The organism is Acinetobacter haemolyticus, assembly GCF_003323815.1.
Classification (GTDB): Bacteria; Pseudomonadota; Gammaproteobacteria; order Pseudomonadales; family Moraxellaceae; genus Acinetobacter; species Acinetobacter haemolyticus.
Genome location: NZ_CP030880.1, coordinates 2,422,197 through 2,479,867, shown reverse-complemented (window position 1 = coordinate 2,479,867; position 57,671 = coordinate 2,422,197). Strand labels below are relative to the sequence as shown.

44 protein-coding genes and 3 pseudogenes (2 of these 47 cut by a window edge) are annotated in these 57,671 nt (G+C 39.3%); 23 read left to right on the top strand and 24 right to left on the bottom strand.

The features are described 5' to 3' along the window. Together DS737_RS11310 and glpD are read left to right on the top strand one after the other, a co-directional pair. On the top strand, positions 1-334 hold the 3' portion of the coding sequence (locus DS737_RS11310; protein ID WP_005081720.1) for a DeoR/GlpR family DNA-binding transcription regulator. It extends 425 nt beyond the left edge of the window; 334 of the gene's 759 nt are visible here — the last part of the coding sequence; its start codon lies beyond the left edge, outside the window; the stop codon is at positions 332-334. Positions 335-573: 239 nt separating this feature from the next. Then, positions 574-2,094: a glycerol-3-phosphate dehydrogenase gene (gene glpD / locus DS737_RS11305; RefSeq protein WP_113997562.1), complete on the top strand. Its 1,521-nt coding sequence runs from the start codon at positions 574-576 to the stop codon at positions 2,092-2,094. Between the two features lie 35 nt (positions 2,095-2,129). Here glpD and DS737_RS11300 read toward each other — a convergent pair whose 3' ends face one another. Beyond that, positions 2,130-4,310, bottom strand: coding sequence for a TonB-dependent siderophore receptor (locus DS737_RS11300; RefSeq protein WP_113997561.1), 2,181 nt, complete (start codon positions 4,308-4,310; stop codon positions 2,130-2,132). A gap of 231 nt (positions 4,311-4,541) precedes the next feature. On the opposite strand from DS737_RS11300, the gene DS737_RS11295 reads away from it, so the two are divergent. The 4 genes from DS737_RS11295 to DS737_RS11280 all read left to right on the top strand — a co-directional run bounded on the left by DS737_RS11295 (position 4,542) and on the right by DS737_RS11280 (position 14,145). Then, positions 4,542-6,299 carry a ShlB/FhaC/HecB family hemolysin secretion/activation protein gene (locus DS737_RS11295; RefSeq protein ID WP_113997560.1) on the top strand — a complete coding sequence of 586 codons (1,758 nt, stop codon included), beginning with the start codon at positions 4,542-4,544 and terminating at the stop codon, positions 6,297-6,299. A gap of 45 nt (positions 6,300-6,344) precedes the next feature. After that, on the top strand, positions 6,345-13,115 hold the full coding sequence (locus DS737_RS11290; RefSeq protein ID WP_113997559.1) for a two-partner secretion domain-containing protein: 6,771 nt from the start codon (positions 6,345-6,347) through the stop codon (positions 13,113-13,115). Continuing rightward, positions 13,116-13,598 carry a hypothetical protein gene (locus DS737_RS11285; RefSeq protein WP_113997558.1) on the top strand — a complete coding sequence of 161 codons (483 nt, stop codon included), beginning with the start codon at positions 13,116-13,118 and terminating at the stop codon, positions 13,596-13,598. Positions 13,599-13,923: 325 nt separating this feature from the next. Beyond that, on the top strand, positions 13,924-14,145 hold the full coding sequence (locus DS737_RS11280; RefSeq protein WP_113997557.1) for a hypothetical protein: 222 nt from the start codon (positions 13,924-13,926) through the stop codon (positions 14,143-14,145). A gap of 279 nt (positions 14,146-14,424) precedes the next feature. On the opposite strand, the gene DS737_RS11275 is transcribed toward DS737_RS11280, so the two are convergent. Continuing rightward, on the bottom strand, positions 14,425-16,254 hold the full coding sequence (locus DS737_RS11275; protein WP_113997556.1) for a phosphoenolpyruvate carboxykinase (GTP): 1,830 nt from the start codon (positions 16,252-16,254) through the stop codon (positions 14,425-14,427). Between the two features lie 396 nt (positions 16,255-16,650). On the opposite strand from DS737_RS11275, the gene DS737_RS11270 reads away from it, so the two are divergent. The 5 genes from DS737_RS11270 to DS737_RS11250 all read left to right on the top strand — a co-directional run bounded on the left by DS737_RS11270 (position 16,651) and on the right by DS737_RS11250 (position 21,383). Beyond that, positions 16,651-17,589 (top strand): diacylglycerol/lipid kinase family protein, encoded by a 939-nt coding sequence (locus DS737_RS11270; protein ID WP_113997555.1) that lies wholly within the window; start codon positions 16,651-16,653, stop codon positions 17,587-17,589. Continuing rightward, the gene (locus DS737_RS11265) at positions 17,570-18,322 is read left to right on the top strand and encodes a metallophosphoesterase family protein (protein ID WP_113997554.1); all 753 of its coding nucleotides are present in this window, start codon (positions 17,570-17,572) and stop codon (positions 18,320-18,322) included. The genes DS737_RS11270 and DS737_RS11265 overlap by 20 nt, the downstream gene beginning before the upstream one ends. A 190-nt stretch (positions 18,323-18,512) precedes the next feature. Further along, on the top strand, positions 18,513-18,803 hold the full coding sequence (locus DS737_RS11260; RefSeq protein ID WP_004652030.1) for a co-chaperone GroES: 291 nt from the start codon (positions 18,513-18,515) through the stop codon (positions 18,801-18,803). Positions 18,804-18,860: 57 nt separating this feature from the next. Continuing rightward, on the top strand, positions 18,861-20,495 hold the full coding sequence (gene groL, locus DS737_RS11255) for a chaperonin GroEL (RefSeq protein WP_004638311.1): 1,635 nt from the start codon (positions 18,861-18,863) through the stop codon (positions 20,493-20,495). Positions 20,496-20,645: 150 nt separating this feature from the next. Further along, complete coding sequence (locus DS737_RS11250; protein ID WP_113997553.1) at positions 20,646-21,383, top strand: porin family protein; 738 nt, start codon at positions 20,646-20,648, stop codon at positions 21,381-21,383. Positions 21,384-21,438: 55 nt separating this feature from the next. Here the strand turns inward: DS737_RS11250 and DS737_RS11245 are convergent. Next, positions 21,439-21,812 (bottom strand): annotated as a pseudogene (locus tag DS737_RS11245) (diacylglycerol kinase). A 191-nt stretch (positions 21,813-22,003) separates the two neighbouring features. On the opposite strand from DS737_RS11245, the gene DS737_RS11240 reads away from it, so the two are divergent. Then, positions 22,004-23,071 (top strand): 4-phosphoerythronate dehydrogenase, encoded by a 1,068-nt coding sequence (locus DS737_RS11240; protein ID WP_113997552.1) that lies wholly within the window; start codon positions 22,004-22,006, stop codon positions 23,069-23,071. Continuing rightward, positions 23,068-24,054 carry an EF-P lysine aminoacylase EpmA gene (gene epmA / locus DS737_RS11235; protein WP_004638316.1) on the top strand — a complete coding sequence of 329 codons (987 nt, stop codon included), beginning with the start codon at positions 23,068-23,070 and terminating at the stop codon, positions 24,052-24,054. The genes DS737_RS11240 and epmA overlap by 4 nt, the downstream gene beginning before the upstream one ends. Before the next feature lie 48 nt (positions 24,055-24,102). Here epmA and DS737_RS11230 read toward each other — a convergent pair whose 3' ends face one another. Both DS737_RS11230 and DS737_RS11225 read right to left on the bottom strand, forming a co-directional pair. Beyond that, positions 24,103-24,282: a hypothetical protein gene (locus DS737_RS11230; RefSeq protein WP_113997551.1), complete on the bottom strand. Its 180-nt coding sequence runs from the start codon at positions 24,280-24,282 to the stop codon at positions 24,103-24,105. 215 nt (positions 24,283-24,497) lie between these two features. Then, a complete protein-coding gene (locus tag DS737_RS11225) occupies positions 24,498-25,115 on the bottom strand; it encodes a rhomboid family intramembrane serine protease (protein WP_004638319.1) in 618 nt (205 codons plus the stop codon). A 153-nt stretch (positions 25,116-25,268) separates the two neighbouring features. Between DS737_RS11225 and nfuA the strand changes: the two genes are divergently transcribed. Both nfuA and DS737_RS11215 read left to right on the top strand, forming a co-directional pair. Further along, positions 25,269-25,907, top strand: coding sequence for a Fe-S biogenesis protein NfuA (gene nfuA, locus DS737_RS11220; protein WP_004638320.1), 639 nt, complete (start codon positions 25,269-25,271; stop codon positions 25,905-25,907). Positions 25,908-26,132: 225 nt separating this feature from the next. Continuing rightward, entirely contained in the window at positions 26,133-28,400 is a 2,268-nt protein-coding gene (locus tag DS737_RS11215) for a TonB-dependent siderophore receptor (RefSeq protein ID WP_113997550.1), read from the top strand. Between the two features lie 29 nt (positions 28,401-28,429). On the opposite strand, the gene DS737_RS11210 is transcribed toward DS737_RS11215, so the two are convergent. Together DS737_RS11210 and DS737_RS11205 are read right to left on the bottom strand one after the other, a co-directional pair. After that, entirely contained in the window at positions 28,430-29,440 is a 1,011-nt protein-coding gene (locus tag DS737_RS11210) for a hypothetical protein (RefSeq protein WP_113997549.1), read from the bottom strand. Positions 29,441-29,464: 24 nt separating this feature from the next. After that, positions 29,465-30,472, bottom strand: a complete 1,008-nt coding sequence (locus DS737_RS11205) for an alpha/beta fold hydrolase (RefSeq protein ID WP_005091172.1) — start codon at positions 30,470-30,472, stop codon at positions 29,465-29,467. Positions 30,473-30,733: 261 nt separating this feature from the next. Here DS737_RS11205 and DS737_RS11200 point away from each other — a divergent pair, with 261 nt between their 5' ends. Further along, positions 30,734-31,348 carry a carbonic anhydrase gene (locus DS737_RS11200; RefSeq protein ID WP_005081763.1) on the top strand — a complete coding sequence of 205 codons (615 nt, stop codon included), beginning with the start codon at positions 30,734-30,736 and terminating at the stop codon, positions 31,346-31,348. 84 nt (positions 31,349-31,432) lie between these two features. Beyond that, positions 31,433-31,870, top strand: coding sequence for an AAC(6')-Ighjkrstuvwx family aminoglycoside N-acetyltransferase (gene aac(6')-I, locus DS737_RS11195; RefSeq protein ID WP_113997548.1), 438 nt, complete (start codon positions 31,433-31,435; stop codon positions 31,868-31,870). A gap of 21 nt (positions 31,871-31,891) precedes the next feature. Here the strand turns inward: aac(6')-I and DS737_RS11190 are convergent, their stop codons facing one another. Continuing rightward, complete coding sequence (locus DS737_RS11190) at positions 31,892-32,521, bottom strand: arylesterase (RefSeq protein ID WP_113997995.1); 630 nt, start codon at positions 32,519-32,521, stop codon at positions 31,892-31,894. Between the two features lie 37 nt (positions 32,522-32,558). Here DS737_RS11190 and DS737_RS11185 point away from each other — a divergent pair, with 37 nt between their 5' ends. The 3 genes and pseudogenes from DS737_RS11185 to DS737_RS11180 form a co-directional block, all read left to right on the top strand. Beyond that, entirely contained in the window at positions 32,559-33,263 is a 705-nt protein-coding gene (locus tag DS737_RS11185; protein ID WP_004638327.1) for an ABC transporter ATP-binding protein, read from the top strand. Then, positions 33,260-33,893: pseudogene (locus DS737_RS16390) on the top strand (ABC transporter permease); the annotation flags it as partial. The gene DS737_RS11185 and the pseudogene DS737_RS16390, both read left to right, overlap by 4 nt. A 77-nt stretch (positions 33,894-33,970) precedes the next feature. After that, positions 33,971-35,746, top strand: a pseudogene (locus tag DS737_RS11180) (ABC transporter permease); the annotation flags it as partial. A gap of 81 nt (positions 35,747-35,827) precedes the next feature. Here DS737_RS11180 and DS737_RS11175 read toward each other — a convergent pair. Continuing rightward, the gene (locus DS737_RS11175) at positions 35,828-36,256 is read right to left on the bottom strand and encodes a VOC family protein (protein WP_113997546.1); all 429 of its coding nucleotides are present in this window, start codon (positions 36,254-36,256) and stop codon (positions 35,828-35,830) included. Positions 36,257-36,517: 261 nt separating this feature from the next. Beyond that, positions 36,518-37,321: a rhomboid family intramembrane serine protease gene (locus DS737_RS11170; RefSeq protein ID WP_113997545.1), complete on the bottom strand. Its 804-nt coding sequence runs from the start codon at positions 37,319-37,321 to the stop codon at positions 36,518-36,520. Positions 37,322-37,419: 98 nt separating this feature from the next. Here DS737_RS11170 and mtgA point away from each other — a divergent pair, with 98 nt between their 5' ends. Both mtgA and ppk1 read left to right on the top strand, forming a co-directional pair. Next, positions 37,420-38,091, top strand: coding sequence for a monofunctional biosynthetic peptidoglycan transglycosylase (gene mtgA, locus DS737_RS11165; protein ID WP_004638331.1), 672 nt, complete (start codon positions 37,420-37,422; stop codon positions 38,089-38,091). A gap of 155 nt (positions 38,092-38,246) precedes the next feature. Then, positions 38,247-40,325 carry a polyphosphate kinase 1 gene (ppk1, locus tag DS737_RS11160; protein WP_005091161.1) on the top strand — a complete coding sequence of 693 codons (2,079 nt, stop codon included), beginning with the start codon at positions 38,247-38,249 and terminating at the stop codon, positions 40,323-40,325. A 48-nt stretch (positions 40,326-40,373) separates the two neighbouring features. On the opposite strand, the gene DS737_RS11155 is transcribed toward ppk1, so the two are convergent. From DS737_RS11155 to DS737_RS11140, 5 genes are all read right to left on the bottom strand, one after another. Beyond that, the gene (locus DS737_RS11155) at positions 40,374-41,417 is read right to left on the bottom strand and encodes an NAD(P)H-dependent flavin oxidoreductase (RefSeq protein ID WP_113997544.1); all 1,044 of its coding nucleotides are present in this window, start codon (positions 41,415-41,417) and stop codon (positions 40,374-40,376) included. Positions 41,418-41,693: 276 nt separating this feature from the next. After that, positions 41,694-42,698: a cytochrome d ubiquinol oxidase subunit II gene (gene cydB / locus DS737_RS11150; protein WP_113997543.1), complete on the bottom strand. Its 1,005-nt coding sequence runs from the start codon at positions 42,696-42,698 to the stop codon at positions 41,694-41,696. 1 nt (position 42,699) lies between these two features. After that, entirely contained in the window at positions 42,700-44,133 is a 1,434-nt protein-coding gene (locus tag DS737_RS11145; protein WP_005081790.1) for a cytochrome ubiquinol oxidase subunit I, read from the bottom strand. 153 nt (positions 44,134-44,286) lie between these two features. Then, a complete protein-coding gene (locus tag DS737_RS16005) occupies positions 44,287-44,745 on the bottom strand; it encodes a DUF2946 domain-containing protein (RefSeq protein WP_035369668.1) in 459 nt (152 codons plus the stop codon). 206 nt (positions 44,746-44,951) lie between these two features. Further along, on the bottom strand, positions 44,952-45,653 hold the full coding sequence (locus tag DS737_RS11140; protein ID WP_004638338.1) for a VIT1/CCC1 transporter family protein: 702 nt from the start codon (positions 45,651-45,653) through the stop codon (positions 44,952-44,954). Between the two features lie 220 nt (positions 45,654-45,873). Here DS737_RS11140 and DS737_RS11135 point away from each other — a divergent pair, with 220 nt between their 5' ends. Further along, positions 45,874-47,088: a tetratricopeptide repeat protein gene (locus tag DS737_RS11135; RefSeq protein ID WP_113997542.1), complete on the top strand. Its 1,215-nt coding sequence runs from the start codon at positions 45,874-45,876 to the stop codon at positions 47,086-47,088. 35 nt (positions 47,089-47,123) lie between these two features. On the opposite strand, the gene DS737_RS11130 is transcribed toward DS737_RS11135, so the two are convergent. The 9 genes from DS737_RS11130 to DS737_RS11090 form a co-directional block, all read right to left on the bottom strand. Then, the gene (locus DS737_RS11130) at positions 47,124-48,005 is read right to left on the bottom strand and encodes an alpha-amylase family protein (protein ID WP_171287588.1); all 882 of its coding nucleotides are present in this window, start codon (positions 48,003-48,005) and stop codon (positions 47,124-47,126) included. Continuing rightward, complete coding sequence (locus DS737_RS11125; RefSeq protein ID WP_113997540.1) at positions 47,983-49,830, bottom strand: hypothetical protein; 1,848 nt, start codon at positions 49,828-49,830, stop codon at positions 47,983-47,985. Before DS737_RS11125 ends, DS737_RS11130 begins: the two co-directional genes overlap by 23 nt. After that, entirely contained in the window at positions 49,831-51,081 is a 1,251-nt protein-coding gene (locus DS737_RS11120; RefSeq protein WP_004638342.1) for a glycosyltransferase family 2 protein, read from the bottom strand. Next, the gene (locus DS737_RS11115) at positions 51,068-51,973 is read right to left on the bottom strand and encodes a hypothetical protein (RefSeq protein ID WP_113997539.1); all 906 of its coding nucleotides are present in this window, start codon (positions 51,971-51,973) and stop codon (positions 51,068-51,070) included. Before DS737_RS11115 ends, DS737_RS11120 begins: the two co-directional genes overlap by 14 nt. Next, on the bottom strand, positions 51,973-52,722 hold the full coding sequence (locus DS737_RS11110) for a hypothetical protein (protein ID WP_113997538.1): 750 nt from the start codon (positions 52,720-52,722) through the stop codon (positions 51,973-51,975). Before DS737_RS11110 ends, DS737_RS11115 begins: the two co-directional genes overlap by 1 nt. A gap of 157 nt (positions 52,723-52,879) precedes the next feature. Beyond that, positions 52,880-54,310: a deoxyribodipyrimidine photo-lyase gene (phrB, locus tag DS737_RS11105; RefSeq protein WP_113997537.1), complete on the bottom strand. Its 1,431-nt coding sequence runs from the start codon at positions 54,308-54,310 to the stop codon at positions 52,880-52,882. 118 nt (positions 54,311-54,428) lie between these two features. Next, complete coding sequence (locus DS737_RS11100) at positions 54,429-54,911, bottom strand: FKBP-type peptidyl-prolyl cis-trans isomerase (RefSeq protein WP_004638347.1); 483 nt, start codon at positions 54,909-54,911, stop codon at positions 54,429-54,431. Between the two features lie 121 nt (positions 54,912-55,032). Next, positions 55,033-56,319 carry an NAD(P)/FAD-dependent oxidoreductase gene (locus DS737_RS11095; RefSeq protein ID WP_004638348.1) on the bottom strand — a complete coding sequence of 429 codons (1,287 nt, stop codon included), beginning with the start codon at positions 56,317-56,319 and terminating at the stop codon, positions 55,033-55,035. A gap of 93 nt (positions 56,320-56,412) precedes the next feature. Then, on the bottom strand, positions 56,413-57,671 hold the 3' portion of the coding sequence (locus DS737_RS11090; protein WP_113997536.1) for a D-alanyl-D-alanine carboxypeptidase PBP6B. It continues 58 nt past the right edge of the window; 1,259 of the gene's 1,317 nt are visible here — the last part of the coding sequence; its start codon lies off the right edge, out of view; its stop codon occupies positions 56,413-56,415.

Genomic DNA, 57,671 nt, shown 5'->3' with positions numbered 1-57,671 from the left:
GCGTGTTCGTCCAGATGGAGGGGTGATTGGTCAAGCAACCGCTGACTTTTTTAAACAGTTCAAGGCTGATTATGCTTTAGTCGGTATTAGTGGAATAGAAGAAGATGGCACATTGTTAGATTTCGATTTTCAAGAAGTCTGTGTATCACAAGAAATTATCTCAAGTGCTCGTCAGGTTTTTCTTGCAGCAGACAGTAGTAAGTTTGGTCGAAATGCAATGATTCGTTTAGGATCATTAAAACAAGTGGATTGCATTTTTACGGATCAACAACCCAATGAGCAATATATGAAAATGATCCAAGAATTAGACGTTGGTTTGATTATTGCGAAATAGATTTCATTTTCGAAAAACAACGTACCAAATTCTAATAAAAATTATTTAAAATCAATTATGTTTTCTTGTTTAGTGGAATGTCTCAGTCATTCCACTGCTTTCACTTAATTTTCATTTGAATAATTCAATACACAAAACGTCGATTAGTTTACGTTTTTGTGGCTATTTTATATTGTTAATTTTCATTTTATGTGTTTAAATTTTCATTATTGAACAATAATGAAAATTTGCGGTGATTTATGCAAACTTCTCCTCAGTCAAGTGACAAAATTTATGACCTTGCCATCATTGGTGGTGGGATCAATGGTGTGGGTATCGCTGTTGATGCTGCTGGGCGTGGATTATCGGTATTTTTATGTGAAAAAGATGATTTGGCGAGCCATACTTCATCTGCGAGTAGTAAGCTGATTCACGGTGGTTTGCGTTACCTTGAACATAAAGAGTTTCGTTTGGTGCGTGAAGCATTAGCTGAGCGTGAAGTTTTGCTCAATAAGGCGCCACATATTATTCGCCCAATGCGTTTTATTATGCCTCATCGTCCACATTTGCGCCCAGCATGGCTGATTCGTACGGGCTTATTCTTTTATGATCATTTAGGTAAGCGTGAAAAATTATTGGGTTCAAATAATGTCTACTTTAAAGATGATAGTCCGTTAAACACAGCGATTACACGTGGTTTTGAATATTCAGACTGTGCTGTGGATGATTCACGTTTAGTTGTTTTGAATGCAATGCATGCACGTGAAAAAGGGGCAGAAATCGTAACGCGTACCCGTTGTTTGTCTGCTCGACGTGAAGGACAAATTTGGGTTGTCGATTTGGAAAATGCAGAAGGGCAATTTCAAATTAAAGCGAAAGCTTTGGTGAATGCTGCAGGTCCTTGGGTCGCACAGTTTATTAAACAGGATTTACAGCTACAATCTCCTTATGGTATTCGTTTGATTCAAGGTAGTCACATCATCGTACCGAAGCTTTATGAGGGTGATAAAGCTTTCATTATGCAAAATGATGACCGCCGTATTGTCTTTGCAATTCCATATTTGGATCAATACACTATGATTGGTACCACAGACCATGAGTATGAAGGTGATCCAGCTCAAGTGAAAATTACTCAAGCTGAGATTGATTATCTCATTGAGGTGAGTAATGCGCATTTTAAAAAGCAACTTACCCAAGCTGATATTATCTCAACTTTCGCTGGGGTGCGCCCATTATGTGACGATGAGTCAGATAATCCATCTGCGGTGACACGTGACTATACGTTAGCCTTATCAAAAGAAGCTGCGGGGCAAGCGCCATTACTTTCGGTGTTTGGTGGAAAGTTAACGACTTATCGTAAGCTTGCTGAGTCTGCAATGTTGCAACTGAAAGCATTTTTCCCAGCGATGAAAGGCAGTTGGACTGCAACGGAAACTTTGCCGGGCGGTGAAAAGATGGTGTCGGTTGAGCAGTTAGCTAATGAAATCCGCGCGCAAATCTCCGATGCTTCAGAAGCTTTGGCGAAACGTTGGGCGGGAGCCTATGGCTCGCGTATTTGGAATATTTTAGGTGAAGCAAGTTCGGTTAAGCAGCTTGGTCAACATTTTGGTCAGGGCTTGTATGCCAAAGAGGTCGATTATCTATGCCGCTATGAGTGGGCAAGCAATAGCCAAGATATCCTTTGGAGACGTTCTAAATTAGGACTGAATATGCAAGCACATGAAATTGCATTATTAGATGCTTATTTAAAACCTAAAAACCAAGCTCCGAATGCAGCATAAAGAAAGCCCCTCATGTTCGAGGGGCTTTTTTCTTTTTAATATTTAAACTTCAGTGCAACTGTATAGTTAGCAGGTTCTCCGTAGAATGCTTGGCTATACGTAAAACTATTCAAATATTTTTTATCAGTTACATTATTTGCATTGGCTTGAACGCTAAAGTGTTTATTGACTTCATAACTTGCCATTAGGTTAAGCAACGCATAATCGCTTTGTTTTAGATATGCTGATTTTACATTGTCAAAAACAGAGGTTTTTCCTTGCCACTGTAGCCCTGCACCTACTTTTAATTTGGGTAATTGAGCGGGTGTATAAGTAGTTAGTAAATTAAAGGTTTGAGTTGGGTTATAAGTTCGGGCTGCACCACCATTTTTTAGATCTTGTAAATTAAATTGGGCATAACCCAAAGAGACATTTACTTGATCGGTGAGTTGTCCTGCCAAACCAACCTCAACGCCTTGTGAGCGTAAATCACTGATCCCCACTTTTCGGTTTAAAGGATGTCCATCTGTTGAACGAAGCGGATAATTGTTTTCCTCTGTTCTAAAGATTGCCAATGTTCCAGTAAGTTTGTTGTCTAGCCATGAGCTTTTCATCCCAACTTCATAACTTTTTCCTTCGATTGGATCAGCTACTTTGCCTGTTGCTTCATTTACAGATGTTTGTGGGCGGAAAATCGAAGTATAACTCATATAACCTGTGTACTCAGGTGTAAAATTATAGGTAATCCCGGCATAAGGTGAAACTTTACTTTCATCGTAATTCATCGGTGAGCCATAGCTCGAACCTTCACTTTTGGCTTGGATGTAGTTCGCACCGAGAGTCAGCTTGAGATCATCGTTTAAATGTAGACGTGTGGCTGCATAAATTGACTGATTGCGTTGGGTATAATCGGCTTGTTTGACGAAATCCGACCAAGTGACATGCTTTGGCGTCCAGCTTGCCCAATTTGTTGTACATTGTGCTTCATTAGGTCGTAGACAAATTGCCACATTACTATCTTGGATAGTACCCATGCTTCTTGAATCATTTTGTTTATTTTGTGAATAGTTATAACCAATGATTGCATCATGTTGTTGACCAAACCAGTTAAATTTTCCATTGAAATTAAGGTCAATATTGTGTTTTCGATTTTTTTCAATAAAGCTACTAGCGGTAAAATCAACGTTTGATCCATCTGTATTTGGATAGCCATAGTAGTATAAAAGACTACTGTCCTGATCTTTTTCATTGTAGTTGTAACTTAGATTGGCAGACCATGTATCTAGAAATTTTTGTTTTAGTTCGATAAATGCATTTCTAGAAGTGTTGTCCCAAAATGTCCAATCTGGATTCGGGTTAAATGAGCGATCATAACTGAGTTGTCGACCAGAACTGTCCATGAGCGGAATCGCTCCCCAGTTGTTGGCATTTGGTTTATTCTTTTCTTGACTTGCGCCAATGGTGAGAAGGGTTGAGTTCGTAATATCGGCTTCAACAACACCTGCAACACCATTTTTTTCTGAGGAATAACGATCACGATATGAGTCGCCTGCTTGTTGAAAGCCAAACAGTCTTGCTCGGATGCGATCATTTAAACTGCCTGACACATCAGCTTCATAACGTTGGGTATCCCATGAGCCATAACTTAAACCTGTGTTGGCTTGAAACTCTTTAGTAGGGCGTTTTCGAACGTAGTTGATGGTTGCACTTGGATCTCCAAAGGCATTGGTTAATGCATTTGCACCTTTAACGACTTCGATACGATCATAAAAATAGCTGTCCGGATTAGTGTCATTGTAGTTCCAGCCCGTTGAGGGAAAACCGACACCATCAACTAAGATATTTGAAATTTCAAATCCGCGAGCCATATATACGGCGCGTTCCGTTTCAAGAGCAGTTACAGTTACCCCGGGTGTGTTATTTAAAATATCTCGTGTTGAGGTTAAACCAAAGTCTTCTATTTGTTGGCGTGTCACAACATTGATGGTTTGTGGTGTTTCTTTTGCTGCGATATTGAGCTTGGTCGCACTTGAGCTATCCTTAATCGTATAGCCTTTGGTGCTTTCAGAATCTGAACTTTCATTCTGGGTCGCCTTAACTTGAATAGTCGGAAGCTGTTGAGAGACGGTGTCTACTGCAAAGCTATAGGGGCTAATGCTGACCAGACTTGATGAAATTGCAAGAAACAATGAATTGCGCTTGAGAGAGGAGAGGTTTGAACTCATGTCTACAACCATGTAAATGAGAAATATTATTGTTACAATTATTGTTAATATTCGTTAATATTGCAATTCATTTCGTCTAATCCTTAATAGGAATAAAAGAAGAGATTTGGATGATTGATTGGAATTTCTCGAAGTATGGAATGAAGATTGAATTTTAATGATAATAATTCTTGTTAACTTTGAATAAATAATGTATATTCTGTTTCAGTTTGTAACATTACATAACATTCTGTATATCTGAATATGAACAAAACAATTCGTTTTTATGCTGCATGTGTAGCATTTGTCCCATTCTCTTTGATCGCTGCTGACTTAAAGTCTCCTCCTAATGTAGATCAGGTTTCTACTTTGGAAGTCATTCGGCAGGACCAGCGTCTAAATGAATTAAAACAACAATTACTTGATCAAAATATTCAACTTAAACCAAAGCAAGTGCTCAACCAACAAACTTTGCAACAGATCATTGTGCATGAAAGTCCATGTTTTAAGATTGATCAACTTCATCTTAGTTTGTTGAACAATCGAGATCAGCAATATAGCCAGAAAGACTTTCAGTTCGTGATTAAAGGATTGAGTGATCCCAAAAAAGGGATTTTAGGGCAGTGTATAGGCACGCAAAGCCTACAAAACTTGGTGAGATTTGCACAGAATGAGGTGCTTAAGAAAGGTTATCTGACCACACAAGTGATCGCACCTGAGCAAGATTTAACTACGGGTGTTTTAGAACTACAACTTGAACTGGGGCGATTGCATCAGTTTATTCAAAAGGATGCCGAGCCATCAAAATTAGAACTATCGGCTGCGTTACCTTTTAAAGAAAATGATGTCCTTAATCTGCGCCAGTTTGACCAAGGCTTAGAAAATTTAAAACGAGCAACCAATCGACGTTTAGACTTTCAAATTGTTCCAACAACTGATGAACGTCATGGCTATAGTGATGTATTGATTTCTGCTGAACCCTTACAAAAACTGAATTTTAATATCGGGCTTGATGACTCGGGTACTAAAAGTACAGGAAAATATATTGGTAATGTTGGGATTGGGATAAACAGTCCATTTCATCTCAACGATGCATTCAATCTAAACTTTAGTCATTCACTAGATAACTTGCATCGTGACCGCAACCAAAACTACTTTGCGAGCTACCAGCTCCCATTTCGTAACTATGATGTGAGTATTAGCTTTAACCAATCAGAATACGAACAATATGTTGCAGGTTATAACGCACCACTCCTATATAGCGGAAAAAACCAACAAAGTAATTTGACCCTTTCACGTCTTTTAAGCCGTGGTAGTCACTATAAGACCAGTGTATATAGCAAAATCTATCATAAGCGTAGCCAAAACTTTATTGACGACATTGAGGTAGGCGTACAACGACGTCAAACCTCAGGCTGGAATGCAGGATTACAACACCGTCAATATGTAGGGGCTGGCACTGTAGATGTAGGGCTGGACTATCGGCATGGTACGGGTGCTTTTAATGCCAAACTTGCCGCAGAAGAACAAATTAGAGATATCAATGGAGAGCAGCGCCCTGCCGAAGGATATTCAAGAGCACCCTTATGGAGTGCGGACCTACGCCTTAACTATCCTTTACTGATTTTAGATCATCCCGCTCAATACCGTTTGAACTGGAAAGGGCAATACGCACCCAAGATTTTAGTCCCCCAAGATCGCTTCTATATTGGTGGTCGATACAGTGTTAGAGGTTTTGATGGTGATGTCATGCTCTCAGGAGATAACGGACATTACGTACAACAAGAAATGAGCTTTGGAACAGTGATCCCCAATACCCAATTTTATTTGGGTATTGATCAAGGCTGGGTCAATGGACGCAATAGCATTGTGGGGAAACGACATCTTTTAGGCAGTGTATTTGGACTACGTAGTTATTCTCGAGGGGTGTATTTAGATGCCTTTGCAGGACATGGGCTAGTTGCACCAAAAACTTTAGCAAAAGATTGGGTTACAGGCTTTAGCCTCAGTTATTCGTACTAAACCATATTTTTACTTATTGAATATTCAACTTATAGCAGAATCGACATGAACAAAAATCGTTACCGTATTATTTATAACAAAGCTCGTCAAATGTTTATGGCTGTTGCAGAAAATGCAAAAAGCCAAAGCAAAGCATCGGGTCAAAGTACTAACTCGACCACAACTAGCTCTGAAGAATCATTCCATCAGCTTTGGCATGTCAAGGCTTTGGTTGCCAGTATGAGCATCTGGATGCCACTTTCATCGGTTTATGCAGGCATGGTAGCAGACACTGGCGCACCAGCTGCGAACCGACCTGTGATTGGGGTTGGACAAAATTCACAAAAACAAAATGTACCTGTCATTAATATTCAAACACCGAACAAAAGCGGTGTATCACACAACATTTATAAAGAGTTTGATGTCCCAACGCAGGGTGCAGTACTTAACAACAGCCGCACGGGTGCTGCCTCAAGCATTGTGGGGAGTGTTGGTGCTAACCCATACTTACAAACAGGTGAAGCCCGCCTGATTTTAAATGAAGTCAACTCAGCACGAGCGAGCCAATTTGAAGGTAACCTTGAAATTGCAGGTCAACGCGCTGATTTGATTATTGCAAACCCATCGGGGATCAATGTTAAAGGTGGTGGTTTTATTAATGCCAATCGAGCCACTTTAACGACTGGTAAGCCGCAGTTCAATGCGGATGGTTCGATCAAACAATTTGTGATCGACCAAGGTAAGATCACCATTTCTGCAAATACAGGTTCACAGCTTGGCTTGGGTGGGGCAAATAACAATGCCAACTATCTTGATATCTATACCAGAGCCTTAGAACTCAATGCACAACTCCATGCTGAACAAGACATTCAGGTGGTGACAGGTGCTAATACCATTAGTGCAGATCTCACACAAATACAGGAGAAAACCTCAACAGCGGCTGCACCAACGGTTGCTATTGATGTTAAAGCTTTGGGTGGCATGTATGCCAATAACATCTATCTTGTGGGTACAGAAAAAGGGCTAGGGGTTAATAATGCAGGTACACTTCAGGCGGTAAATAACCTTGTTGTTACCAGTGCAGGAAAGATTGAGCATACAGGAGCTATCAGTTCAACCAGTAAGACTCAAGGTTTAGTTAGTGTTTCGACTACAGGCACGGGGACAGCCGCTGATATTAATTCAGCAGGGACGATTAGCAGCTTTGGTTTGCTGAGTCTAGACTCTGGAAATGATATCAATATCAAAGCCAAAGAAGTGACTTTGAATTATGAAGGTGTTGCATCTTCACCTTTGATCGTCAGTGCGAAAGGCAATGTTAATGTGGCTGATTCAGCCAAGATCAGAAATATGGGGACAACAGGTGACCTCTATATCGATGCTACAAATATCAACTTAGCTGCGAACTCAGAACTTAGAAGTAATCGAGGATCAGCACACATCCAAGCACAAAAGGACTTTACTTCAAACAAAGCAGGGTTAGTTGCCGCTAAAGATTTGACGGTCAGTGCGAATAATCACCTCAATCTTACAGATACCAAATTACATGCTTCGACAGGCAATATCCAATTACAGTCTAGCTCAAAAGAAACAGCGTTAAATAAAATCACGGTTCAAGGTGGAAGTGTCAGCGCAGCAAAAGAGCTTGCAATCTACGCAGACAAAGACATCACCCTAAACAATATCGATTTTATTAAGAAAGCAAATAGTAGCCAAGCTCAAGTGAACAGTATTAATGCCTATGCAGGCAATAATTTAAGTTTTACCACTGCCAATCAAGAATTCCCATATACCGCAGGAAAAATTCAGTTAGGTGCAGGCAATCAGTTGAGATTAGAAGGTAAGGATCAAAACTCTAAGTTATCAGGAGGTGGCGGGCTAAAACTTTCTGGAAAAAATATTAGCACTAAAAATATTTATATGACGGGTTCTGGGGCGAATGGTGTTGATATTATCAGTGATGGTGGCAATATCCTACTTGATCAAGGAAGCCGACTCTGGGCAAATACAGGCAATATAAACGTTAATGCTTTAAATGGCAGTATTACCGCAAATAGCTTGCAAGCAACGACTTTAGGTAAAGCATCGTTATTAGCCAGTAAAAATGTCATCTTAGCTGCAAATAAAGTTGAAACTGCTGTAACAGGTACCGATGCTAAAAATATCACCTATACCCCAAGTAAAATCTCCGCAGATAAGGGTATTCAGATCGCATCAATTGATAACGGATATCTACGTTTGAACACCATAAATTTAGATGCTAAAAATGGTGATATTCAGTTAGATGCAAAAGGCAATATTAGTCTAGTACGTTCAGATGTGATTACCCAACATCAAAACGCTGATGGCAGTTTTAGCCCTAAAACCACTTATTTGTGGAGTGGGTTAAACGGAAACAATATTCTGATCAATAGTAGTGCAAATAATAGCTTAAATTGGGGGAACTTCACTGCCATAGGCAACATTCAAGCGCAAGCAAAAGGCACACAGTTCTTATATGGTATGAACCTTAAAAGTGGTGCAAATACAACTTTACAAGCTGATGGACGTCAGACCTTGTTGTATACAACAGGTCAGTCTGCTGGGCATACGGCATTGAGCAGTAAAGATAAACTTTACCTCAGTTCAACCCAAGTGGTGGCAGATGGATCGACTAGTTGGGCAGCGGGTAATACTGTCAAGCTACAAGCTGATGGTGTGCTTTCGTTGATCAGTGGTGCGGGTCAGTATCTACAAAATACAGACCTTAAAGGTGGGGCGGTACTGATTGAAAGCGGAGCTGGCTTTGATGTGAATAAGAATGTCAAAGTGACAGCTACAGGCTCACCGCTATTAAATAATGACAAGGACTTAAACAAACTCAATGGTAATTTGAGTATTCAAACCAACGATAATTTAACCATTGATCCAAAGTTACTGACACTGAGTGCGGTGGGTGATTATGATCTGATGAGTAAAAAAGGTGACTTAACACTTATTGGGCATGGTGGGACTAAGGGTAATGGAAGTGAGCAAGTCGTTAAGCTCAACACCGCCAATGGTGGAATCAATCTTGCTGGTCAAAAAGTGGAGTTGCAGGGAACACAATTAAACGCTGTTAAAGATATTTCGATTGTATCGACTGATGGTGATTTGATTGTGGATGGGGTAAAAAATATACTCACAAATCAGGCAGCGAACAGTGAAAGTGTGGTCAGAATAAAATCTAATAATCAGAATATTTTAAATCAAATTGAGAAATTGAAGACCCCCAATATTTCTAAAGATTATGATGCATTAATTAATCTTTACAATGAAGCTTATCCTTGGCCAACAGAGGAAGATAGATCAAAAGAAAAGATAGCTAGATTTGATAAAGCTTATACAGACTTTCTTGTTAAATATCCTGCTTTAGAGCCTAAGTCGTATGTTTGGGAGGGGGAGAAGAAGTTTTTTCCTTTCAATAGTGTAGTTTGGGCACCTACACCAGACAGTCTTGGTATGTGGAGACCATGGTCAGCAGGCTTATATGATAATTTTGAGGCTATCTATTCTGATACAGATATTCAAAATTTAAGAAATGAAATCAATTTTTATAATAGTAGATCAAATGGTTATGAGCATAAAGGCTCAAATGTTGTTAGTGCGACAGGCAATATTAATCTAGCCTCTAAACAAGGTCTCAGTATTAGTGGTGCTGCGATTGATGCTAAAAAAGGCTCGGTTTTGATAGAAGCAGTAGGAACACTGGCAAATGAAGAACATCAAATTCAGGGTGAGTTTAAGAGCAATATAAAAAATAGTGTAAAACAAGGGAAAATTAAAGGAAGCATCATTATCGATGCCACCCAAGATTCCTATGAAATTGGTCAAGTGACCGATGATAATTACAACTGGCGTAGCCCTGTAAATGCCACCACGATCAACGGTGATAAAGGCGTTAAAATCAAAGCTGCAGGCAAAAGTGCGACAGATAATTTGATCTTACAAGGTGTAGGAATCACATCGAATAATGGTAATGTCGATATTGAAGCCTATAAAAATATTATTTTTGATGTGGCTGTTGAAAATAGCTATGACAAGAGTAAGAAAACAGAAACCAAACGCAAATGGTATGGTAAGAAAAAGACTACAACCACGATAAAAACGGCTGAACGAGTTGGCGGTCTATCTGTAGATATTGATGCCAAAAATATCAATATCAAAAGTGGAGAGGCGAAAAAGGCTGATGATAAAGAAACTGGAACCCATCGTACCAGTATCGACATGTATTCAAGTCAGTTAACGGCGCATGGTGGTAAAGTTAAGATTTTAGCAGGTGGTGATATCAACCTTTTAACTGCTGATAATGTTTCAAAAGATACCCTTGATATCAGTAAAAGTAGTTCGTGGGCTGGTATTAAACTTAATAAATCCAAATATACCAGCACTCGAAATATCAAATCAGAACTACCCGCTGTTTTAGAAGCAAGTTATATCGGTGCTCAAGCAGATGGCAATATTGTTTTAAAAGGCACTGAGTTTAATTATTTAGAAGGTGCAGATATAAAGGCTGGTCAGGAAATTTATCTCCTTGGTGCATCGGAACTTGTAGAAGCAACAAAGACTAAAACAAGTAATAGTGTAGTTTGGCAATCAATGCAAGACCAAGGTTCGATTACTGAAACATCGAAGTTGCCTACCTTTAATGGACCTGTTGCACCGAAGTTTGAAGCAAAAGGTGGCTTGACTGTTCAAGTTCCAGTCGTATCTGGTAAAGATAATGATGTCCGAGCAGAAGTTTTAAAACTTGCGAATCAACCTGGCAATGCTTACCTAAAAGATTTGGTTAACCGTAAAGATGTGAATTGGGAAGCGGTTAAGCTGGCACAAGAGAGTTGGGATTATAAGTCTCAAGGGTTGACTGCGGCTGGGGCGGCGATTTTAGCAATTGCGATTGCAGCTGCGACAGGTGGAGCAGGTGTAGGAGCAATACTATCAACTGGTGGAACAGTAACTAATGCTGCATTACTAAGTTTGACGACACAAGCTTCTATTAGCTTAATCAATAATGGTGGCAATCTATCAGCAACATTTAAAGAGCTAGGAAGTAAAGATTCAGTAAAAAGTTTGGCAATTACGGTGGTAACAGCTGGGTTAGTGGAAGGTTTAAGTACTAGCCTTAAAATTGATTTAAATGGTTTTCCAACAGTAGAAAAAATTGCAAATAATTTTGTCCAAGGTGTTGGTTCAAACTTAATTAGTAGTACCTTACAAGGTGAGAGTTTATCAGATAGTCTTGAGAAAGCACTGCTGGCTGGGGTAACAAATGTTTTACAAGCTGAGATGGCAACAAAGATTGGTACTCATTTAGATAAAATTGATCCAAGTGCATGGGAGTATGCATTACATAAAATTGCCCATGCAGCGGCAGGTTGTGTTGCAGCTGCGGTACAAAAGGAATGTGAAGCAGGTGCAATAGGTGCTAGTGTTGCAGAGGTTGTAGCAGGACTCTTTGATAAACCGAGCAGTACGGCAACTCAAGAAGAGAAAGATGCTTTTAGAAAAAAAGTGGTGGGTACTACTAAATTAGTTTCAGGAGTAGTAGCCGCTTATTCTGGATATGATGTAAATGCTGCAGCAGCATCTGCTGAAAATGCTGTTACAAACAATTATTTAACAGCACAACAAGTTAAAAACTTAAGAAAAGCAATCTCGGATTGTAAAAATAACTCATCATGTTTAAAAGATGTCGATGCCAAATATTTTGGTGGGTATGATTCTAAAGGGACATACTATGAGGTAAATAAAAGCATTTGGGGGATTAATGATGATGCCTATGCCAAGTGCACAACTATTGAATGTAAAATAACGCATGCAACTCAAAGACAAAGTGGGTTGACTGAATTAATGAACCAACCTCTGGGTAATATTACTTTTACTCAAAAGTTAACGAATTATCGAGGTTCATATGCATTAGATCAATTTAAATATGATGAGAATGATCAATATGTCGCGTCAGCCTCAAAAATATTGTCATTCGTGGATCTAAATTGTGGAGGTTCAATTGATGCTGCATGTAATACAAAATGGCAAAATTATCAGGATAAACAGTTACGCGATACAGTACTATTATTTGGTGCTATAGCTGCAGTTGGTGGTGGTGCTGCAGGGGGGGTAGTAGTTAGAGCTTGTTTATCTAATCCCGCTGCTTGTAATGTTAACCTTAGATTAGCAATAGATGGTTTATTTGCAGAAGGTGCAATTTATGGGCCTGGTGCTGTAGGTATTACTGCTGCTACTCGAAATCAGATGCTTAAAGAAGCAGAAGGCTTAAAAGTTTTATATTCTAAAACAGTATTAAATCAGGATTATAAACCGACAACGCGCTATCAAGATCCTAGAGAGTTAGCAAACTATCTTTCTGAACAGCAAAAAGTAGATATTAGAATTGGTAAAACCTTATCAGGAGCAAAATCACCAATAACTGTAACTGCTGAGACTAATATTGGTGGTAAGTATATGTTTGACACGAATCAAACGGCTCGTCCAGTCGCACAGGCAAATGCAGGTAAACCCACACTCGTGGCAGGGAAAAAGGGGTTAACAACAAATACTAATATGGCAAATGCCCATGCGGAAATTGCTCTCATTCAACGAGCCTATGATGAGGGTTTAACCCAAGGTCAAAAAATGGAAATCGTTGTTAAAGGAAAAGATGTATGTTCTCATTGTCGTGATGCAATTCCAACTATGATAGAGCGTTCTGGTTTATCTGAACTCGTAATATATAATACCGATCAAAGTCAAACAATGACTTGGAAAAATGTTGGCGGAAAAGTGGAATTTGCTGTTACGCCTACTTATTGGAGAAATTAAATGCAATTTTATTTAGATCATTATTCAATTTATCAGTTAAACGAATCTGGAAAAAACTTTAAACCAATTGATATAGTTAATGATATGGGGTGGGATGAGTTCTCTGAAATCATCCTAAAAATGTATCAAGGGGGAGGGCAGATGACAGTTTTCTTGGGAGAACCTGTTTATACGGAAGAACCGTATGTTGAATTTCGTGAGATAGATCATTATACCATTTCGGAAAAATTTATTTTTGATTGTGATATTAAACATGGTTATTTGTTAGATCATCGTATTTATGATGATGGTGAATGTATCGAATATTTTTGGTTGGAGAATTCTAGTGTAGTGGATCCGAATGAGACTTTTGTGTTTTCTCAATATGAAGATGAATGGGAGGCAAAACGGATTAATCGAGATATTAATATTGCTTTGAAAATATTTAAAGAATTATATGATAATAATCAATTATCTGAGGATATAAAAATGCTATTTAAATAAATTCAACTTGCTAAGTTCCATCGTTATATGGTGGAACTTAAAATATTATTGTGTAGCAGTTTTTATGCACATATCATAAATATATATGTGGGAATTTTTTTAAATATATCAATAGTTATATATGATATTATTAACGATTGTTGTGAAGTGTTGGATGGGAAATTTCATATATGGTCTTGGATGATAATGATCAGAGTAAAGTTAAACTTAACATGCAAGTTAAGAAAGCTATTTGGAAAAGCTTATTTATATATCATGAGTTTTGATCTGTAATATGAAAACTAGAGAAGAAAGGTTTGACAGCTTTTAATGTTGGTTAATGGACATGCGTGATGCTTTATCACGTATGTATGATACCCTCCCAAAAGAAATTGGTGAAAAGCTAGATTATTCGATAGAATCATTGGATATCTTGGAACATTGGATATTGGAGCAGTATCCGACGACTCAAGCGATCTTAGCTCAACAAGAATCTCGTAAAGTTGATGGTTATGCTCGATATGTAGGAGAGACATTTAGAAAACATTTGGGGGGACGTGGGTTATAGAATTAGATGATCCTAAAATGGCTTTTTATAATGTGCCGCAAATAGAAGCAAATAATTATTATGGTTGTCCTTTATCATTAGTTACTGCGAGTACAGATTGTCGAACAGGGCATTTTATTTCTGGTGTTTTAACGTATTGTCTAAAGAATAATTAATACTACTACTTAGTGGCTACTTCTTAAAACCTATTCTTCTTATGGGATAGGTTTTTTATATTAAAACCAAATCACCAGACAACAAAAAAAGGTCGCCAAAGCGACCTTTTTTGTCATTTAATTATTAAGCAGATTTAACTGCATTTAATAATTCATTTTGACGATCTTTAAGTGCTTGAGGTAAACGATCACCAAGTTTAGTGAATAACTCAGTGTGGCTTTCAAGTTCTTTGATCCATTGATCTTTATCTTGAGCAGTAACAGTTTCGAATTGCTCTTTAGAGAAGTCGATACCTGTCCAGTTCAATTGTTCGTAAGTTGGAACAAGGCCGATTGGAGTTTCAGTCGCTTCAGCACGACCTTCACAACGATCAATAATCCACTCAAGAACACGCATGTTTTGACCGAAACCAGGCCATACAAAGTTGCCTTCAGCATCACGACGGAACCAGTTTACATTAAAGATTTTTGGTAATTTATTACCAGCAGCTTCTGCTTTAGCGCCAACTTCTTGACCAAGTTGTAACCAGTGACCGAAGTAATCAGCCATGTTATAACCAGCAAAAGGAAGCATCGCAAATGGATCACGACGAACGATACCTTGTTGACCAACAGCAGCAGCAGTTGTCTCAGAGCCCATAGTTGCAGCTTTATAAACGCCATCAACCCAGTCAAATGCTTCAGAAACTAAAGGTACTGTGTCCGCACGGCGACCACCGAAGATAAATGCAGAGATCGGCACACCTGCTGGATTTTCCCAGTCAGCATCGATAGAAGGGCATTGACCTGCTGAAACTGTGAAACGCGCATTTGGATGAGCAGCTTTTTCACCATCAGTATGCGGTTGACCTTTCCAGTTGGTAAGGTTCGCTGGAACTTCTTTAGAAAGACCTTCCCACCATACTTCGCCGTTATCAGTTACAGCAACGTTGGTATAGATCACATCTTTGTGAAGTGTTGCCATACAGTTCGGGTTAGTCTTGGTGTTTGTACCAGGTGCAACACCGAAGAAACCAGCTTCTGGGTTGATTGCATATAAACGACCGTCTTCACCTGGTTTGATCCAAGCGATATCGTCACCTACAGTCTCAATCTTCCAACCTTCATAACCTGCTGGTGGAATTAACATTGCAAAGTTGGTTTTACCACATGCAGAAGGGAATGCCGCTGCGATATAGTGTTTTTCACCTTGTGGGTTTGTTACACCCAAAATCAGCATGTGCTCAGCTAACCAGCCTTGTTCACGACCCATTGCAGATGCAATACGTAAAGCTAAGCATTTTTTACCAAGTAAAGCGTTACCACCATAACCAGAACCGTAAGACCAGATTTCACGAGTTTCTGGGTAATGCACGATATATTTTTCGCTGTTGCAAGGCCAAGCAACATCTTTTTGACCGTCTTTTAACGGCGCTGCAACTGTATGTACGCAAGGAATGAATTCGCCATCAGTGCCTAGAACGTCATAAACTGCTTTGCCCATACGTGCCATTTTGGTCATGCTAACCGCAACATATGGAGAATCAGTTAATTCGATACCGATGTGCGCGATATGGCTACCTAAAGGACCCATTGAGAATGGAACCACGTACATGGTACGGCCTTCCATTGCGCCATCAAATAAGCCATTTAATTTTGCACGCATTTCAGCAGGTTCAACCCAGTTATTGGTTGCACCAGCATCTTCTTGGTTTTGTGAACAGATATAAGTACGGTCTTCAACACGAGCAACGTCAGAAGGATCAGAATTTGCAAGATAAGAACCAGGATGTTTTTCTTGGTTAAGTTTTTGCATGGTGCCGTTAGCGATCATCAAGTCGATAAGACGTTGATATTCTTCTTCGCTTCCGTCACACCATTCGATTTTTGCTGGTTTGGTTAATTTTGCAATTTCTTCCACCCATGCAATTAGCTTAGGGTGACGAACGAATTCTGGTGCGTTCACTTGGGTCATGGTGATGCCTTTTTAAAGTGTGTACGACGTACAAATTCTATCTACTGGGTGACAGTAAAATAGATGAAGTAAAAAAAGTGGCTGTATTAAAGCATAAAATCCAAAAAAAAATAAGTGCAATGAATGTTGTAGTGTATTGACTCTAAACGAGTTGTTTGTATCTAAGTGTTTGTTTTTATTGGCTGTGATATTTTTATTTATCTTTATTTGAATTTTTTATATGTGTTATTTTTATCAAAAATTATATTAATAAACAATAAGTTGTGTGATTCATAATACTTGAGAATTATTATTGATTAAATGAATGATGTTCATTCAAAAATTACATAAACAAGCTTTTATTTGTTGATTTAGTAAACAAAAATAGGGCTATTAATCGCCCTAAGTTTGATCTCCATGAGCTTAAAATTACGACCTCTTTCGATCATTTATAATCAGAAGTCAGGATTCCACGCTACACAACAAAGTGAAGAGTACGAACAACTGCTGACTTATTGGACGCAACATGGTTTCGAAATTCAGGTGTTTGAGTTAAGTCAACACGCCAGTTTTGATGACATGATGTCGGAGATTTTAGTGAGACATCAACAAACTGATTTTCGCGGTGTAGTGGTTGCAGCAGGTGGTGATGGGACATTGAATGCTGTCGCTCAGCGATTAATGCATACGGATATTCCGATGGGTATTATGCCATTAGGGACATTTAATTATGTTGCTCGTGCTTTGCATATCCCGATTGATGTCGTTCAAGCGGCGGAAGTCATTGCAACTGGGAAGGTACATGAAGTACATGTCGCCAAAATCAATGATCATATTTATTTAAATAATGCGAGTTTGGGGTTGTATCCCTTATTTATTAAAAAACGTGAATTATATAATCAACGTTTAGGTCGTATTCCTTTACATGCTTACACATCGGGATTGGATGTGCTCCTGCGTGAGCACAAGTCACTCAAGCTTTCAGTTACTGTAGATGGTCAGAAATATCCAGTGACGACACCTCTCATTTTTTTTGGTAATAATCAGCTTCAGCTCAGTGATATGAAATTAAGAATTGCTGAGTGCGCAGCAAATGGAAAACTTGCTGGTGTGGTTGTTGCGAAAAGTGATCGTTTCAGTTTATTAAAAATGTTATGGAAACTGATTCAAGGTAAAATTGATCAGGCTTCTGACGTCTATTCATTTTGTGCTGAGAAAATCGAGGTGGGGTGTAAAAAAATGCAGTTAACGGTTGCCATCGATGGGGAACTGGTAGAAATGCAAAGTCCCTTAAAATTCTCAGTAGAAAAGTCCGCATTGAAAGTGATGGTTCCAAATGTTACTACATCTATCTGATCTGCATTTTGGAACAGAGCGAGAGGTGTGTATTGAGGCAATTCACCAATTTTGTCAGCAATATCGCCCTGAAGTGGTGGTGGTAAGTGGTGATTTAACCCAGCGAGCACGTTATCAACAGTTTTATGCATGTGTGCAGTTTTTAAATTCGCTATCTATTCCTTATTTGGTGGTACCTGGGAATCATGATATTCCGCTATACCACGTCTGGAATCGTTTTTTTTCTCCATTTTTACGTTATCAAATGTTTTTTGGCAGTTTGGAGACGACTTTAGAGACAGAGCACTTCTATATTGTTGGAATGAATAGTATTCGTAGGCGATATCATACGCGAGGACACATTTCGGTTGACCAGATCAATGAAACCTATGAAAAGTTAAAAAATGCACCATCAGGCAAGATTAAGTTAGGGGTTTTTCATCAACCTTTTTATACTTTTCCAGATGATAATGGTGGTAAGGATTGTCCTGTTTTAGGGAAAATTGCATTACAGAAATGGGGTGAAACTGGATTATTTGGTTTGTTGCATGGGCATTTACACAAAGTTGCAGTGCATGATCTAAATCAAATTTTCGATTTAGGATTTGATCATCCGATTCTCGATATTCATGCAGGTACAGCGATATCCAATCGTGTACGTTTTGGATTGCCGAATAGTTTTAATGTGATTTTGAGCAATGGTGTGATTGAGCATTATTATTTTAATGAAGATAAAAAACAGTTTGAAAAGTAGCGTAAATAGACTGAATTTAAGATTCGTGTTCGTGATGTTTGAAAAAAGAACAAAAAGTCGAATTTTTTTTAATTTTCCCCTTGAAGCCTTTTTTTTTAACCCCACAAAAGTGGCATATCAAAATTTTGTTGATTGCTACTGGAGTAGCAATGCAAATTAATCAAAAAGACTAAGTCTGATGGAGTTAAATATGAGCAACATTCGTCCATTACATGATCGCGTAGTGATTCGTCGCGTAGAAGAAGAAACCAAAACGGCTGGTGGTATTTTACTTCCAGGCTCTGCTGCTGAAAAACCATCTCAAGGTGAGGTGATTGCAGTAGGTAATGGTCAGATCACTGACAATGGCGTTCGTGCTTTAGACGTTAAAGTTGGAGACAAGGTATTGTTCGGTACTTATGCAGGGACAACTGTGAAAGTAAGTGGTGAAGAACTTTTAATCATGAAAGAGTCGGATATCTTAGCTGTGCTTGAAGGCTAATCGACCTATAACTCACACATTATCAGATACAGTATTTAAAAAGATTTGGAGTTTAACATGTCAGCTAAAGACGTAAAATTTGGTGATTCAGCTCGCTCAAAAATGATCGCAGGTGTAAACGTACTTGCAGATGCAGTAAAAGTAACTTTAGGCCCTAAAGGTCGTAATGTGGTTATCGATCGTTCTTTCGGTGCGCCACACATCACTAAAGATGGTGTAACCGTTGCCAAAGAAATTTCTTTAAAAGACAAGTTTGAAAACATGGGTGCTCAACTTGTTCGCGAAGTTTCAAGCAAAACGAATGACATCGCAGGTGACGGTACAACAACTGCAACTGTACTTGCTCAAGCAATCTTAAATGAAGGGATCAAATCAGTAACGGCTGGTATGAACCCAATGGATTTAAAACGTGGTATTGATATCGCAGTGAAAACTGTAGTTGAAAATATCCGTGCCAATGCAAAACCTGCTGATGACTTCAAAGCAATTGAACAAGTCGGTTCGATCTCTGCGAACTCTGATACCACTGTAGGTAAGTTAATTGCACAAGCAATGGAAAAAGTGGGTAAAGAAGGTGTAATCACTGTTGAAGAAGGTTCTGGCTTCGAAGACGCTTTAGACGTTGTTGAAGGTATGCAGTTTGACCGCGGTTATATCTCTCCATATTTCGCGAACAAGCAAGATACGTTAACTGCTGAACTTGAAAACCCGTTCATCCTTCTTGTTGACAAAAAAATCGGTAATATCCGTGAATTAATCACCGTATTAGAAGCAGTTGCTAAAACTGGTAAACCGCTTTTAATTATTGCTGAAGATGTTGAAGGTGAAGCGCTTGCGACACTTGTTGTAAACAACATGCGCGGTATTATCAAAGTATGTGCAGTAAAAGCACCTGGCTTTGGTGACCGTCGTAAAGCAATGCTTCAAGATATCGCGATCTTAACTGGCGGTACTGTGATTTCAGAAGAAATCGGCATGGCGCTTGATCAAACAACTCTTGAGCACTTAGGTACAGCACACAAAGTAACAGTATCTAAAGAAAATACTGTGATTGTTGATGGTGCTGGTAATGCAGCTCAAATCGCTGAGCGTGTTCAACAGATCCGTGCTCAAATCGAAGAATCTACTTCTGAATATGACAAAGAAAAACTTCAAGAACGCGTTGCTAAATTAGCAGGCGGTGTTGCAGTGATTAAAATCGGTGCTGCAACTGAAGTTGAAATGAAAGAGAAGAAAGACCGTGTAGATGATGCGCTTCATGCGACTCGTGCAGCAGTTGAAGAAGGTGTTGTTGCTGGTGGTGGTGTTGCACTTGTACGTGCCGTAAATGTATTAGACGGCTTAAAAGGTGCTAACGAAGATCAAACTGCGGGTATCAATATCTTACGTCGTGCGATTGAAGCTCCACTTCGTCAAATCGTTTCAAATGCTGGTGATGAGCCTTCAGTTGTGATCAATGCAGTTAAAGCTGGCGAAGGTAACTTTGGTTATAACGCTGCAACTGGCGAATATGGTGATATGTTAGAAATGGGTATCCTTGACCCAGCTAAAGTAACGCGTTCTGCACTTGAACACGCAGCTTCTGTTGCTGGTTTAATGTTGACTACTGAGTGCATGATCACTGATATCCCAGAAGACAAACCTGCTGCTCCAGACATGGGCGGTATGGGTGGTATGGGCGGCATGATGTAATTACATCTACGTCTAGATCAAAAAAACCCTGCTTATGCAGGGTTTTTTTACGTTTGTTGAATAGTAAAAGTAAAAAAAAAGCGTTATTAATCATTCTATTCATTTTTATTAAATTAAAATCTATTAGAACAGTAATTATTGGAGTCACTTATGTATAAATCATATTGTTTAATATTGAGTTGTACTTTGTTGAGTTTTCAAACTTATGCTGAAAGTATCAAAGATTCCTTTGCAGGGGAAACCAAAGTATTTTTAAATATTTATGGATTTGCGGCTGATATCGATGGTGTAATTGGTTATCAAGGTTTGAATTATCAGGTAGATCAACCATTCAAAGATACGCTAGCATCTTTAGATAAGGCAGTTATGGGGCATATTGAAATTAGTAAAGGGAAATGGGGTGCTTTCTCAGATATTCAATATGTAAAAACTGCCGACAAAAAAGAAGTTCATTCTTTTCCCGTCGCTTTATCAACCAAAGTAAATCTGAGCAATTTGGGAATTTACTATCGCGCCTATGAGCAATTTCCTCATGGCAAAGGTCTGGTGATCGAACCAACTCTAGGAGTGAATTATACGGACCTAGAGGGAACTCTAGACGCGTTGGGTAAACATCTTACAGTTGAAAAGCATTGGTCTGAATATTTCGGTGGCGCTCGTGTTCGTTACAATAGCGACTCGCCTTGGAATTTAGCAGCGCAATATACATATGGCACAGAACAAACTCAAGTTGCACAGGCGTATTTAGGATATCGTCAAAAAATATTAACGGCTCCCGTGAACTTTAGAGTCGGATATCGTTATGTGTCACAAGATTATAAAAATAGCAGTTTTAAATGGGATACCGTACAACAAGGGCCAATACTTGGAGTTGGGTTTGGTTTTTAAAAAATAATATAGAAAATAGAAGAAACAAGCGCTTTGTTGTTTCTTCTTTAAATCATTATTTAAGTAAAATAATCATCCAAGTAAAAAAGATAATAGCTAAAGAAACGAACTGGGCTGCGCTTCCCATATCTTTTGCATTCTTAGACAATTCATGTTTTCAAGTGAAATACGGTCAACAACAGCTTCAATGGCTGAATTAAATAATTCGACAATAATTGCCAACAAACAGACAGCAACCATAAGTGCCTGCTCCAAGGCAGATACATGGATAAAAAAGCTGGCAGGAATCAAAATTAAATTAAGCAAAATAATTTGTCTAAAAGCAGCTTCATGGTTAAATGCAGCTTTAAAGCCAGCAAGCGAATAGCCTGTGGCATTTAGGATGCGTTTGATACCATTTTTGCCTTTATAGGGAGAATAAGGCGTCATAATTGAACTTACAGAAAATAATGTGCTGACATTATAAAAGTAAAAAAACGATCTATAATTGGCAAGAAGTTGCATGAGCATTTCAAAATCGTTGTCTTTCGCGCCAATTTTACTCAAACATTCAGATTTGATTTGTTAATTTCTTTGATGCTTAGGATAATGAGCCCAGAGAAAATTATGGAATTGACTGCATGAAAATTATCGCAGATGAAAACTTGGCATTTACCGATTATTTTTTTGCGGAATTTGCAGAAATACAGCATCGAGCAGGACGCACGTTAAGGCATGCAGATGTTCGGGATGCGGACGCTTTATTGGTTCGCTCAGTGACGAAGGTCAATCACGCTTTAATTGATCAAACTAGAATTCAATTTGTGGGTAGTGCCACGATTGGAACAGACCATCTAGATATTCAAGCTTTAGAAGATCATAATATCTCATGGAGCAATGCCGCTGGTTGTAATGCTCAGGCGGTTGCAGAATATGTCATTACAGCCTTATTGCACTTAGATATTGAATTATTAGAAAAAGATGCCGATTTTACTTTAGGGATTGCTGGTTTAGGTAATGTGGGTAGTCGACTGGCGGTGATGGCGCAACTGCTGGGGTGGAATGTGATCGGTTACGATCCTTATGTGCAACTTAATGACATTGAAAATGTTTCTTTTGATACGTTGTTAGCGCGTGCAGATGCGATTTCAATTCATGTTCCTTTAACTTTAACGGGTGAATATCCAACGCAGCACATGTTCAATCAAGCGACTTTAGCAGCAATGAAACCTTCAGCCATTCTAATCAACAGCGCGCGTGGTCCTGTGATTCAGCAATCGGCATTGATGGCAGATATGATGAAAACCAAGCGTCAAGTTGTGCTGGATGTATTTGAGTTTGAACCTGAGATTCCTCAAGACTTATTAGATCTATTGGCTTTAGCGACGCCTCATATTGCTGGCTATAGTTTGGAAGGGAAGGCACGAGGTACACAGATGATTTATGATGCTTTTTGCCAAAAATTTGGTTATACCGCATCGAAGCGCTTTGAAAGTCAGTTACCAAGCGTTGAACAATATTTTGAACAACACGACTTGAGAGAAGTGTTAAAGCAACGTCTTCCCCAAATTTATAATATTAGCGAAGATGACCGACAATTAAGAGCTTGTGTACAACATGGCAAAGTTGACCAGCAAGCATTCGATTTACTGAGAAAGAATTATCCATTACGCCGTGAATGGGCTGCACATGGTGGACCAAAGGTATGAGTCAAGATGAAATGAAAAGCTATCAACCGACCTGTTCTATTGAGGCCTTAAAAGCGCGTGCCGAGATGTATAAAAAAATTCGCCATTTTTTTGCAGAGCGAAATGTTTTGGAAGTCGAAACACCTATTTTGTCCCAAGCAGGGGTAACTGATGTACATTTGGCATCGGTACAAGTACAGCGCCATATTCATGGAAAATTAAATACCCAATATTTACAGACTTCACCTGAATTTCCAATGAAGCGTCTGTTGGCAAGTGGAAGTGGGCCAATCTACCAAATCTGTAAAGTATTTCGTGATGATGAACATGGGCGTAAGCACAATAGTGAATTTACCATGCTGGAGTGGTATAGACCTGCAATGGATTTAACAGCCTTGATGCATGAGACAGCCGATCTGTTAGAAAGCTGTTTGGCACATCGTTTTGGTGATATTCGTCCCATTGTTTTGAGTTATAAGCATGCATTTCAAGACCGCTTAGATATCAATCCATTGCAAGCATCACTCAAACAGCTCAAAGAAACGGCTCATCGTGTTGGGCTTAATTTAGATTTGGGTGATGACCGTTTAGCGTACATGGATTTATTATTCTCTCATTTTGTAGAGCCGAGTTTGGGATTTGATAAGCCTGTATTTTTGACGGATTTCCCGCCTGAGATGGCTTCACTGGCGAAAGTCAAACAGGATGAAGATGGTGAGTTAGTTGCAGCACGCTTTGAGGTCTATATAGAGGGCTTAGAGCTGGCAAATGCCTATGATGAATTGTTGGATGCGGATGTGTTGGCTTCACGTTTTGAAGCAGATAATAGGCAACGTGCTGAACAAGGTTTGCCTGTAATTCCAACTGATCAGTATTTATTGGCAGCACTTCCCAATATGCCTGAATGTTCTGGGATTGCCTTAGGTATTGATCGTTTATTGATGGTGGTGATGAATCAGGTGAATATTGATAAAGTCATCGCCTTTCCAGCAGAGATCGCTTGAACTTAAAAGCGCCTAGATGCACATCATTTAGACGCTTATAAATGATGATTAGCAACGCCCTTGTTTTGCTAGTCCTGGAGGGCAGAAATCCCCCTTACCGCCTTGACGATGGTATCTGTGGTCATAGCCATCTGGGTCAATCACCACGCTGCCACGTGGGGTATGTACTGCACATGTAGATAGGCTGAGACAGAATAAAATACTTAAGCTCAATAAAATTATTTTCATATTTATACATCCTTTGTATTTGATCTGATTAAATTTTAAGCCTATCTCATCTTTTTTACGAGTTGATTTTTTATACAACAACATGCTTTGGTTAAATTTGACTGATGCTGATACGAGTGAAATCGATCAAAGTAATGATAATAAGAAGGTCAGATCAAATTTGATGTGTATATTTGAAAAACAAGCCTCATTTGGAGGCTTGTTTTTTTTATTGTTTAAAATGGCAATTTGGTCAGTTGATTGAGGAAATGCGGAACCACTCTAGGCTCTAAGATAATCGTCACTACAATTCCATAGGCAGCTCCCCAAAGGTGGGCGCTGTGATTAATGTTACTATTGCCGCGTTTGCCAGACCATACACTATATGCCACATATAAAATGGCAAAAATAATGGCAGGGACAGGGATGAAGAAGACGAAAATCAAGTTCCAAGGTTGGAACAAAATATAGGCAAAGAGTACTGCTGAAACAGCACCAGATGCTCCTAGGCTTGCCCAACGTGCATCATGTCGATGTTTTAGATAGCTTGGTAAAATTGCAACAATTAGACCACCCAAATAAAATAAGACAAACCCCATGTCATAGAAAAACTGGCGATAAAAACTTTCAATGATATTGCCAAAGAAGAAAAGGGTGATCATATTGAATAGTAAATGCATACCATCAGCATGAACAAAACCATGCGTAATAAAACGATCATATTGACCACGTTGCATTGCTGGTGGCCAAAAAATAAGTCGGTTCATTACACGTTGATTGGAGAATGCGAGTAAAGAAATCGCGACTGTGATCAAAATCAGGGTCACAGTATGATTGAAGGGTAGATGTAACATAAACGTTTCAAATTGATCAGTGTCTAAGCAATAATGCCATTAAAAACTTAATAAACAATGATCTTGCATAGAATTCCTACAAAAATGGTTGATTTTTTTTCATTACCCTCCATCTTCAGTTAATATAACGACATCAGCTTGAGGATTATTGTTATGTCGACTGAGAACACCAACACTGCTGTCGCAGAAGAAATTCCAAACCTTTTGATTACTCCCTCTGCACAAGAGTATTTAAGTGATTTATTAGCAAAACAAAATACTCCAGGGATTGGCGTTCGTGTTTTTGTAGAGAATCCGGGTACTCCACGTGCTGAATGTTGTATGGCATATAGTGCACCAGAAGAAGTTATACCAACGGATTATAAACAGGACTATCCTGATTTCCCTGCTTATGTAGATGCACCATCGATTCCATATTTGGTTGATGCGGTGATTGATTACAATAAAGATCGTTTTGGTGGTCAATTAACGTTCCGTGCACCAAACTCCAAGGTGCCTCGTGTAGGGCCAGATGCTTCTATTGAAGAGCGCATTACTTATATCTTGCAATCTGAGATTAACCCAGGTCTAGCAGGGCACGGCGGTAACTGTAGCCTCGTCGAAGTTCAAGAAGATGCTGAGCATGGGCTTACTGCTGTATTGAAGTTTGGTGGTGGTTGCCAAGGTTGTTCTGCGATTGATGTAACCTTGAAACAAGGTGTAGAGACAACGCTGCGTCAACATATTCCGGAGTTACAACGTGTGGTTGACCAAACAGACCATACACAAGCAGAAGGTGCTTATTTTAAGTGATATAAAACTTGAAATTTACACTATATTTTGAAGCTCATTTATGAGCTTCTTTTATTTTTCCCTGTAAGAAATTAACTATTCTATTATTTTATAAGAAGATATTAATTCAATAATGAATAAATAAATGTTAATAATTATCATTTGTATTGAGTTTTATTTATTTTTTGTTAGAATCTTCATGGTTTTTTAACAGAACTTACGATTTTTCATAATTTAGGTGGGAATATGTCCAAGAAAATTGCTGGTCAATCGCTACTTGCTATCTCTGTTTTGAGTAGTATGATGGCTTTGGTGCATGCAGCAGAAACGACGATTAATGAGAACCCTTCAACAGAACGTAGTCAGGGGACAAATACCACAAAATTAGAAACAATAGTTTTGACTGCTGAGGAACAAATTAAACAATCTCTTGGTGTTTCTAAAATTACAGCAGAAGATTTAGAAAAAATACCAGTCAGAAATGATATTTCAGAATATGTGCGCCGTATGCCTGGTGTAAATTTAACAGGTAATAGTGCAACAGGCCAGCGTGGAAATAATCGCCAAATCGATATTCGTGGTATGGGGCCTGAAAATACATTGATTTTAGTAGATGGAAAACCTATTTCATCTCGTAATTCAGTTCGTTATGGTTGGAGAGGTGAGCGTGATACACGCGGTGATTCTAACTGGGTACCTGCAGAAGCAATTGAGTCTATTGAAGTATTACGTGGGCCTGCTGCTGCACGTTATGGTTCAGGTGCAGCTGGTGGTGTAGTCAATATTATTACCAAGAAAGTCACCAATGAAACACACGGTTCGATTGAGTTATATACTAATCAACCTGAAGACTCAAAAGAAGGTGATTCAAATCGAGTAAGTTTTAATCTAAGTGGTCCAATTATTCAAGATGTTTTGTCTTATCGTTTATATGGTAACTATAATAAAACTAAAGCAGATGATGTAGACATTAATAAATCAATTGGTAGTACGGCTGCTGGTCGTGAAGGTGTAGAAAATAAAGATATATCTGGTCGTTTAGCTTGGCAAGCAACTGATGCTCAAACGATCTTGTTAGATCTATCTTCTGGTCGTCAAGGTAATATTTATTCGGGCGATTCACAATTAAACGCAAATGCAGAAACGGATCCAATTCTATCCGAGTTAATTGGTAAAGAAACCAATACTATGTATCGAGATAGTCTTGCTTTAACGCATGAAGGTAATTGGGGCTGGGGGAAAACTAAAATACTCGCCCAATATGACAAGACTCGTAATAAAAGACTTCCAGAGGGTTTAGCTGGTAGTGTTGAAGGGAAAATTAATAATTTAGAAGACCGAGTAACCTCCAAACTTGATACTTTGAGATTAAATGGTGAAGCAAATATTCCGTTTGATTTCTATTTACCCCAAGCACTTACATTAGGTGTTGAGTGGGTAGAGGATAAGTTTACAGATACAGCTGCTACAGCACAGGGTATTGATCAAAGTGGCTCAGGCTATGGCGATCAGCTTGCTAAAGGCGATCGAAGTAAAATGGAGTCACGTATCGCTTCTGCCTATGTTGAAGACAATTTCAAAGTAACTGATGCAACGGATGTTGTTGTTGGCTTGCGCTTTGATGATCATAGTAAATCTGGATCGAATTGGAGCCCAAGCTTAAATATTACTCAAAAAATTAATGACAACTTTACTTTAAAAGGTGGCGTTGCGAAGGCATATAAAGCACCAAATATGTACCAAAATGCTGAAGGATATTTATTGAGCACCAATGGAAATGGTTGTCCTTCTCACATTGCATCTCGATGTTTATTACAGGGGAATGGGGATTTAAAACCTGAAACATCGATTAATAAAGAATTAGGGATAGAGTTTCAAAAAGACATTGTGAATGCAAGTCTTGCTTGGTTCCGCAATGATTATAAAAATAAGATTGTAGCTGGTACAGATGTTGTTACGACTGTAGATGCTTCAACTACAGGCGCAAATGGTGCCGTTACAACGACAACTTGGAATGTTTTACGTTGGGACAATACGCCAAAGGCATTAATCCAAGGTTTTGAGGGAAGTCTAGGCTTAGATTTTGGTGATATTCGTTGGACGAATAACTTTACTTATATGATGGATTCTAAGGATAAAAAGACAGGAAATCCGCTTTCGTTAGTACCTAACTATACGATTAACTCTATTTTTGATTATGACATTACTGATCAGGTTGATGTAAATTTTGTCTATACACAATATGGTCGTCAAAAATCACGTCAGTTTGCTGAGAGTAGAATTGAGTCTGGAATAGGGTCTGGAGGAGCAAATTCAGCACTTAAGCCAAGTACTGTAAAAAGCTATAGTTTAGTTGGATTAAATATGGGTTATAAATTTAATGACCAATTGAGCACGCGTATCGGTGTAAGTAATTTGTTTGATAAGCAAATTCTTAGAGATAGTAACTCTACAAGTCAGACTTATAATGAACCAGGTCGAGCTTACTATGCGACTTTGAAATATTCTTTCTAAATTGAAAAACGTTGTTAAAACAAGGCGCATTAAGCGCCTTGTTTTTTTAATATTTCGGTCACATGTTCTGAATAATAAAACTTTTCTAGATAAGTGCGCGCACGTTGTCTTAAATAACCTGTTTGGATCACTTGTTCTAAAACAGGCACTAACAAATCATTTAATTCTTTCTGAATCAAATCCTCATCAATGTTGAGATCACGAAGCAACAGATCAAAAGTTCGTTCTTGATTTCGTGCATACCATGCATAAACGCCATCATGGACTTGTTGTTTCAAATAGTCGCTTTGACGAATATGATCCCAAATCTCATGTCCCATAGCCACAGTACGAGGTAAATCTTGTACTTCAATATAGTTGCGTAAAACCGACAATGGCATTACTTTGATTTTATGCCAAATATTAGCTTGAAAGTGATAGAGCTTATCATCGTTGAAGTGTTGATTTAACACTTTCTCACTCATTTGACTGATTTTTAAGATGTTCTTCTGTAAGTAGTGTCCAATGGTGTTATTGAGGTTTGAATCCGTTACGGTTTCTAAAACTGACTTTCCCATTTTCATAAACTGCCCTACACCAGGGACACGTTTAGACATCACTGAGTTGTCTAAATAATCTTGAATAGAGTGTTGGATGAGTTGTGTAATCAGTGCAGAAAACGCTGGATTATTCACAACAGTTTTGATTAATCGTTGGCGGTGTCCGCTTTTACTTGCGATGTATTGTGCGATGGAATCAATGGTTAAAACCGGGATAACATCCTCAATTGGAGTTTCATCATTGACCGGATGAATTAGTGCAAAACGGATATGCTCTGCAATCTGCTCAATTAAAAATGAACTTGCAGGTGTGGCTAAGATCTGTTTTTCGATTAAATCAAAGATTAGTTCAAATGACCAAATGTGCTGTAACTGCTGTAAGCGTAACCAATGATAGAACTGTTTAAACTCATGTTGAATAGTTTCTGTTTGAGCAAACTCATGGTCGAGAAAATCAAGTTGTGCATCAATCAATTGTTCTATCATTGGATGTTTTTGCATAGGGTTTAAATCACGCCTCTAAGTTTATGGTGTTGAAGCGGTTGCAGGCTTTTGTGCCTGAATTTTGCTCAAAAATGGTAGATACTGTTGAACAACCAATTGATCTGCTTCAAGAATCGGCATGTGTCCCACATTTTCTAAAATCACAGGCGCTTGCGCATTTTTCAATAATGACTTTAATTCTGGTGCAACTTCAACATTGATAATTTTATCTTGTTTGCCCCATAAAATAAGCGTTGGAGCATCGATAGCGCGTGCGAGCAAAGCAAAAGAGTCAGGCGTGTATAATTTATTTAGGGCAATCACTTGATCGACCATTCTTTTGGTTTGTTCAACTTGGCCGATCATCATGCGTTCTTGAGCTTGTGCAATTTCTTTTGGAATAAAAGGTGGGGCATACATCGCTTGCTGCATCAGGAAATTAAAATCTCCTTTTTTACTCACCACCATATTTCTCAGTTGATTTGGATCTTTTAGATAAGGCGTGTTTGCTGAACGATAAACGCCCGCGGCATTGACGAGAAACAGGCTCTTAGTTTCAAAAGGATATTGACCTGCATAGAGCATGGCGACTGATCCACCGAGTGAGTGACCCGCAATATGTGCTGGCCCAGTTAGGTTGGCAGCCTCAATAAAACGACGTAACTTTTCTGTTACGTTCGGAACAGAATAGTCAAAATCTTTGGGAACTTGTGTTTCACCGCTGGCTGGTAAGTCAGGAATGATGACATGATAGTTTGCGGTTAATGCATGAGCAACACGATTCCAGTTATCACGACTACCCGCTAAACCATGAATTAATACAATAATCGGTTTACCACTTTGTCCACCTTCACTGTATGACCAAGTGATATCACCTACTTTTAGGGTTTTGGTTTGTAGACCAGCCCATGAGCGTTCTTGTTGGAGTAGGTTTTGGAAACTCATTTCAATTTCAGCAGCATGTGTTGTATTTATGGTTGCTGTTAAACTCAGTGCCAATAGTGCGGCAGTGAATGTCTTAGCTATGGGTAACGAAAATGGGATATTCATCTTTGCTCAGTCCTTGATCTATTTTAAACCAATTGATTATTGAGGATGTTGCTCAGTGAGTCATTTGCATAATCTACAGGTGTATGGAAATTCTTGCCAATGAAATCAGTATTTTTAAGCTATTTTTATGATCAAAGGTATGTTCCTTAGTCGATGCAGTTTATATTTTTGTCAGTGACATTCAACTTAGCGCAGATTAAACTTAAGGGGCTGTTGATTTTCAGCCCCTATTTCTCATGTTTACCATAGATGGATATCCACATGCTCACTGCCAAAGAAACTCTAGAACGTTTAAAAGCTGGTAATGCTCGTTTTGTGAAAGGGGAAGCAACCCAACAAAAATTGCTCACTCATCAAGAGCGTGCCGAGATGGCAAGTGAACAAAATCCTTTTGCGATTATTTTGGGTTGTTCAGATTCACGCGTGCCTGCTGAAATGGTGTTTGATCAAGGCTTAGGTGATTTATTCGTGATACGTGTTGCGGGTAATATTGTTGCACCGTCGCAAGTCGGCAGTGTTGAGTTTGCCGCTGAACGATATGATTGCGCCGTGGTAGTGGTTTTGGGGCATAGCCATTGTGGTGCAATCCAAGCAACTATTGATACTCTAAAGAATCCAGATCAACCGCCATCATCAAACCTGATGTCAATTGTGAATCGTGTGCGTCCTTCGGTAGAAATTTTGATGCAAACTGAGTTAAAGGACGATTTGAAAAAACTGTGCGCTCATGCTGTTCGTTCAAATGTTTTCGCGTCTGTAAACCAGTTACGACATGGTTCTGCTGTATTAGAGAGCCTAATTGAAAAAGGTAAAATGATTGTTGTGGGTGCTGAATACTCACTAGAAACAGGTGAAGTCACATTCTTTGATTTTTAAATCATATCCATGGCTAACTTTTTAAGTTAGCCATATTTCAGCTGTTATTTTCAGGATGTTGATGAGCATAGTGGTGGTTATCTCATGAATATTAAACCTGCATCAGAAGCTTCACTCAAAGATTGGTTAGAATTAAGAAATAAATTGTGGAGTGATTCTGAATCTTCTCATTTACAAGAGATGCATCAATTATTAACCGAAAAATATGCCCTACAATTATTAGCCTATTCCGATCACCAAGCTATTGCGATGTTAGAAGCCTCAATTCGGTTTGAATATGTGAATGGGACTGAGACTTCTCCTGTGGGTTTTTTGGAAGGTATTTACGTACTTCCGGCACATCGTCGCTCGGGCGTTGCAACGATGCTTATTCGACAGGCCGAAGTGTGGGCAAAACAATTTTCTTGCACTGAATTTGCATCTGATGCTGCATTGGACAATGTAATTAGTCATGCTATGCATCGTTCATTAGGTTTTCAAGAAACTGAAAAAGTCGTTTATTTTAGTAAAAAAATAGATTAATCCAACTTGAGATGCAGTTATTTACAACGCCCCTCGAATATAAGGATAAGCCAAGTTAAGCATGATCGGTTGTGCTTTAGCATTTGGATGAATTTGATCGTTCTGCATCAAACTTTTATTGCCCGCTACACCTTCAAGAAAAAACGGTAGTAGTTTAATACGGTATTGTTGACTTACAACTTTATAATTATTTTCAAAAGCACGGCTATAGGCTGTACCATAATTTGGTGGTATTTTCATACCAAACAGTAAAACAGTGGCCTTTTGTTTCTGACTCAGTTGCACCAATTGAGCTAAATTTTTTTGAATCAATTGTGGTGGTTGCCCACGTAACCCATCATTTCCACCCAGCTCAATAACGACAACTTCAGGTTGATAGGTTTGCAAAAGTTTGGGTAGCCGTGCGAGCGCACCACTGGTAGTTTCTCCACTTACGCTTGCATTGACCACCTTATGCTGTTTCGGATAGTGTTGGTCTAAACGTTGTTGTAGTAAGTGAACCCAACCTTGTTTGGTTTCAATACCATAACCTGCGCTCAGACTGTCGCCCAATATTAAAATCGTCTTTGCAGAAGCCAGCGTCGGAGACAGAAAAACGCCGATCATCATCAATGGTTTCGATATCGACAAAATCACTCTAGAAATTTGCATAACCGTAATTAATTTGCTCAACAGGATACGTGACATCATGCCACAACCGATTATTTCTGCTCAAAAAGTTACACAAAATATTCAAATTAATCAGCAAAGTTTAACGATCTTAAGAGAGATTGATCTTGAGATTTATCAAGGTGAGCAAATTGCGATTACGGGGCGATCAGGTTCGGGTAAGTCAACACTGTTAGGTATTTTAGCAACACTGGATCGACCAAGTAGTGGTGAGTTATGGGTATGTGGACAAGCCGTTCATACGCTGACCGAAGAGCAACGTGCGCAGGTACGATTAGAGAATATTGGTTTTGTATTTCAGTCCTTTCAATTATTGCCCCAGTTGAGCGCTTTAGAAAATGTGATGTTGCCGTTACGTTTACAGCCAAACTTTAATTTTAAGCAAGCAGAACAAAAAGCTTTGGCATGGTTAGAGCGTGTTGGGCTCGTGCGTCAAGCTCAACAAACACCGAAAGTGTTATCGGGTGGCGAACAACAACGAGTTGCGATTGCTCGTGCTTTGATCGCAGAACCGAAGATTATTTTTGCCGATGAACCAACAGGCAATCTTGATGGTCAAACTGCGGAAGAGATTGAGCAGCTTTTGTTTGATTTGAATAAGGCGCTTGGAACGACTTTAGTTTTAGTCACGCATGATCAAAATCTAGCCGCAATGTGCCAACGACATGTACGACTTGTCGATGGTCAAGTTCAGGATGTGATCAAAGTTGGGGAAGGGGTATGAATTCAATTGTAAAACCCTTACTTCTACAGAGCTTTCGTACAGGTGGATTGTATCTGTTGATCATTGCTTTATCTCTCGCGATCAGCGCTACGACTGCATTAAAATTTAGCAATACACAAGTACAAAATGCAGTCACTCTACAAGCAGCAGAAATGCTTGGCGCTGATTTGGTGTTATCTGACCATGAACCTATCCAAGCTGATTGGCATCAGCAGGCTGAAAAACTAGATATGAAGCAGTCTGCTGTAACGGTCTTTGGCTCTATGGCACATACGGATGATCAGTTTGTGATGGTGAATGTTAAAGCCGTCGATGAAAATTTTCCTTTACGAGGGAAATTAGAGATTTCACCAGTGGCACAGACGATTCAGTCGGGACAAGTCTGGTTAAGTCCTCGAGCAATGGACTTATTACAGGTAAAGATCGGGGATCAGGTTGCGATTGCAGATGGCCAGTTTAAGGTCTCAGGGCAGATTGAACACGATTCGAATCAAGAACTTGGTTTTTCTGGTTTTTCACCGACTGTGATCATTCATCAAACTGATATTGCTAAAACCAATGCTGTTCAAGTGGGAAGCCGCATAGAATATCGTTTACTTATGGTTGGAACACCGGCACAGGTCAACACATTTCAACAACAGTTTGAACTGCAAAACAAGCAAGATCATCCTGAGGTTCAAACAGATGATCCTACCATGTCGAACCAAGAGACGAGTTCTTTAAAATTGCGAGATGCCAGTCAATCCAATACGCGATTGATGAAACCAATTGAAAATTTGGATACCTTCTTGCAGCTTGCCAATTTGTTGACGATTTTATTGTGCGGCATTGCCATTGCCTTAACCAGTCAACGTTATGTACAACAAAACCAAGATCATATTGCATTGTTACGTTGTATGGGTGCAAGTAAGAAACAAATCATTGTGGCTTATTGTGTGTTACTCGCAGTGGTCAGTGCCTTATCGATTATGGTCGGAAGTCTGATTGGTATCGGTTTAGGCTATGGTTTGTTGCAGTTAATGTTGCAGTTGATACCGCAATTACAATTGAGTTTTGCTATAGGTGATTTGTTTTATGCCTTACCGGTCGCTATTTTTACCAGTGTAATGGTGCTGATTGGTTTTATTTTGCCAAGTATTTGGGAATTGCTAAACACACCTCCAATTCGAGTGATTCGACAGCAAGAACGTTCGCGTAAATCTTATGTTGCAATGTTTGCAGTGGGGGTGACGAGCTTAGTTATTTTTAGTTTGGTTTTGAGTGATAACTTGACGCTAAGTTTATTGGTATTGACCGCAATCTTGTTCTTGTGTGCTGTACTTTATGTACTGATTTGGCTGTTATTAAAAGCGATCAAACAGCTTAAACATCCAATCTCTGCCTATGTACGGATTCCTCATCAAACCGCTTTGCAAATTACAGCTTTGGCCTTGGGGTTAAGTTTAATAACAGTGCTCAGTGTTTTAAGAACCGATTTATTACAACGATGGCAACAGCAATTGCCTGAAGGTACACCCAATCAGTTTGTTTATGGTTTACCACCTTTTGATATGCCTCTGCTAAAACAGCAAATTGAACAAAATGGTTGGCAATCCACACCACTTTATCCAAATATTCGGGGACGATTGATCGCAAAAAATGGTGAGGCATTTTCTCCGGAATTGGTTGAGCAAAATAACTCATTACGCCGTGAACTCAATTTAACTCAAACGACAGATTTTCCGGATGACAATGTCATTACAAGTGGTGAGCATGTTTTTACGAAAACACATCAAGTTTCTGTCGAAGAAAAGCTAGCTGCTGAATTAGGTATCCAGATCGGCGATGAACTCAGTTTTAATTTGCCTGAAGGAACGTTGCAAGCCACAGTAATCAACCTCAGATCGGTTGAGTGGGAGAGCTTTAGCCCAAATTTCTTCTTTATTTTTTCGCCAAATAGCATGGATGAAAATGCAGGTAGTTATCTGGGGAGTTTTTACGTACCTCCTACGGATCAACCCAAAATGGTGTCCTTAATTCAACAGTTTTCAAATACCGTGTTTATTGATGTGGGACGCGTTTTGGATGAAGTGAAAAGACTGATGAATGTGTTGGTGCAAATTGTCACGGTATTGGCAATGTTGGTGGGACTATCTGGTTTACTGGTGTTGATTGCCTGTCTAAATGTACTGATGGATGAGCGACGTAAAGAAGTCGCGTTGATGCGCTCATTTGGAATTGCTAAAAATAAATTGAAACGGATGCTCAGTTTAGAGATCGGTTTTATTGGTGCATTGGCTGGTGTGGTAGCCTGTCTTTTTGCTGAGGTGATTAGTGCGATTGCCAGTTATAAAATGCAAATGGCAATCCAATGGCACCCTGAGATTTGGTTAATTCTGCCGTTGAGTATGCTGTTGGTCTGTACTTTGATTGGACGTTATCGCCTAAGCTATCTATGTGATATTCCACCCTTGCAGAGCTTGAGGGAAATCAACCAATCTTAAAAATTATGTAATGATTTAGATGCAAGATATTCTGTTATTTTGCATCTAAATCCTACTATGCTTTAAAAAAACTTCGTTTGATCAACAATCCGAGGGTGGCATAATTTGTGGATTCCAGACGATTTCCCAAAGATGGCCATTCGGATCAAGAAAGTATCCTGCGTAACCGCCATAAAAAGTATTTTGGGCTTGTTTCACGATGACAGCACCTGCTTTTTTCGCAGTTTCCATAATTTCATCAACCTCACTTTTATTGCTGACATTATGTCCAATTGACATGGCGGTTGAACTGACAGGTTTCGGAATTAATCCAGCATCAATCGCGAGATCTTCTTGAGCAAAGATTGCGAGTTTTAGTCCACGTTGAAGATCAAAGAAAGCAACAGCGCCATGTTCAAACTCCTGACCTACAATACCTTCTGTTTGTAGCCCAAGACCATCACGGTAGAAAATAAGCGATTGTTCTAGATCGGTAACGCCAAGCGTTAAAATGGAAATGTGTGGTTTCATATTTGTGCCCCTTTTGATGTCATAGATGTACCTACATGTAGTGAGTACATTATTCGTCATGGGCCGTTAGTCGAATAACGGAAGAACTCGTATTAACGAGGGAATGGGCCAACCGTCCCAAACCTAATCTGTTTTTGACAAAAAAAGCATAATAAATGGATGGATTTTAGTCAATATTGAAAGGATAGTATGCGCATGAATGGATTAAATTGGGCGGTGATTTGTTTGAGATGATCGCCCAATTTAATTGTTTAAGCGATTCTAATTGAGTTTATTTTGAATCAAAATCTCATACCATAATGGATGTAGTGTTTGACCTAATGCTGTGCAGTAAACGTAAAATCCATATAGCAATAGTGTTGCAATCAGGACAGCTCCAAGTTGGAACATTATCTTTTTCCCAGTTTTTTGGCTGAGATACCATGCGGTTGCTAAAACAGCCCCCATGAGCATCCCACCGATATGGGCAGCATTATTAATACCTGAAACTGTAAAGCCGAATATGAGGTTAATTGCCATAATCAATAGCAAAGACTTCTTATCTAAGAGGAAACGTTGTCGTGGCAACATCGGTAAGACGGAAATAATGGTAAGGGCTGCACCTAATCCCATCACTGCACCAGAAGCACCAGCACTGATTTTAGGTAAGTATTTTGGATCAAAATGCTGTAGCAATTGATAGCCATCTAGGATACTGAGATAGCTTGATAGAACACTCCCCATCAACCCAGCAAGGAAATAAAGTGCAATATAGTAGCGACGACCAAACAGTTGCTCAGCGATACTGCCAAAAATGTATAATGCCCACATATTCAGCATGAGATGGATCATTCCGAAATGGAAAAACATGCTGCTGAAAAGCCGTTCTGGCTGACCTAAAAAGGTCAGTGGTGTGAAATCTGCACCCCAAGCAATTGCATCAACAGGGGAAGGGTCGGTAATATCGACGCCTGTGAGGATTTGCCAGCCAAATAGGCTCACGTTGACAGCAATCAAAGCTGCAGTAAACCACCAAGTATGTACGTGTAATTTTTGAGTAATTTGTGGTGGTGTTGTTTCAGTCATGTACTTAAATGAGTTGCTGCAATGAAAAATAGCTTAGCATGAATCGAAGGTTTGTAGATACGACGCAGACTTTTTGCACCTAGGAGTGATGCATTTAAATGAAAGCCTTATTCGCGCGTATAGTGATGCTGATCATCGGCGTGATCTTACTGATTCAGTTGTGGATTTTTAGTAGTCTCGTTTGGTGGCGCACTCATCCCGTCAATACCACCATGTTTATGCGTTTGGACTACTGGTCTGATCTAAAACCGATTCAACATCATTGGCGTGACTATGATGAAATTAGTGATAATTTCAAACATGCAGTTCTGGCAGGTGAGGATGCTAAATTTATTCATCATCATGGTTTCGACTGGGCTGGGATTCAGCATGCTTTAGAGCGTAATAATAAAAAAGGTGAAGTTGTGGCGGGTGGTTCGACGATTTCACAACAATTAGCGAAAAATTTATTTCTCTACAATAAACGTTCATTTGTGCGCAAAGGACAAGAAGCCATCGCGACATGGATGATGGAGCGTATGTGGTCAAAACGTAGAATTTTAGAAGTGTATATGAACTCTGTTGAGTTCGGACAAAATATTTACGGTGTAGAAGCTGCCGCGCAATTTTATTATGGCAAAAGTGCGAAAAGCTTAACGCGCGAACAGGCCGCCTTTCTCGCTGCATTGCTACCAAACCCTAAATATTATCAAAACAACCGTAATGATCGAAAGTTGCAATACCGTAAGCGTGTTATTTTGAAATATATGAACGGGACGCAAAAACCTTAAATGTTCATTTGGTAGTTGATGAATAAGAACTCCGCGGATTGGAATTATTTTATATAAGAAAAGCTCAATATTTTTGGGCTTTTTTACCAAATTGACATAATTTTGCAGCATACTTAAATCATCACTTGATAAATGATAATGCGACAAGGTTCGGTATGAATACTGCAGTGACGACAACAGCGCCAATAGAATACAGTTACAACGATCGTTATATTAATCGTGAACTTTCAATTCTTGATTTCCATCTTCGTGTATTGGAACAAGCAGTTGATCCACTTCATCCCTTGTTAGAGCGGATGAACTTTTTGCTGATCTTTTCACGTAACCTCGATGAGTTTTTTGAAATTCGTGTCGCAGGGGTTATGGAGCAACTAACATTAGGTAATGAAAGCCGTACTCCTGATGGCTTAACCCCAAAGCAAGTGTTGGAACAAATTTCCAAAACAGCACATGCTGCGATCGAGCGCCAGTATCGTATTCTTAACCAAGAAATTTTACCGAAGTTACGCGAAGAAGATATTTGCTTTTTACGTCGTGGTGAATTAACACCAGCTCAATCGGCATGGATTAAGAAATATTTCCAAGAACAAGTTGCACCTGTACTGACACCTATTAGCCTTGATCCTGCTCATCCATTTCCACGCTTAGTGAATAAAAGTTTAAACTTTATTGTGACTTTGGAAGGTAAGGATGCGTTTGGTCGTCAAATTGATCTAGCGGTTGTGCCTGCTCCACGTTCATTACCTCGTGTTGTTCGATTACCTGATGAATTAACAGATGGTAAGGAACATCATGTGATGTTATCTGCCATCATCCATGAGCACGTATCAGATCTGTTCCCCGGCATGACTGCGACAGGATGTTATCAGTTCCGCGTCACGCGAAATGCTGATTTGGCACTAAATGAAGATGTTGAAGATTTAGCGAAAGCTTTGAAAGGTGAGCTGAGTTCACGTCGTTTTGGTCGAGCGGTGCGTTTAGAAGTCACACATAATTGTCCACAGCATATCTATAAATATTTGTTAGATGAATTTGATCTAAATGAAGAGCAGCTTTATCGTGTGGATGGACCGGTAAATTTAGCGCGTCTACTTTCTAATTTTAAACGTCCTCATCTACGTTATGACTCACATACGCCTATCTTGCCTAGAGCGTTTAAAAAGTCTGAGAATATTTTTGCGGCGATGCAAAAGCAGGACATTCTCCTACACCATCCTTTTGAGTCATTTGCACCAGTGATTCAATTATTACGCGAAGCGGCACGTGATCCTCAAGTTTTGGCGATCAAACAAACCCTTTATCGTAGTGGCGCTGACTCAGAAATCGTGCAAGTGCTTGCTGAAGCGGCACGCAATGGCAAAGAAGTGACGGCTGTGATTGAGCTGCGTGCACGTTTTGATGAAGAGTCAAATATCGAAGTGGCAAACGTTTTACAAGAAGCGGGAGCGGTGGTTGTATACGGTATCGTTGGTTATAAGACTCACGCCAAAATGATTCTGGTTGTGCGCCGTGAAAATAATAAACTGATTCGTTATGTTCATTTAGGTACGGGTAATTACCATGCAGGCAATGCACGTATTTATACTGATTATGGTTTGATGACCACTGACAAAGATATTTGTGAAGATGTGCATCGGATTTTCCAAGAGCTCACGGGAATGGGCAAAATGGCAAAACCGAAAAAGCTTTTGCATGCACCATTTACTTTGCACGCGCAGTTGATCAACTTTATTGATGATGAAATTGCAAATGTAAAAGCGGGAAAAGCGGCCCAAATTATCATTAAAGTAAATGCATTGACGGAAGTACAGTTGATCAACAAACTGTATGAAGCTTCTCAGGCGGGTGTACAAATTGATTTAATTATTCGTTCTATCTGCTGCTTACGTCCAGGTTTACCAAATCTGTCAGAAAACATTCGTGTTCGTTCGATCGTTGGTCGTTTCTTAGAACATACTCGTGTTTATTATTTCAGCAATAATGGCAATCCGCGTATTTATTGCTCAAGCGCAGACTGGATGGATCGTAATCTATTTAATCGTGTTGAAGCGTGTTTCCCGATTGAAGATCCTGCGTTGAAAAAGTCGATTTATCAACTGGGTCTGTTAAATTATCTTAAAGACAATCAACAAGCATGGTTGCTACAAGGTGATGGTGTTTGGGTACGTGCCCAGCTTGCTGAAGGAGAAACTCCTCATAATGCACAGCAGAAGTTATTAGAAGCGATTAAATGATTGAGTTAAAAAAATCGGCCTAATTAGGTCGATTTTTTTTGCGAAAATTTAGCGTGTGGTCATTTCTACAATCAGTTGATTGACTAAATCGGCGGCTTCTAATTCGCGAATCTGTGACACATTACTGCCTGCCCAAAATGCACCATAACTATAATCTTGATGCTGACTTGCGATGCTCATTAATTGTTTCGCCAAATCATAAGTATATGGATAAGCAGGGACCGTTGGTCGATTCGGTGCATCGATTTGCGTATGCCATGTACCCAATAAACCACGTGCTGGGCGGCCAGATAAACTTGCACTTATTTGTGTAATACTTTGGCTAAACAGCGCTTTACGGTAGGCAGCATTGGCACTTGAACTTTTACATTGTACAAATGCCGTCCCCAGTTGTACTGCACTTGCGCCACGTTTTAGCATATTTTTTGCCTGATCACCATTCATGATGCCGCCAGCAGCAATGATCGGTCGTGAACAGTGTTGAGTAAGTAATTCGACCAAATCACTGGTTTTGATTGCCGCATCAAAATGTTGATTAAAAATACCACGATGTCCACCAGCTTCAATGCCTTGCGCAATGATTAAATCAATACCTGCAGCTTCTATGGCTTGGGCTTCTATCAAATTTGTTGCAGACACCATCGTGATAATGCCCGCACTTTTGAGCGCTTTAATTTGATGAGCATGAGGAATCCCAAAATGAAAACTGATAGCTTTAGGTTTGGTCTCTAATACCACATTTAAAAAATCGTCATTTTCTAGAAAGCTGGGGTAAATACACTTGAGTTGAGTTGGTGGCTGAGCATCAAATTTTTTGAATGCTGGGGTTAAATATTCAATCCACTGTTGTTCATGCTGTGGATTTAATGGTTCTGGTCGATGACAAAAGAAATTGACTTGAAATGGATGGTCACTGAGCTGTTGAGTTTTTAAGATCAATTCTTTTGCTGATTCTGGTGTATTGGCACCAAGACCCAAAGAACCGAGTGCACCTTGATTGGAAACTTCAGCTGCAAGTTCAGGAGTAGACACACCTGCCATAGGTGCTAGAAAAATAGGATGTTTTATTTCTAGTAATTCTAAAATTGACATGTATTAGTACCTCATCTCTTTTCATCCAACATAGCTTAGATTTAAAAAAAATAGCAAATAATAGTGGTTATTTACTTGAGGAATGAACTATTAAGGAATGATGTAAAAAGGTGTTTGACTCATGAATAGTCAAACACCCAAAAGAGCTTAGAGGTTATTGATAAGCCAACATGAGCAAAGCCTTAAAGAGACCTGCGATAATTGCCAAACCTAAAAAACCAACTAACCATAATCCGATAAACCATTTGATTTGTGATTTTTTCATTGGATTTCACCTCAATGATAGCCTTCGTCACCGATACGTACTTTATCTCTAAAGATCCAGTATCCCCAGAAGGTGTAGACCAAAATGATTGGGATCATGATTGCAGCACCGACTAAAGCAAAGATTTGGCTTTCTTTTGGCGCAGCGGCATCCCAAATCGTGACAGATGGTGGAATAATGTATGGCCATAAGCTAATGACAAAGCCAGAGTAGGCAAGAAACATCAGCATTAAAGTATAAATAAAAGGTTTATATTCACTTCTATTTACACAAGCGCGCCATGCCAAATAGCTAAAAATCAATACTAAAATTGGAACAGGGCTAAAGTAGATCAGTTGTGGCACAGTAAACCATTTCTCTGCAATGGCAGGTTGACTATATGGGGTATACAAGCTCACTGCAATGAAAATTGCCAATAGTGTGAAGATCAGTTTTGGCATCAGATCATATATTTTGTTTTGTAGTGCTTGGTCTGTTTTTAGAATTAACCAGCCACATCCCAACGCTGCATACATCACGACCACACCTAGACCAGTAAATAGAGCAAAAGGTGTTAACCAGTCCAAACTTCCCCCAACATAGATACCATTTTCAGTTTTTAAACCTTGAATATAGGCACCTAAAATTACGCCTTGCAGGAAGCTGGCAAGTGTTGACCCCCAAATAAAAGCCATATCCCAAAGTGCTTTGGAGCGATTCGCTTTAAAGCGGAACTCAAAAGCAACACCCCTAAAAATGAGGGCAATCACCATTAGGGTAATCGGCATATAGAGAGCAGATAATACGGTTGCGTAGACGATTGGGAAGGCCGCAAACAAACCAGCGCCGCCAAGAACCATCCATGTTTCATTGCCATCCCATACGGGTGCAACGGTATTCATCATCACATCACGCTCTTGCTGACCTTTGATGAAGGGAAATAGAATCCCAATGCCGAGATCAAAACCATCAAGTACGACATAAATTAATACGCCTAAGGCAATAATCATTGCCCAAATAAGAGGAATATCGAACATGTTATTCTCCTTTCTTCTGGTCATTGTTATCGAGGCTTTCATCAACAGCACTCAGCGGACGCATTGGCGTTTTAAAATGACCAACGCCGCCAGAATCTTGGACTGGGGTATGAATGAATTGCGGACCTTTGTACATGAGCTTGAGAATGTAATAAATCCCAGTACCAAATACGATGGTGTATACCACCACGAAGATGATTAGGGTAAGGCCAACTTGACTTGCAGAAACACTTGATAATGCATCTTCTGTGCGTAATACACCATAGACCACCCAAGGTTGACGACCTAATTCAGTTGTAAACCAACCTGCGAGTAAGGCGATATAACCTGTCGGTCCCATGATGAGGGCAAATTTATGGAACCATTTTTTCTCATAAATTTGATCTTTCTTGCGGAGGATTAACCCGATCACGGCAAGTAAAACCATGAGTGTGCCTAGACCCACCATGATGCGAAAACTCCAAAATACCAGCGTTGAATTTGGACGATCTTTGGGTGCAAACTCTTTCAATCCTTTAACTTCGCCATCAAGGCTATGGGTAAGGATCAAACTTCCAAGATATGGAATACCTACTGCATATTTGGTGGTTTCAGCTTGCATATCTGGAATACCAAATAGATAAAGCGGCATAGGTTCGTTGACATTGGTTTCCCAATGTCCTTCCATTGCGGCTAGTTTGGCAGGCTGATATTTTAAAGTGTTCAAACCGTGATGATCGCCTATGATGACTTGGGCTGGTGCAGCGAATAAGATCATCCACATTGCCATGGAAAATGATTTCTTAACCAATGCGTCTCGACGACCACGTAATAAATGCCATGCTGCTGTTGCGGCAACGACTAAAGCAGAAACTAAAAATGCAGCGACAGCCATGTGTGCAAAGCGATAAGGGAATGATGGATTAAATACAATGGCAAACCAGTCTTTAGGGACAATAATGCCATTTTCTATTGCAAAGCCTTGAGGAGTCTGCATCCAACTATTGGATGATAAAATCCAAAACATGGAAATACAGGTACCGATTGCGACCATTAAGGTGGCAAAGAAATGGGCTCTTTCGCTTACACGCCCCCAGCCAAATAGCATGATACCCAGAAACCCAGCTTCCAAGAAAAAGGCGGACAGCACTTCATAGGTCAGCAAGGGCCCAGTGACACTTCCTGCAATGCGTGAAAATTCACTCCAGTTTGTACCGAACTGATAGCTCATCACTACACCTGAAACAACCCCCATCCCGAAGGTCACAGCAAAGATTTTGAGCCAATATTTATAGAGATCTTGATAAATCGGATCATGGCTTTTTAGCCATTTCCATTCTAAAACGGCAAGAAAACATGCCAGTCCAATCGATGTCGCTGGAAAAATAATATGGAATGAAACAGTAAATGCGAATTGGATACGTGCCAATTCTAATGCGGTTAAACCTAAATCCATCACGAAGCCTCCGATACCGATCGAAACGGTTGTTGAAGAACATTGAGATACAGAGATTTATTTGCGATAAAAATCGCCAGTTTTTGCTGCCAAACAACAAAACAAGTTTGAAAAAACATGGATTACTCACTTTTCAATAAATAGTTCTAAACGCTAATTAATTGAAAAATAGAGTGGTGGAGCTCGACCTTGGGGCAGAAGGAAAAGACGTTGTAAATCAAAAAAGAAGCTAAGGAAAAGCTGTTGCAAGTGAACATAACGCACTTGTATACGGACAAAGACTTCTTGAATACCTAATGTCGGCGGTACAACCAATTGTCCATAGAAAAAACAGAATGGGCATTGATGGTTAATATCATGCTGATGGGTATGATCGATGGCATCAGATGTGACATGATCAACTGTGCTGGCATGATGATGCTCAGAATGAGATCGAGAAACGATGGATGAGTTTTGTGTACCGTGATGATGTCGAGATTGGGATGACAGATGCACAACAGTCTCACAAGCTGGAGAAATTTGAAACTTCTCTGGCAAAAGAGGCTGCAGAAAAACAGCAAGTTGTAGTGTGATGGTTGCAAAAGCAAACCATATCCCAAGTCGATGTATCAAAACCGCTCTCTACATTGGATATTTACTGACCCTGTTCATAAATTGGCTTTTGAGCTTGGTTTATGAGTGTAAGTTCTCTTTGATCATACATCCAAATGATAAAAAAAGCTTTAGACTGTGAGGAATATTTTGCTTTTATATTTTTATGTCAAATAATTAACGTTATCTAATAAGTGTTTGAACAGAAAAGTGATCTAAGTGCGTAATCAAAGTGGATGAACATTAAATAGTGAACCGATCCAACTTGAGAACAGCATGGCTAAAATCCCCCAGATGGTAATCCTTAAGCTGCTTTTCAACATCGATGTTCTTGCAACATAACCTGAAAGTGCACCTAACAATGCTAAAGACAAAATACCTGTGAACATAACGGTTTGCGAGACATAATTTTCAGCGCTGAGTAAAATAGCGAGCATCGGTAATGCTGCACCACACGAAAAGGCAGCGGCAGAAGACAGTGCAGCCTGAATAGGATTTGCAGCAGTATTTTCATGAATACCGATTTCATCTCTTGCGTGTGCAGCAAGTGCATCATGTGCAGTGAGTTGAGTTGCAACTTGTAATGCTAACTGTGTGTCTAATCCTCTAGCAATATAAATTTGGGTCAGTTCATTTAATTCAGCTTGTGGGTTTTTCTTGAGTTCTCTTGCTTCAAACTTTAAATCAGCCTTTTCAATATCCTCTTGAGATTTTACAGAAACATATTCGCCAGCAGCCATTGATGTTGCACCAGCAATTAAGCCTGCTATGCAAGTGACTAATAATGTCTGGTTATGTGCACCACTCGCTGCCATTCCCATAACTAAACTGGTGACGGAAATAATGCCATCATTTGCACCCAAGACGGCAGCTCTTAACCAACCTGATCGTTGAATCACATGAGGTTCTGTATGATGTGAAAATGACATAGTTGTGCTCTTTGATGAAAAGTTAAAAAGTGTTTGTTTTCTTATGCGGCATACTATTTTTATCTATGATTCATATGCTGAATCGATTTATAAAATAACGTATTTTAACGACATGATAACAATGATTTAGTTATAATATGTGAATAAATTAACATTTTAAATTGATTTAAGCTGACGATTATATCCACTTATAACTGGCAATATTTACTTGAGATATGTGATGAAAAAATCAAAAAAACAATTACTCAGTCATACCTTGTTTACGTTAAGCCTTTTGTTTCCATTACAAGCGGTTATGAGTGCTGAAGCTGATTTCGTAAAAGAAGGTGATGCGGCTTATAAACCTAGCAATCCAATTTATGATCGATGGGATCAGTTTTATAAATTAGAACAACAGCAGCCTGAGCAGGCGGAAAAAATTCTGCTCGAACTTGCTGCGCTTACCCCACAAGATATTAAAGTGTGGAAAAGCCTGACTTATTTACAAATTCGTCTGAATAAACAAGATCAAGCTTTACAAAGTGTTCGTAAAGCATCGCAACTTGCACCTCAGGACGATCAACTTAAGCTACAAGAAGCATATTTGTTGAATCAACTGAAGAGAGATAGAGAAGCTTTACCAATATTCAAAATGCTGACCCAGTCAAATGATGTAGAAATCGCAACTAAAGCGCAGCAAGCAGTACAGAATTTAAGTGGTGGGACAGTTAAACCTGTATTCAAAGATATTTATTTCGCACCGTCTTATGAATCTCGCTACGACGATTTTATTTTTCCGTTAAAAATGCGTTATGGACGTAATCTGGACAATGGTCGTGCACAGGTTTATGGCTTTATGAATCTAAATCGTGATACTAAATCACGTGGTGGAGTTCGACCTGAAATCATTGATGAGAATGCAGTGACGGTTGGTGTCGGGGCAAATTATCAGCCTTGGCTAAGTATCCCGATTAGAGCCTATTTAGAATTAGGTGGTAGTTATGACTTAATTGATCGTAATCGAGATAAGTTCCGTGAGAGTGTTGTTGGTGGTGTAACAGGTTATCAAGAATGGTACGCAAATCCGAGTGTAGAAAATCGCACGGTTTGGAATGATTATTTCACCGACCTGTATGGTAACGTGGCTAGTTATTCACGTGAAGATTATAACGTCATTGCAGATTTAAGATTACGCTTAGGTTTTAATGTTTACCGAGGTGAAATGGGAACTGTACAAGCCTATGCCAAATTACATGCTTTGGCAGATTCTGAAGGTGAGAATTATAATAATTTATTTGAATACGGTGCTGGTGTTGCGTGGCAACCGTTTAATTATGTGCCTGTAAAAGTACGTGTTGAGCGTTTATATGGCCACTATTTCAAAGATGCATTGGCGAATGGACAAGAGCGTTATAACAACACTCGAACGGAACTGGTATTTTATAAGAGTTTCTAAGATCTAGGCTGTCTTAGTGAAGAAACAGCCTTGTTTTATGAGCGATATTTAAGCTTATACCATAAGGCAATCATATAGACATTGATACGGCTCATATAGTGGGGGCCATCAAAGATATAAACTTTTTGTCCCTCGTAGGCTTTCAATTGTTGGATAATTTCCCAAGGATATGCAGCTCGAAAGTGTCCACTTTTGGTTGCTCGAAATGCTTCTAAAACAATAGTAATTTTATCTTTACCAAATTCATGTTGCAGCTCATCTAAGATGATCCTTGCTTGTTCAGGTGAACGAGTGCCTACACCAACGCCATCTTGAAAAAAAACATTGGTCTGCTCAGGCAACCAACTTTTTAACCATACATCGTAATGTGTTGGCATTTCATCTGCGCTATAAATGCTCACCCATAAAGGTTTTGGAAGTTGCGTTAAAGCTTGACCTAATATTCCTACACCTAACCAAGTTGGATCGGCCTCAACTGGAAAATAATATCCTTTGAGTGGGATCGATTGAGTATGTGCAATCAGTTGTTTAGAGTTTTGAGCAAGCAACATGACTTGAGAGCGCGCCAGCTTTTCATCATATTCGCCTGCTAAACCTAAAATAATCTCCGATGCCCACGCATTTTGGTTTAGCTGTTGAAGATTTATATTTTTATCCCACTTTACAAAGCCAGTATCATGATCAAACCAAGATTTGGATTGAACAATTGACCATTGTGGAACAAATGTAGAAACCCCGAGTAGGTTCCAGTTGCCTTTGGGTGGGGTGGTAGCTAAATCTGGTTGCCAAAAAATTCCTTCAATATGAGCAGGCTGCATTTCAGATTGAGAAAAATGTATGCAGCCGCCCAAAAAAATTATGGTTGAAAAAAAGAAAATAATAATGAGTTTGAAATTATTCTGCCTTATTTTTAGCATTCGGTTTTTTTCGCCAGTACCAAAGCAAGATTGCCAGAATCATAATAGCAGAAATGATAAGCACCAAGATAAAGAAAGATGACTGTTGAACCAGAGGTGCTTTTTGATTACCGACAATAATTTTTTGTAAAGTAAAGACTTGACCGTTCTGTGTCACCAAGATTTTACTGGCGTTATTGGGAATATTTTGTTGAATTTTCTCCCAAAACTTCGTGAAGTTTTGAGCGCCATCAATGGAGTCCGTCAAAACATCAAAACGTTGTTCATGAAAACGCACTAAAAAACCCTTAGCCGCAGCAGGTGCATAAACAGTATCTCGATGCATAGAGACTTGCTGGCGATAAATATTAGGATTGACTTGAACATTAATTAATTCGGGCTTTGCAGGATCAAATTTGACGAAATTCAATGGCACTGGATCATTGGTCAGTAGCATTCGTTTTGCTGTTTGACTCAAAATTAGCGCAATTTCTAAGCTACCCGGCTCACCATCGATTGCAATGGTTGGATGTGTGGCAAATGCCATCGATAGTGATGCCACACCGTTTTTGAGTTTATGTGGTAATTTGACCGTGGATTTCTCAGTATCAATCCATAAAGAGCCTTTTGCTGTAGGTAAACATTGTGAGTTTACGATCACAGAATTTTCGAGTTTTAAGTGAAATGATGTGCTATTTGAAATGGTTTTTGCGAAATAGTTAAATTGACGATTTACAGGGTCAGAATCTAATTCTGCAGTTTTCAAACTACCTGCCAATCCACCATCAATCCAAGTGGTGATATTAGAGCCTTCTAATAAGCCACTCTGGACGCGTAACGCAATTTGTCCTTGCAAAATATCTGTAGGTTGCCAAACAGCAGGGAAGTTGAGGAACAGGTTTTTTTCAGCTTGGTTGAGTCGAAAATCACTGATGCCTAAATCCGCCAATGTTTTAATCTGTTTGATTTTTGCCCATGTTGGTGCTGCAAGTTTATCGGGTAGAAACGTGGCAGAAGTATTGAGTTGCTCTAAGTAATTTGGATTGAGTAATCCGTTAATTGCTGAGACTAGTTTTTGAGGATGATCATATTTAATTTGCAAAGTTGGCACATTATTTTCAGAACTAATCTGAACTAAAGTACCTTGAGATAGCGGTGTAGGCGATTTTGAAATTTCAATTAAGAAATCGGCGGCTTGGCCAGTTGGTGGATTTTGTTCATACCATTGCACAGGGGTAACAGATCCCCATGCGTTCATGAGACGACCGAGCATCGATGCTTCATTGACATTGGCAGGGTTGAATTTGAGTACGCCTACGAATGGTGTAGGTCTGACAATTTGTGGATTAAATAAGGCATCGGGCAGATCTTTTAAACGATAGACTGGTCGATGTCGTGCATAGTCAATTTTTGAGTTACTTAAATACGTGACTTGATCAATATCTTCGCTACAGAAGGTTGTACGATCAGCAGCTGGCGAGGTTCGGGGTGAATATTGCTGTAAAATAAAGTCTAAGCGATGAAAACCACTATCAGCAGCGGGAATATTAAATTCCAGTTTACCATCACCGTTTAACACAGTGTTATAAATCAACTTATCATCATATTTCACCAGTAAAGTAGTGAAATGTTCAGTCGAATAATCGCTGCTAAAACGAATACTTTGCCACTCAGAACCCTTACCTACATAGAAGTAGTGTGGCTCGATCGTGTATTTGTTTGACGTATTAATATTATCAAATTTCCATGTATTCCAAGAATCTGCTAGAGCAAATACGGGCAAAGAGAGAGTCGCACTTGCTAACAGAATTTTGAAAACAGGATGGTTGAGTCGATTTTTTTTCATTTATTTTCTCTCTTTGCTACGTTCAGTTTTGTACCACTGTAGTGAATTCCCTTGTATCTTATTTTTCAACATGTCGTAGGCTGCTTTAAATACGATGAATAAAAAGATCTGTGAATATGTGATGTAAGATAAAACTGAAAAGAAATAAAGTTGGGGTTTAACTCTTTCAAGCGATAGGGTGAACCACATTTGTGCGACATATAAACAAAATGATAATGCCCATAACACTGTAAATGGTCCGGGTAAGGTGATCCCCGCTATGCCAAGTAAGCCAAGTGTTAGAGTGATATGACTCCAAATCAGCGCAGGTACGAATAGGACATAACACATTATGTTGTTGAAAATTTCGATACCAATTGGAAAAGGTTTTCTTAATGCAATCGGTAGATATTTACTGGTCACATAGAAATTACCTTGAGTCCAACGTGATCGTTGTTTGACAAAAACACTCAGTGATGGCGGGTCTTGTTGCCAACCTACGGCATAAGGTACCCATTTGATTCGCTTTTGCCCTAGAAAGATTCTGAAGCTCATTTCAGTGTCATCAACCAATGATTTTTCATCAAATCCTCCCAATGTTTCTAGTGCATCCCGCCATATGACATAGTTGGTTCCCATCAAGGTCGATAATTCAAAACGTTGCCATCGGCCTCCTTGGAAGATCCATTGAAAGAAAATAAACTCGATGGCAATAAAGCGAGTCAAAATACTATCGCGCCAATTTCGGGTGCGGACTTTGCCATTGACGGCAACCAGTTTTTTATCTGCCAATAAGGTTTGAGCCAATAGTCGAACGCAGTCTGGTTCGGGCGTACTATCGGCATCATAGACAATAATTAACTCACCTTTGGCATGAGGTAGACCATTGTTTAAGGTCCGAGATTTACCTTTACCTCCCATACCTTTCGGGACATTCACAATTTTAATGCACGGATAAATCTCCGCCATGCGTTCAGCGATCTCAAGAGTATTGTCTTTAGAGCCGTCATTGATTAATAACACTTCATAGGCATGTGCAGGGTAGTCTTGTTGCGCAATGGCATGGAGCGTATCTTCAATCACTACACCTTCGTTATAGGCTGGGATCAAGACACTGAGCATTGGCCACTCAGCGGGCACAGGCAAATTTTCTAACTCTTTGGCTGCATTTTTCGAGTATTTCCATGCCTGATAACTTAACCACGCCCAAAAAGCTTGTGGAATCCAAATACCAAGAAAACCAAACAAAAATAGAATATCAATCGCGGGCATTGAGTCTTCTCCTACGAATGATAGAGATGATTAAAATCAAAAGTAATGACCCACCAAGCAACAGCGAAATCCAAGAAACTGAACTACCAAAACTACTTAATAAACTAGGAAAATGGGTTGAAAAAAGATAGTCAAATGGAATCACGACAGTACTGATTGCAATTAAGAAATAACCAAATAGATTGGTTTCAACTCCGTCAGGGGTACTGGTGTAATCAACACGACCAAAACGCCATGATATTCCCAATTGGGGATATTCTATGGTGTTCACAGGCAAGTGTGCTGGAGGATTAATTAAAATTTGATAGCCAGAGTTTTGAGCATAGTTATGATTGGCTTGATAAAAGAAGTGCTGATGATGTTGAATCTTACGTGCAGGTATGGGCAGATTTTGTTTATTATCCGATTGAATGATATAGCTACCCGCAGGTTGTGAGATGAGGTTTTCATCCCAGCCTGTTTCAATCAATGTCGCTAATGGTCTCAGACCAATTGCGGTAGAAAAAGTGGCTTTGGCAGAAAAGTACTTCGAATGTTCCATGTGAAAGAGCGCGATCGGAATTGCGCCGTCATTGACTGCTTTTTTTATCCGATAGTAGGTTAAAAAACTAAAATACTCATCTGGTAAAATAACGCCTGGTTTTACACCTTTATCAATAAGCTCTTTAAAACTATTCGATTGGAGTTGATCTGCTGTAAAAACAGGCCACCATGTTGCAGGCTGAGAAAAGATCTCTGAAACCATTTCAGAAGATTGAATGTGTGGACTTGACTCTGATTTTGCAGGTTGAATTGAGCAGTGATAATACTGCTGATAAAGTTGTTGTAAAGTCATGTCTGGGTAATGTTCGGTTGCAACCAGCAGACCACAAATATTAAGAAGTACTGACATCAGTGCACCTCTCGGTCTACTTGTGACAGGTATTCTGTATGTTGTTCGACTTTAAGTTTTAAAACACTCAGCTCTTGTAGTTGTTGTAAGAAATGTGGGGTAGGGTGTTGCTCATCCATTTGATTTTCATGAATTACGATACTTTTTATTTCACTCAACTCTTCATTGATGAAATGATAGATAATACTATCACCCTCAGTGGATAAGATCGTCATAATCTTATTTTGAGTTTCTTTCCAAATATCTTCACCAAGCATTTCTCGAATGAGCACGGTGTTCGTAATTTGAATACTGATCACTTCATAATGATTTTTATGAGTCAACTGTAATAGTTTTTTTAGCTGGTCCTGAAAGTGCTTGAGTGCAGTAAGCGGTAAAATATCATGTTGATAATTTCTGTCATAACTTTGAATAGCTCGATAAGAGGCCAAGGCATTTTTAATATTGTGACGGATCGCACTAAGAAAAACTGGCGCGAGCGGCGCTACAAATAATAGGAGCAGTTGACGCTCGATATAAGTTTGATTGGCGAGATCAAGAAAGAAATAGAACGCAATACCGACAAATGCCACCAAACCAAGTATTAATGCCATACCAATATTTAAGTATGCACCTGCGATGACCAACAATAGCAAGAAAATCCAACTGCCTCGATAAGTTGCTGGCAGCCATTCATAAGCCACTACACCCATGAAGATATGAGCCGAAATGATCCATAAGACGAGTGCGGGAGCAGGATTTTTTTGCATAGTAATTTTAGTTTTAATATTGTCTTTTGTGATAAAAGTAGCACTATTTTATAGTGATTGCGATAGTTTTATGTTGTTGACTTTGTGAAGTAATTTATAGTCAGTAACATGTAGTGTTGTCTATATGTTACTGAGTCGGTTGATAAATAATCCAAATCTATTCTTTAAAAGCGGCGATAGCCCGTGCTCGGCTACTTTTTAAATCAACGATTGGTATTGGATAGTTAAGACTAGAATTCATTTTGTAAGCGTAAGGCTCATGGATGGATTTAGCATCTAAATGAGCAAGTTCGGGAATCCATTGTCGTAAATAGTCGCCATTTGGATCAAATTTTTGTGATTGGCTAATTGGATTAAATATACGGAAATACGGTGCAGCATCGGTACCTGTTGAAGCACACCATTGCCAGCCACCATTGTTTGCAGCTAGATCACCATCTATAAGGTGCTGCATAAACCATTGTTCCCCTTTTCGCCAATCAATCAAAAGATTTTTACTCAGAAACATGGCGCAAATCATACGTACTCGATTGTGCATCCAACCTGTTGCAAGGAGTTGTCGCATACCTGCATCGACGATTGGAATACCGGTATGACCCTGTTGCCATTGTTGCAGCGCAACTGGATCATCACACCAGTTGATTTTTTTGGTTGAAAGCTGAAATGGCAAGTGCTTTGAAACACGTGGGTAGTCGAACAAAATATGCTGATAAAATTCTCGCCAGAGTAGTTCATCCAGCCATGTTTGCTGACCTTCGGATTCAATCACAAAATCGCCGTGCTGTTTACGGAATAATGCCTGTAGACATTGACGGATAGAGAGAGTGCCAATATTTAAATAAGCAGATAGTTGGCTGGTGCCTGCTTGTGCAGGGAAGTCGCGGGCATTTTTATAATCGTCCAATCTGTCATGGATAAATTGATCGAGTAATGTTAATGCATAGGATTCGCCTACTGGCCATTGTTGTGTTAGATGATTAATTTGCTGAGTATATTTAAGTTGTAGCTCTTTGAAATCTTCAAGTGAGGGGTACGGATCGATGTTGATCGGCTGCTGCACGTCAGGTACTGGATAGCATTGGGGTAAGCTTTGTTGCAGACGTTGATAACAGACTTTTTTAAAAGCACTAAAAACTTGATAGGGCTGATGGCTCTGATTACGAATCGATGCTACTGGAAAAAGTGTACGGTCATGAAAAAGTACCAGTTCTTTGTTTTGTTGGTTTAATAATTTTTGTACCTCGTTATCTCGTTTTAGTTCATTAACCCCTAGTTCAATATTGGCATATACCTGCTGAATTGGGATATTTTGCATTAAATCTGCAAAGAGCTGTGTTATATCTTTCCAAAGTGGTAAATGCTGAACAATTAAAGGAATATTGAGAGATTGCAATGCAATTTGTAATTGTTGTAGTTGACGAAGATAGAAGTCGATTTTGATGGGTGCATCATCATGTAGTTGCCATTGTTCAGGTGACAAGATCACTAGCGCAACTGTAGGTCCTGTTTGTGTTGCATGCCAAAGGGCGGCATGGTCATGGATTCTGAGATCTTGGCGAAACCAAATCAGTTGATAATCGCTTTGCATAAAGTAAGAACCACTCAATTTATTCGAAGTAAGGTATCTTTCTTATTTTATAAAAGTGAATGTGAAGAAAAAGCAAAGCCGAAGCTTTGCTTTTTAGTTGTGCTAATTCTAAAAAGAATTAGTGGTGGTGACCACCTGCACCGTGTACGTGACCGTGATCTAACTCTTCTTGAGAAGCATCACGAATTTCAACGATTTCTACTTCAAAAGTAAGATCTTGACCAGCAAGTGGGAAGTTTGCATCAACAACAACGTTGTCGCCTTCGATTGCTTTAACAGTTACGATTTGTACACCATCATCAGTTTGCGCTTGGAATTGCATACCAGGTTGAATGTTGTCTACACCTTGGAACATTTGAGCTGGAACTTCTTGAACAAGTTCAGGGTTGTATTCACCGTAACCTTCTGCTGCAGGAACATTTACAGTGAATTTCTCACCTACAGTTTTACCTGTAAGTGCGTTTTCTAAACCAGGAATGATGTTCCCTGCGCCGTGCAAATATGCAAGTGGTTCACCTTGAGATTTATCAAGTGTTTCACCCTCAGCGTTTGTTAAAGTGTAGTGGAATGAAACCACGTGGTTATTTGCAATAGCAGTCATGTTGTTAATCCATTCAAAGAGTTCAGGTGTACATCATAAAGTGAAAAGTCGATTTTGTTGACTATTTTCCACTTTTTGAAACGATTTCGTTATAAATGGGAACGAAATTTATGTTTTCAACTCAGTACAGTTTAATTTTTGGGCGAACACGACGGGTAAGCAAATCTTTCATGGTTAACATTCCTGCCTGTGTATAACCATGAATGTTGGCTTGATGCAGTCGATACAAAGATACATACATCGTTTTGGCAATAAAACCTTGCACACTCACGTCACCCAATAACTCACCTACAGCCTGATTTCGGCTTAATGAAACCAATGAGCCTTTATCATTAAAGACAAACATCGGTTGTGGTGAGTGGTTTAAACGTGCTGCCATCGCATCAACTAAAAAACTCGCTTGCTGGCTGGCAACTTGTGCACGAGGTCCGAGAGGTGGTTGACGTGCATCCAGTTGGCAATGGGCGCAATCTCCAAATGCAAAAACATTCGGATCCGAATAAGTTTGTAAGGTCGCATATACCATTAAACGATTGATTTTATCACGTTTAAAATCATTTAAAGCTTCTAATATCTTAGGTGCTTTAACGCCTGCTGCCCAAACTGTAATATCAGAATGGATGACATTGCCGTTACTAAAATAGACATTGGAATCATCAACTTTTTGCACTTTGTGCTGGGTTAGAATTTCAATTCCCATTTTTTGCAATTGCTTGGCACTATGTGCTGCTGTTTTCTCATTGAGTGCTGGTAAGATGCGATCAGAAGCTTCGATGAGAGTAATTTTGACTTGTTTCGGATTGATTTTCTTTAACCCGTAGCGATAAAAATTCTTGGTGGTTTCAATCAACTCTGCAGCGAGCTCGACACCAGTTGCACCAGCACCAACAATCCCGATATTTAAAGCACGTTCAGTTGATTGATTTTGTGCCTCAATATAAAGATGAAATAAATCTTGTTGGAAAATATCAGCTTGTTGACGACTGTCTAGGAAATGACAATGTTCGCGTACACCTTCTGTACCAAAGTCATTTGATACAGAGCCAACTGCGATCACCAATGTGTCATAGCTTAAACTTTGAATAGCAGGGGTGTGTTCTTTAGAAAGCTGTGGGGGAGAAAGTGTAATTTGTTTTTGATCTTTATTGACAGCAATCAGGGTACCGAGGACGAACTCAAAATGATGCTTTTCTGCGTGGGCGAAATAATTGGTTTGTTCTTCGTGGGGGTTAAGTGAGCCTGCGGCAATTTCGTGTAGGAGAGGTTTCCAAATGTGGGTGAGGTTCTGATCGACTAAGGTGATTTTGGCTTTTTTATGTTTACCAAAACGTTCGCCTAGTTGTGTCGCAAGTTCTAAACCACCTGCGCCACCACCCACAATCACGATATGATGTAAGGTTTTGCTCATGATTAACCTAATTGTTTTTGTGAAAGGATGGTTGGATTATGCCATCCTTTTTTCAATCTTGTATGGTTAATCTTGAGAAAAATAGTTGGTTTTTTACCCTTGATTTAAAGGATAAAGTTTGGCAGCTTTTGTATCATTTGTTGAGAAGAACGAAAATAAGTTAGAAAACCACAACATAATTTTCTGGAAAATATTTGCTTCTTCAATCTGTACTTCATTTTCAATCTGTAGACTACGAAGTAATTGATTATTTTGATAAATAGATACAGTCGCTAAATTCATTGCTTGTGTGAGCGGTGCCGTTAAGCGTTGCTCATTGAGTTCAATATTAACCCGCGTATGCGTGTTTTGGAGTGGCTCAATGATTTTTACACCATTTTCATCCACAACTTGAAGACGTTGGGTCAGTGGATCAAACTGATTTAAATCGATTGGTGTGGCTTGGTCATATAGTGAAGTCGTCACAATTGTCGGTTGCTGTGTCTCAACTTTGAAGATTTTGAGGGTTGAACGAATGACTGGCAACTCCGCGATCAGTTGATGTTTTGGAATCACTTCTTCGTCACGGGTATAAGCATAAGCCAAGTTCATTAACTTGTTCGCGACCTCTGCACGTTTGATGGCATTTGGTGTGCCAAGTACGATGACGATTAAGCGGCGTTTATCGATATGTAGATTTAAGGTTGGGCGTTCTGCTGTTAGAGCCAAGTTATAACCAGCAGCTTTGGTAAAACCTGTTTTTAGACCATCTGCTGTTGGGTCCATTTTTAGAGCAAGATTCGTTGCGCGATGGAAACGTTGGTTGTAACTAAAACTTGGCATTTTTGAATAATAAAGATATTCAGGTGTTTTGGTTACAATCGCTTGTGCTAATAAGCCCAAATCTGCTGCTGTTGAGTAATGATTTGGCATCGTGATACCCGCAGGATTGCTAAAATGAGTATCTTTCATGCCTAAGGCTTGAGCTTCTTGGTTCATACGTATGATGAACTGAGGCACATTACCCGAAATTTTTTCGGCAAGTGTTAGCGCGGCATCATTGGCAGACATAACAATTAAACCTGCTAAAAGTTGATCAACAGAAATCTGTTCACCTTCTTTTAAATACATTTGTGATTCGTCCCACATTACTGTATTTACTACAGGCGTTGCTGTGAGCACATCCTCTTTACGTAATTTTCCAGCTTCAATTTCCTTCAATGCCACATATGCCACCATCATTTTTGTTAAAGATGCTGGAGCACGTTGCACATGGCTATTATGCTCGGCGATGATTTGTCCTGATTGTGCATCGACAATAGACCATGCTTGAGCTTCGACAGTTTCAGGGGAGATATCAAGTAAAGTCGCAT

Bases quoted from the DNA above. Each gene is read 5' to 3' on its own strand.
- glpD (WP_113997562.1), top strand. From the start codon at position 574: ATGCAAACTTCTCCTCAGTCAAGTGACAAAATTTATGACCTTGCCATC.
- DS737_RS11300 (WP_113997561.1), bottom strand. From the start codon at position 4,310: ATGGTTGTAGACATGAGTTCAAACCTCTCCTCTCTCAAGCGCAATTCA.
- DS737_RS11295 (WP_113997560.1), top strand. From the start codon at position 4,542: ATGAACAAAACAATTCGTTTTTATGCTGCATGTGTAGCATTTGTCCCA.
- DS737_RS11290 (WP_113997559.1), top strand. From the start codon at position 6,345: ATGAACAAAAATCGTTACCGTATTATTTATAACAAAGCTCGTCAAATG.
- DS737_RS11285 (WP_113997558.1), top strand. From the start codon at position 13,116: ATGCAATTTTATTTAGATCATTATTCAATTTATCAGTTAAACGAATCT.
- DS737_RS11280 (WP_113997557.1), top strand. From the start codon at position 13,924: ATGCGTGATGCTTTATCACGTATGTATGATACCCTCCCAAAAGAAATT.
- DS737_RS11275 (WP_113997556.1), bottom strand. From the start codon at position 16,254: ATGACCCAAGTGAACGCACCAGAATTCGTTCGTCACCCTAAGCTAATT.
- DS737_RS11270 (WP_113997555.1), top strand. From the start codon at position 16,651: ATGAGCTTAAAATTACGACCTCTTTCGATCATTTATAATCAGAAGTCA.
- DS737_RS11265 (WP_113997554.1), top strand. From the start codon at position 17,570: ATGTTACTACATCTATCTGATCTGCATTTTGGAACAGAGCGAGAGGTG.
- DS737_RS11260 (WP_004652030.1), top strand. From the start codon at position 18,513: ATGAGCAACATTCGTCCATTACATGATCGCGTAGTGATTCGTCGCGTA.
- groL (WP_004638311.1), top strand. From the start codon at position 18,861: ATGTCAGCTAAAGACGTAAAATTTGGTGATTCAGCTCGCTCAAAAATG.
- DS737_RS11250 (WP_113997553.1), top strand. From the start codon at position 20,646: ATGTATAAATCATATTGTTTAATATTGAGTTGTACTTTGTTGAGTTTT.
- DS737_RS11240 (WP_113997552.1), top strand. From the start codon at position 22,004: ATGAAAATTATCGCAGATGAAAACTTGGCATTTACCGATTATTTTTTT.
- epmA (WP_004638316.1), top strand. From the start codon at position 23,068: ATGAGTCAAGATGAAATGAAAAGCTATCAACCGACCTGTTCTATTGAG.
- DS737_RS11230 (WP_113997551.1), bottom strand. From the start codon at position 24,282: ATGAAAATAATTTTATTGAGCTTAAGTATTTTATTCTGTCTCAGCCTA.
- DS737_RS11225 (WP_004638319.1), bottom strand. From the start codon at position 25,115: ATGTTACATCTACCCTTCAATCATACTGTGACCCTGATTTTGATCACA.
- nfuA (WP_004638320.1), top strand. From the start codon at position 25,269: ATGTCGACTGAGAACACCAACACTGCTGTCGCAGAAGAAATTCCAAAC.
- DS737_RS11215 (WP_113997550.1), top strand. From the start codon at position 26,133: ATGTCCAAGAAAATTGCTGGTCAATCGCTACTTGCTATCTCTGTTTTG.
- DS737_RS11210 (WP_113997549.1), bottom strand. From the start codon at position 29,440: ATGCAAAAACATCCAATGATAGAACAATTGATTGATGCACAACTTGAT.
- DS737_RS11205 (WP_005091172.1), bottom strand. From the start codon at position 30,472: ATGAATATCCCATTTTCGTTACCCATAGCTAAGACATTCACTGCCGCA.
- DS737_RS11200 (WP_005081763.1), top strand. From the start codon at position 30,734: ATGCTCACTGCCAAAGAAACTCTAGAACGTTTAAAAGCTGGTAATGCT.
- DS737_RS11190 (WP_113997995.1), bottom strand. From the start codon at position 32,521: ATGCAAATTTCTAGAGTGATTTTGTCGATATCGAAACCATTGATGATG.
- DS737_RS11185 (WP_004638327.1), top strand. From the start codon at position 32,559: ATGCCACAACCGATTATTTCTGCTCAAAAAGTTACACAAAATATTCAA.
- DS737_RS11175 (WP_113997546.1), bottom strand. From the start codon at position 36,256: ATGAAACCACACATTTCCATTTTAACGCTTGGCGTTACCGATCTAGAA.
- DS737_RS11170 (WP_113997545.1), bottom strand. From the start codon at position 37,321: ATGACTGAAACAACACCACCACAAATTACTCAAAAATTACACGTACAT.
- mtgA (WP_004638331.1), top strand. From the start codon at position 37,420: ATGAAAGCCTTATTCGCGCGTATAGTGATGCTGATCATCGGCGTGATC.
- ppk1 (WP_005091161.1), top strand. From the start codon at position 38,247: ATGAATACTGCAGTGACGACAACAGCGCCAATAGAATACAGTTACAAC.
- DS737_RS11155 (WP_113997544.1), bottom strand. From the start codon at position 41,417: ATGTCAATTTTAGAATTACTAGAAATAAAACATCCTATTTTTCTAGCA.
- cydB (WP_113997543.1), bottom strand. From the start codon at position 42,698: ATGTTCGATATTCCTCTTATTTGGGCAATGATTATTGCCTTAGGCGTA.
- DS737_RS11145 (WP_005081790.1), bottom strand. From the start codon at position 44,133: ATGGATTTAGGTTTAACCGCATTAGAATTGGCACGTATCCAATTCGCA.
- DS737_RS11140 (WP_004638338.1), bottom strand. From the start codon at position 45,653: ATGTCATTTTCACATCATACAGAACCTCATGTGATTCAACGATCAGGT.
- DS737_RS11135 (WP_113997542.1), top strand. From the start codon at position 45,874: ATGAAAAAATCAAAAAAACAATTACTCAGTCATACCTTGTTTACGTTA.
- DS737_RS11130 (WP_171287588.1), bottom strand. From the start codon at position 48,005: ATGCTAAAAATAAGGCAGAATAATTTCAAACTCATTATTATTTTCTTT.
- DS737_RS11125 (WP_113997540.1), bottom strand. From the start codon at position 49,830: ATGAAAAAAAATCGACTCAACCATCCTGTTTTCAAAATTCTGTTAGCA.
- DS737_RS11120 (WP_004638342.1), bottom strand. From the start codon at position 51,081: ATGCCCGCGATTGATATTCTATTTTTGTTTGGTTTTCTTGGTATTTGG.
- DS737_RS11115 (WP_113997539.1), bottom strand. From the start codon at position 51,973: ATGTCAGTACTTCTTAATATTTGTGGTCTGCTGGTTGCAACCGAACAT.
- DS737_RS11110 (WP_113997538.1), bottom strand. From the start codon at position 52,722: ATGCAAAAAAATCCTGCTCCCGCACTCGTCTTATGGATCATTTCGGCT.
- phrB (WP_113997537.1), bottom strand. From the start codon at position 54,310: ATGCAAAGCGATTATCAACTGATTTGGTTTCGCCAAGATCTCAGAATC.
- DS737_RS11100 (WP_004638347.1), bottom strand. From the start codon at position 54,911: ATGACTGCTATTGCAAATAACCACGTGGTTTCATTCCACTACACTTTA.
- DS737_RS11095 (WP_004638348.1), bottom strand. From the start codon at position 56,319: ATGAGCAAAACCTTACATCATATCGTGATTGTGGGTGGTGGCGCAGGT.